The sequence below is a fragment of the Micromonospora sp. SD19 genome, from assembly GCF_054462275.1.
In genome coordinates this window covers 1-57062 of the sequence record NZ_JBTLMN010000009.1, presented here as the reverse complement: position 1 = coordinate 57062, position 57062 = coordinate 1, and the positions used below count along the sequence as shown (strand labels likewise).

The 57062-nt window shown below is 69.3% G+C and carries 52 protein-coding genes and 1 pseudogene (1 of these 53 running past the window's edge); 28 read left to right on the top strand and 25 right to left on the bottom strand.

All coding sequences use genetic code 11. From position 1 onward, the window contains the following. Together ACX27O_RS25355 and ACX27O_RS25350 are read left to right on the top strand one after the other, a co-directional pair. A protein-coding gene (locus ACX27O_RS25355) for a shikimate dehydrogenase family protein (protein ID WP_377633327.1) crosses the window boundary here: on the top strand, positions 1 to 154 show its end. Its footprint begins 647 nt before the window's first position; the window shows 154 of its 801 coding nt (coding positions 648-801); its start codon lies off the left edge, out of view; its stop codon occupies positions 152 to 154. Further along, positions 151 to 1191 (top strand): 3-dehydroquinate synthase family protein, encoded by a 1041-nt coding sequence (locus ACX27O_RS25350; protein WP_377633329.1) that lies wholly within the window; start codon positions 151 to 153, stop codon positions 1189 to 1191. Before ACX27O_RS25355 ends, ACX27O_RS25350 begins: the two co-directional genes overlap by 4 nt. 82 nt (positions 1192 to 1273) lie before the next feature. Here the strand turns inward: ACX27O_RS25350 and ACX27O_RS25345 are convergent, their stop codons facing one another. The 3 genes from ACX27O_RS25345 to ACX27O_RS25335 are packed head-to-tail and all read right to left on the bottom strand — an operon-like array spanning position 1274 to position 5494. After that, positions 1274 to 2035, bottom strand: a complete 762-nt coding sequence (locus ACX27O_RS25345) for an SDR family NAD(P)-dependent oxidoreductase (RefSeq protein ID WP_377633331.1) — start codon at positions 2033 to 2035, stop codon at positions 1274 to 1276. Continuing rightward, the gene (locus tag ACX27O_RS25340; RefSeq protein WP_458940182.1) at positions 2032 to 4317 is read right to left on the bottom strand and encodes an AMP-binding protein; all 2286 of its coding nucleotides are present in this window, start codon (positions 4315 to 4317) and stop codon (positions 2032 to 2034) included. Before ACX27O_RS25340 ends, ACX27O_RS25345 begins: the two co-directional genes overlap by 4 nt. After that, positions 4310 to 5494: a radical SAM protein gene (locus tag ACX27O_RS25335; RefSeq protein WP_377633335.1), complete on the bottom strand. Its 1185-nt coding sequence runs from the start codon at positions 5492 to 5494 to the stop codon at positions 4310 to 4312. Before ACX27O_RS25335 ends, ACX27O_RS25340 begins: the two co-directional genes overlap by 8 nt. A 261-nt stretch (positions 5495 to 5755) precedes the next feature. On the opposite strand from ACX27O_RS25335, the gene ACX27O_RS25330 reads away from it, so the two are divergent. Then, positions 5756 to 6400 carry an HAD family hydrolase gene (locus ACX27O_RS25330; RefSeq protein WP_458940181.1) on the top strand — a complete coding sequence of 215 codons (645 nt, stop codon included), beginning with the start codon at positions 5756 to 5758 and terminating at the stop codon, positions 6398 to 6400. Positions 6401 to 6402: 2 nt separating this feature from the next. Next, positions 6403 to 6831, top strand: a pseudogene (locus tag ACX27O_RS25325) (type II 3-dehydroquinate dehydratase); the annotation flags it as partial. 108 nt (positions 6832 to 6939) lie between these two features. Here ACX27O_RS25325 and ACX27O_RS25320 read toward each other — a convergent pair. After that, positions 6940 to 7920: a helix-turn-helix transcriptional regulator gene (locus ACX27O_RS25320; RefSeq protein ID WP_458940180.1), complete on the bottom strand. Its 981-nt coding sequence runs from the start codon at positions 7918 to 7920 to the stop codon at positions 6940 to 6942. A 465-nt stretch (positions 7921 to 8385) separates the two neighbouring features. Between ACX27O_RS25320 and ACX27O_RS25315 the strand changes: the two genes are divergently transcribed. The 3 genes from ACX27O_RS25315 to ACX27O_RS25305 are packed head-to-tail and all read left to right on the top strand — an operon-like array spanning position 8386 to position 10950. Continuing rightward, positions 8386 to 9363: an ABC transporter ATP-binding protein gene (locus ACX27O_RS25315; protein WP_377633339.1), complete on the top strand. Its 978-nt coding sequence runs from the start codon at positions 8386 to 8388 to the stop codon at positions 9361 to 9363. Between the two features lie 14 nt (positions 9364 to 9377). Then, positions 9378 to 10136: an ABC transporter permease gene (locus tag ACX27O_RS25310; RefSeq protein ID WP_377633341.1), complete on the top strand. Its 759-nt coding sequence runs from the start codon at positions 9378 to 9380 to the stop codon at positions 10134 to 10136. A gap of 31 nt (positions 10137 to 10167) precedes the next feature. Then, positions 10168 to 10950 (top strand): ABC transporter permease, encoded by a 783-nt coding sequence (locus tag ACX27O_RS25305; RefSeq protein ID WP_377633343.1) that lies wholly within the window; start codon positions 10168 to 10170, stop codon positions 10948 to 10950. Positions 10951 to 10983: 33 nt separating this feature from the next. On the opposite strand, the gene ACX27O_RS25300 is transcribed toward ACX27O_RS25305, so the two are convergent. The 6 genes from ACX27O_RS25300 to ACX27O_RS25275 form a co-directional block, all read right to left on the bottom strand. Beyond that, a complete protein-coding gene (locus ACX27O_RS25300) occupies positions 10984 to 12351 on the bottom strand; it encodes a condensation domain-containing protein (RefSeq protein ID WP_377633345.1) in 1368 nt (455 codons plus the stop codon). Between the two features lie 95 nt (positions 12352 to 12446). After that, entirely contained in the window at positions 12447 to 12851 is a 405-nt protein-coding gene (locus tag ACX27O_RS25295) for a VOC family protein (protein WP_377633347.1), read from the bottom strand. A gap of 8 nt (positions 12852 to 12859) precedes the next feature. After that, positions 12860 to 14095 carry a glycosyltransferase gene (locus ACX27O_RS25290; RefSeq protein WP_377633349.1) on the bottom strand — a complete coding sequence of 412 codons (1236 nt, stop codon included), beginning with the start codon at positions 14093 to 14095 and terminating at the stop codon, positions 12860 to 12862. A 12-nt stretch (positions 14096 to 14107) separates the two neighbouring features. Further along, positions 14108 to 15070, bottom strand: a complete 963-nt coding sequence (locus tag ACX27O_RS25285) for a methyltransferase (RefSeq protein ID WP_377633351.1) — start codon at positions 15068 to 15070, stop codon at positions 14108 to 14110. Next, the gene (locus ACX27O_RS25280; protein ID WP_377633353.1) at positions 15067 to 15882 is read right to left on the bottom strand and encodes a sugar phosphate nucleotidyltransferase; all 816 of its coding nucleotides are present in this window, start codon (positions 15880 to 15882) and stop codon (positions 15067 to 15069) included. The genes ACX27O_RS25285 and ACX27O_RS25280 overlap by 4 nt, the downstream gene beginning before the upstream one ends. After that, positions 15879 to 16955, bottom strand: a complete 1077-nt coding sequence (locus ACX27O_RS25275; RefSeq protein WP_377633355.1) for an aminoglycoside phosphotransferase family protein — start codon at positions 16953 to 16955, stop codon at positions 15879 to 15881. Before ACX27O_RS25275 ends, ACX27O_RS25280 begins: the two co-directional genes overlap by 4 nt. 250 nt (positions 16956 to 17205) lie before the next feature. Here ACX27O_RS25275 and ACX27O_RS25270 point away from each other — a divergent pair, with 250 nt between their 5' ends. Further along, on the top strand, positions 17206 to 18723 hold the full coding sequence (locus ACX27O_RS25270) for an AMP-binding protein (RefSeq protein ID WP_458940179.1): 1518 nt from the start codon (positions 17206 to 17208) through the stop codon (positions 18721 to 18723). 93 nt (positions 18724 to 18816) lie between these two features. Here the strand turns inward: ACX27O_RS25270 and ACX27O_RS25265 are convergent, their stop codons facing one another. Further along, positions 18817 to 20220, bottom strand: a complete 1404-nt coding sequence (locus ACX27O_RS25265) for a condensation domain-containing protein (RefSeq protein ID WP_377633359.1) — start codon at positions 20218 to 20220, stop codon at positions 18817 to 18819. Positions 20221 to 20521: 301 nt separating this feature from the next. Between ACX27O_RS25265 and ACX27O_RS25260 the strand changes: the two genes are divergently transcribed. From ACX27O_RS25260 to ACX27O_RS25250, 3 genes are read left to right on the top strand one after another with little or no spacing between them, the layout of a single operon-like run. Beyond that, positions 20522 to 22063 (top strand): phosphopantetheine-binding protein, encoded by a 1542-nt coding sequence (locus ACX27O_RS25260; protein WP_377633361.1) that lies wholly within the window; start codon positions 20522 to 20524, stop codon positions 22061 to 22063. Between the two features lies 1 nt (position 22064). Beyond that, positions 22065 to 22565, top strand: a complete 501-nt coding sequence (locus ACX27O_RS25255) for a phosphopantetheine-binding protein (protein WP_377633362.1) — start codon at positions 22065 to 22067, stop codon at positions 22563 to 22565. Next, the gene (locus ACX27O_RS25250) at positions 22562 to 24040 is read left to right on the top strand and encodes a class I adenylate-forming enzyme family protein (protein WP_377633364.1); all 1479 of its coding nucleotides are present in this window, start codon (positions 22562 to 22564) and stop codon (positions 24038 to 24040) included. Before ACX27O_RS25255 ends, ACX27O_RS25250 begins: the two co-directional genes overlap by 4 nt. A 118-nt stretch (positions 24041 to 24158) precedes the next feature. Here the strand turns inward: ACX27O_RS25250 and ACX27O_RS25245 are convergent, their stop codons facing one another. After that, complete coding sequence (locus ACX27O_RS25245) at positions 24159 to 25775, bottom strand: carbamoyltransferase family protein (RefSeq protein WP_377633366.1); 1617 nt, start codon at positions 25773 to 25775, stop codon at positions 24159 to 24161. Positions 25776 to 26054: 279 nt separating this feature from the next. Between ACX27O_RS25245 and aroB the strand changes: the two genes are divergently transcribed. From aroB to ACX27O_RS25205, 8 genes are read left to right on the top strand one after another with little or no spacing between them, the layout of a single operon-like run. Beyond that, the gene (gene aroB, locus ACX27O_RS25240; RefSeq protein ID WP_377633368.1) at positions 26055 to 27194 is read left to right on the top strand and encodes a 3-dehydroquinate synthase; all 1140 of its coding nucleotides are present in this window, start codon (positions 26055 to 26057) and stop codon (positions 27192 to 27194) included. After that, positions 27191 to 28117, top strand: a complete 927-nt coding sequence (locus ACX27O_RS25235; RefSeq protein WP_377633370.1) for an SDR family oxidoreductase — start codon at positions 27191 to 27193, stop codon at positions 28115 to 28117. The genes aroB and ACX27O_RS25235 overlap by 4 nt, the downstream gene beginning before the upstream one ends. Further along, on the top strand, positions 28114 to 29094 hold the full coding sequence (locus ACX27O_RS25230) for a BadF/BadG/BcrA/BcrD ATPase family protein (RefSeq protein ID WP_377633372.1): 981 nt from the start codon (positions 28114 to 28116) through the stop codon (positions 29092 to 29094). The genes ACX27O_RS25235 and ACX27O_RS25230 overlap by 4 nt, the downstream gene beginning before the upstream one ends. Further along, the gene (locus tag ACX27O_RS25225) at positions 29091 to 30062 is read left to right on the top strand and encodes a sugar phosphate isomerase/epimerase family protein (RefSeq protein ID WP_377633374.1); all 972 of its coding nucleotides are present in this window, start codon (positions 29091 to 29093) and stop codon (positions 30060 to 30062) included. Before ACX27O_RS25230 ends, ACX27O_RS25225 begins: the two co-directional genes overlap by 4 nt. Positions 30063 to 30087: 25 nt before the next feature. Next, positions 30088 to 31170, top strand: a complete 1083-nt coding sequence (locus ACX27O_RS25220; RefSeq protein ID WP_377633376.1) for a sugar phosphate nucleotidyltransferase — start codon at positions 30088 to 30090, stop codon at positions 31168 to 31170. A gap of 15 nt (positions 31171 to 31185) precedes the next feature. Continuing rightward, positions 31186 to 32622 carry a trehalose-6-phosphate synthase gene (locus ACX27O_RS25215; RefSeq protein WP_458940178.1) on the top strand — a complete coding sequence of 479 codons (1437 nt, stop codon included), beginning with the start codon at positions 31186 to 31188 and terminating at the stop codon, positions 32620 to 32622. Then, on the top strand, positions 32619 to 33461 hold the full coding sequence (locus ACX27O_RS25210; protein WP_377633379.1) for a trehalose-phosphatase: 843 nt from the start codon (positions 32619 to 32621) through the stop codon (positions 33459 to 33461). Before ACX27O_RS25215 ends, ACX27O_RS25210 begins: the two co-directional genes overlap by 4 nt. Before the next feature lie 13 nt (positions 33462 to 33474). Beyond that, the gene (locus tag ACX27O_RS25205; RefSeq protein WP_377633380.1) at positions 33475 to 34347 is read left to right on the top strand and encodes an aldo/keto reductase; all 873 of its coding nucleotides are present in this window, start codon (positions 33475 to 33477) and stop codon (positions 34345 to 34347) included. Between the two features lie 124 nt (positions 34348 to 34471). Here the strand turns inward: ACX27O_RS25205 and ACX27O_RS25200 are convergent, their stop codons facing one another. Next, positions 34472 to 35404, bottom strand: a complete 933-nt coding sequence (locus ACX27O_RS25200; protein ID WP_377633381.1) for a carbohydrate kinase family protein — start codon at positions 35402 to 35404, stop codon at positions 34472 to 34474. Positions 35405 to 35468: 64 nt separating this feature from the next. On the opposite strand from ACX27O_RS25200, the gene ACX27O_RS25195 reads away from it, so the two are divergent. Next, positions 35469 to 36758: a condensation domain-containing protein gene (locus tag ACX27O_RS25195; protein ID WP_377633383.1), complete on the top strand. Its 1290-nt coding sequence runs from the start codon at positions 35469 to 35471 to the stop codon at positions 36756 to 36758. Between the two features lie 125 nt (positions 36759 to 36883). On the opposite strand, the gene ACX27O_RS25190 is transcribed toward ACX27O_RS25195, so the two are convergent. After that, positions 36884 to 37735, bottom strand: a complete 852-nt coding sequence (locus tag ACX27O_RS25190) for a ParB/RepB/Spo0J family partition protein (RefSeq protein WP_458940177.1) — start codon at positions 37733 to 37735, stop codon at positions 36884 to 36886. 756 nt (positions 37736 to 38491) lie between these two features. Further along, a complete protein-coding gene (locus tag ACX27O_RS25185; protein ID WP_377619644.1) occupies positions 38492 to 39037 on the bottom strand; it encodes a hypothetical protein in 546 nt (181 codons plus the stop codon). 444 nt (positions 39038 to 39481) lie between these two features. Here ACX27O_RS25185 and ACX27O_RS25180 point away from each other — a divergent pair, with 444 nt between their 5' ends. The 4 genes from ACX27O_RS25180 to ACX27O_RS25165 all read left to right on the top strand — a co-directional run bounded on the left by ACX27O_RS25180 (position 39482) and on the right by ACX27O_RS25165 (position 45274). Further along, positions 39482 to 40138: a CbrC family protein gene (locus ACX27O_RS25180; RefSeq protein WP_458940176.1), complete on the top strand. Its 657-nt coding sequence runs from the start codon at positions 39482 to 39484 to the stop codon at positions 40136 to 40138. A 90-nt stretch (positions 40139 to 40228) separates the two neighbouring features. Further along, positions 40229 to 41836: a sigma factor-like helix-turn-helix DNA-binding protein gene (locus ACX27O_RS25175; protein ID WP_377633388.1), complete on the top strand. Its 1608-nt coding sequence runs from the start codon at positions 40229 to 40231 to the stop codon at positions 41834 to 41836. A 349-nt stretch (positions 41837 to 42185) separates the two neighbouring features. Further along, positions 42186 to 42455, top strand: a complete 270-nt coding sequence (locus ACX27O_RS25170) for a hypothetical protein (protein WP_377633390.1) — start codon at positions 42186 to 42188, stop codon at positions 42453 to 42455. Between the two features lie 167 nt (positions 42456 to 42622). Next, positions 42623 to 45274, top strand: a complete 2652-nt coding sequence (locus ACX27O_RS25165) for an ATP-binding protein (RefSeq protein WP_377633392.1) — start codon at positions 42623 to 42625, stop codon at positions 45272 to 45274. Between the two features lie 616 nt (positions 45275 to 45890). Here ACX27O_RS25165 and ACX27O_RS25160 read toward each other — a convergent pair. Then, positions 45891 to 47120 carry an EVE domain-containing protein gene (locus ACX27O_RS25160; protein WP_377633393.1) on the bottom strand — a complete coding sequence of 410 codons (1230 nt, stop codon included), beginning with the start codon at positions 47118 to 47120 and terminating at the stop codon, positions 45891 to 45893. 518 nt (positions 47121 to 47638) lie between these two features. Between ACX27O_RS25160 and ACX27O_RS25155 the strand changes: the two genes are divergently transcribed. Genes ACX27O_RS25155 through ACX27O_RS25145 form a run of 3 tightly spaced genes read left to right on the top strand, consistent with a single transcriptional unit; the run spans position 47639 to position 49398 of the window. Then, a complete protein-coding gene (locus ACX27O_RS25155) occupies positions 47639 to 48304 on the top strand; it encodes a hypothetical protein (protein ID WP_377633395.1) in 666 nt (221 codons plus the stop codon). Continuing rightward, a complete protein-coding gene (locus ACX27O_RS25150) occupies positions 48297 to 48614 on the top strand; it encodes a hypothetical protein (RefSeq protein ID WP_377633396.1) in 318 nt (105 codons plus the stop codon). Before ACX27O_RS25155 ends, ACX27O_RS25150 begins: the two co-directional genes overlap by 8 nt. A 34-nt stretch (positions 48615 to 48648) precedes the next feature. After that, on the top strand, positions 48649 to 49398 hold the full coding sequence (locus ACX27O_RS25145; protein WP_377633398.1) for a hypothetical protein: 750 nt from the start codon (positions 48649 to 48651) through the stop codon (positions 49396 to 49398). A 9-nt stretch (positions 49399 to 49407) separates the two neighbouring features. On the opposite strand, the gene ACX27O_RS25140 is transcribed toward ACX27O_RS25145, so the two are convergent. Then, complete coding sequence (locus ACX27O_RS25140) at positions 49408 to 49878, bottom strand: hypothetical protein (protein ID WP_377633400.1); 471 nt, start codon at positions 49876 to 49878, stop codon at positions 49408 to 49410. A gap of 230 nt (positions 49879 to 50108) precedes the next feature. Here ACX27O_RS25140 and ACX27O_RS25135 point away from each other — a divergent pair, with 230 nt between their 5' ends. Continuing rightward, positions 50109 to 50360 (top strand): transcriptional regulator, encoded by a 252-nt coding sequence (locus ACX27O_RS25135; protein ID WP_377633402.1) that lies wholly within the window; start codon positions 50109 to 50111, stop codon positions 50358 to 50360. A gap of 144 nt (positions 50361 to 50504) precedes the next feature. Here ACX27O_RS25135 and ACX27O_RS25130 read toward each other — a convergent pair whose 3' ends face one another. From ACX27O_RS25130 to ACX27O_RS25095, 8 genes are all read right to left on the bottom strand, one after another. Next, on the bottom strand, positions 50505 to 50942 hold the full coding sequence (locus ACX27O_RS25130) for a hypothetical protein (protein ID WP_377633404.1): 438 nt from the start codon (positions 50940 to 50942) through the stop codon (positions 50505 to 50507). 18 nt (positions 50943 to 50960) lie between these two features. Beyond that, positions 50961 to 52091 (bottom strand): tyrosine-type recombinase/integrase, encoded by a 1131-nt coding sequence (locus ACX27O_RS25125; RefSeq protein WP_458940175.1) that lies wholly within the window; start codon positions 52089 to 52091, stop codon positions 50961 to 50963. Further along, positions 52079 to 52456, bottom strand: coding sequence for a helix-turn-helix domain-containing protein (locus ACX27O_RS25120; RefSeq protein ID WP_458940174.1), 378 nt, complete (start codon positions 52454 to 52456; stop codon positions 52079 to 52081). The genes ACX27O_RS25125 and ACX27O_RS25120 overlap by 13 nt, the downstream gene beginning before the upstream one ends. 111 nt (positions 52457 to 52567) lie before the next feature. Next, positions 52568 to 53038 carry a hypothetical protein gene (locus ACX27O_RS25115; protein WP_458940173.1) on the bottom strand — a complete coding sequence of 157 codons (471 nt, stop codon included), beginning with the start codon at positions 53036 to 53038 and terminating at the stop codon, positions 52568 to 52570. A 220-nt stretch (positions 53039 to 53258) separates the two neighbouring features. Continuing rightward, entirely contained in the window at positions 53259 to 53810 is a 552-nt protein-coding gene (locus ACX27O_RS25110) for a DNA cytosine methyltransferase (RefSeq protein WP_458940172.1), read from the bottom strand. After that, the gene (locus ACX27O_RS25105; RefSeq protein WP_458940171.1) at positions 53807 to 54673 is read right to left on the bottom strand and encodes a hypothetical protein; all 867 of its coding nucleotides are present in this window, start codon (positions 54671 to 54673) and stop codon (positions 53807 to 53809) included. Before ACX27O_RS25105 ends, ACX27O_RS25110 begins: the two co-directional genes overlap by 4 nt. Continuing rightward, positions 54670 to 55662: a TRM11 family SAM-dependent methyltransferase gene (locus tag ACX27O_RS25100; protein ID WP_458940258.1), complete on the bottom strand. Its 993-nt coding sequence runs from the start codon at positions 55660 to 55662 to the stop codon at positions 54670 to 54672. Before ACX27O_RS25100 ends, ACX27O_RS25105 begins: the two co-directional genes overlap by 4 nt. Next, the gene (locus ACX27O_RS25095) at positions 55646 to 56578 is read right to left on the bottom strand and encodes a hypothetical protein (RefSeq protein ID WP_357688463.1); all 933 of its coding nucleotides are present in this window, start codon (positions 56576 to 56578) and stop codon (positions 55646 to 55648) included. The genes ACX27O_RS25100 and ACX27O_RS25095 overlap by 17 nt, the downstream gene beginning before the upstream one ends. Between the last annotated feature and the right edge of the window lie 484 nt (positions 56579 to 57062).

The window sequence follows — 57062 nt, the reverse complement described above, 5'->3', positions numbered from 1 at the left end:
GCTCGCGCCCGGCACGGTCGTCGCCGACATCATCATGAGTCCGGCCACGACGCCACTGCTGGCCGCGGCCCGGAGCCTCGGTCATCAGGTGCACCCGGGCATCCACATGCTGGCCAACCAACTCGACTCCTACCTCGACTTTTTCGGCCTGTGACCGCCGCCGCCAGCTCCGCGGCCCGCCGCCACACCGTCACCGTGGCGTTGGGCGACCGGTCGTATCCGGTCGAGATCGGGCCCGGAACCCGCCACCTCCTCCCCGAGGTTCTCGCGCGCATCGGCGCGGGACGGGTCGCGATCGTGTCCTCCCGCCCACAGAGTTCGATACCCGACCCGGGGATACCCGCCCTGCGCCTGCCAGTCGTCGACGGCGAGGCGGGCAAGACCCTCGGGTCGGTCGAGGAACTGTGTCGCCACTTCGCCGAGTTCGGGCTGACCCGGCGCGACGTCGTCGTGTCCTGCGGCGGCGGCACCACGACCGACATCGTCGGCCTCGCCGCCGCCCTCTACCACCGGGGCGTCGCGGTGGTGCATCTGCCGACGTCGCTGCTGGCCCAGGTCGACGCCAGCGTCGGCGGCAAGACCGCGGTCAATCTCGACCTCGGCAAGAATCTCATCGGTGCCTACTGGCAGCCACGGGCCGTGCTGTGTGACATCGACTTCCTGGCCACTCTGCCCGAGCGGGAGAGAATCAGCGGTTACGGCGAGATCGCCCGATGCCACTTCATCGGTGCTGGCGACCTTCGCGGCCTCCCGGTGACCGAGCAGATCGCGGCGAGCGTCCGCCGCAAAGCGGAGATCGTTGCGCTGGACGAGCGCGATGGCGGCCTGCGCCACCTGCTCAACTATGGCCACACCCTGGGACACGCGATCGAGACCGCTACCCACGGCGCCGTCCGCCACGGCGAGGGAGTCGCCATCGGCACCGTCTTCGCCGGGCGGCTCGCCCACGCGTACGGACGCATCGATGATTCCCGGTCGCGCGAGCATCACGACGTCGTGGCCGAGTACGGTCTACCGACCGCGCTGCCCGCCGACGTCGACATCGACGACCTCGTCACGATCATGCGGCGCGACAAGAAGGCCAGCGCCGGCCTCACCTTCGTGCTCGACGGACCAGCGGGTCCCGAGCTCGTGACCGGCGTACCCGAAAAGGTCGTGCTCGATGCCCTGCACGCGATGCCCCGTCAGTGAGCCGCGCCGCCGGCCGTCGCCCCGGGCAAGGGGTGACATGGCCCGACCGGGGTTCGCTATCGCGTACCGATCAGCGGCGGGGTCACCAGCGGGCGCCGCCGTCGACGGCGATCGTCTGCCCGGTGACATAGGCTGCGCCGGCACTGGTCAGGAATGCGACCATCGCGGCGACCTCAGCCGCAGTGCCCAGCCGGCGGGCTGCCGTACGGCTGGCTGCCACCTCGTTCTCCTCCTCCGAGTAAACCGCCGTGCCGTGCGGGTCAACCTCCACCGCACCGGGCGCGACCACGTTCACCGTGATGCCGAACGGGCCCAGCTCCCACGCCGCACTCGCCGCCCACGCCTGCAATGCCGCCTTGGTCGCCGCGTAGTCCGCCTGGCCGGGCATCCCCGCGATACCGGCGCGGGAGCCGACCAACACGATCCGCCCGGACCGTCGCCGGATCATCCCTTTCGCGGCGAGCCCGGCGAGCGTGACGGCGGCGTCGACGTTGACCTGCCACAGCGGGCCGGCAGAGCTGCGGTCGCCGGTCTCGAGGACCCCGCGTCGTTGGGTGCCGCCATGCGCGCAGACAAGAATGTCCGGCGGTCCGGCCGCCGCACGGACGCGGGAGAGGAGGCCGGCGGACGCGCGCGGCTCGGCGAAGTCCACGGCGACGGCATGCGCCGGTAAGCCCGCGTCCCGGAGTTCGGCGACCAGATCCTCGGCGCGCCGGCCCGACTGGTGGTAGGTGCCGACCACCGTCGCGCCGCATCCACCCAGGGTCCGGGCGATCGCGCCGCCAAGCTGCCCGCTGACGCCGGTGACCAGCGCGACCTTGCCAGACAGGTCCGCCAGGCTCATGCTCGCTCCCTCTCCTGCGGTTCGGCCGCCGCGACGATCAGGGTGGCGGGTGGAGTTCCGGTGTGCACGATGCGACGGGTCGCGAGGCCTGCGCGGGTGAGCCCGGCGGTCAGTGTCCCGACGCTGGGCCAGAAGAGGCCGCCGTGGGTCAGCCAGTCGAGACGGACTGTCGTGGGTACGCCGTCCACGTCGAGGTACACGTCGTCGATGAGCAGCCGTCCGCCGGGCGCGAGCCGCCAGGAGAGGTCGGCCAGGTCGCTGCCGGGACCGGTCAGGTGCACCGCGTTGCAGACGACGACCAGATCAAATCGGTCGCCGGGCTCCGGGGGCGGCGCGACGAGCGGCGCATCGGACGTCCACAGTCGGCCGGTCCGCAGCAGCCGGGTGGTGTCCGACGGGCAGGCAGCGGCGTATCGGCCGGGTCCGCAGGTGATCTCCAGTAGGCGGTCACCGGCGCGGTGCCCGCCGAGCGCGAGCCCGACGCGTACCCGTTGGTGTGCCGCCCTGGAGTGGATGGCGCGCTGGTACAGGACGCGGAACCCGCCGTCGATGGTTCCGTTGTCGAAGGCCCTCCGCCCTGGACCGACCGAGGCGACGTCGCCGAGCTTCTCTCTGCTGACCCAGCTGCGGGAGAGTGCGGCTTCGAGTTCCACGATGTTCCGGGTCTGCTCGGGGAACGCGTCCGTTCGCTGCTCCGGGACCACCGGCGCAGCTGCGACCTGAATCAGGCCGAGTTCGACGGCGGTCTGGAGGAGCAGGTCGCAGGTGCCCACGTCGAGGCCGAGCGTCCGGGCGATCGAGGACGCGTCGGCCGTTCCGGCCGCCAGGAGGTCCAGGATGCCGAGTCGTAGCAGTGCAAAGACAAGCTCACTGCGCTTGTACGCCTGGGCTGCCTCGATGAGGATGGCCGAGTCAGCGAGGGTGTAGGACCGTGGCGGGAGGCGTTTGCCGGAAGGGCCGCGTACCACCTCGCCGACCAGGCGTACCCGCTGGGGCGTCTTGTGCGCGGAGAGGTTGGCGGCCAGGTGGGCGCGCAGCTCGGCGAGATCGGTGGCGTCGGCGCGCACGGCGACCACCTCGGCTTCGAGGCTGGCCGCGCCGCCGTTGCCCGGCACGGCCACACACCGGGCATCGACGACGGCCGGGTGGCGCAGGAGTACCGCTTCGATCTCCTCGGGGGCGATCCACCGCTCACCTCGGCGGATGGCGCTGGAGTTGCGGCCCACGATGTGCAGCCCGTGTTCGTCGAAGACGGCGAGGTCACCCGTCCGCCGCCAGCCGTCCCGGAGCGGCCCGCCAGCGACCGTCTCGTCGTTGCCGTCAGGCTCGCCCGCGGGCAGGTCGACAATGCGGACCCGAAGCTCGCCACTGTCGCCTGCGGGCAGTGGCTGGCCGTGTGGGTCGACGACCTGGGCCTCGACGCCGGGCAGCGGACCGCCGACGCATCCTTCCGGCAGCCCGGGTGCGCCGCTGAACAGGGCCCCGGTTTCGGTGGAGCCGTAGTTGCGCGCCAGCCCGATGCCGAAGGCCGCCCGGAATCGCTGGTCGAGTTCTTCGGTCACCGGACCTGCCCCGACCATGACCAGGCGCAGCCGGTGATCGGGCACCGATCCGGGCGGGGTGCGCTGGGCCAGGAGCGACGCCACGCTCGGCACGAGGATCAGCACCGTCGCACCGTCCCTGATGACCTGCTGACAGCGGCCGAGCGCGTTCGCGGCCATCGCGATCAGGTGGCCGCCGACCTGATCGACGGCGTGCACCCAGCCCAGCGCGTAGGCATGCCACATCGGCAGCGGAAGCGCGACCACATCACGGTGGGTGAGCCCAGACCAGTGCGCGTGCCGGCGCCCCTCGGCGTCGAGTGAGGCCAACGATCGGGCGACGACCTTCGGCGCGCCGGTCGTGCCGGAGGTGCGCAGGAGCACCCGTGCCTCGCCGGTCGACCCTGCCGGATGCGGGGCGGCGCCGTCGGGCTGCCCGGTGCGGTGGGAGCGATCAGCGGGCGGCGAGCCGGTCAGGCGCAGGCGCGTCTCGTCGCCGTCGCCGTCGCCGTCGCATGACAGCGTCCGGGTACCGCCGGCGAGGGCAAGCCAGCGGGTCCGCTCGGGCACCGGCAGGTCAGCATCGAGGAGCAGGGGCACCGCCCGCGCGGCGAGCAGTGCGCGGTAGCCCGCGAGCCACAGCGGCCCATTGGGTACGACGAGGGCAACCACCTCACCGGGACAGACCCCGCCGGCCATGTCGATGAGGGCGGGGTGCGGTGCGGCCTCGACCTCAGGCATAGCCGGCCTCGACCGTCACACCTTCGGGGTCATCCCACTGAGGTGATCCGACGGCAATCTTGGTGTCCGGGTCGACGCCGGCCTTCAAACCCTCGTGATACGCGCGTTTGCGCTGCTCCAACAGAGCGCGGATAGCCGGCGGCGAGTAGGTCGGCGCGGCGCAGAGCTCATCGAGGGTGATCTCGTCCTCGAAGTACATCGACAACGTGTCCCACGGGGTGAAGCAGCCGTGGCACGCCTTCAACCGGGGGCGCGGGGCGAGCAGCGCCTGGTACATGGCGCTGGTGCCGACGTCCTCAAGGGACTTGGCATACCCGTCCTCGATCATGCTGCCCATATTCGAGAACCAAATGTTGGGGCACGGGGTGACCATGCCATCGCTGAACGTGGAAATCACCAGCCGGGGCAGATGGCAGCGGAATATGCGCTTGCCGTTGTGGTAAAAGCTCAGCAACCGCTTGAAGTAGGCCATCGGCGGCAGGATCGTGGCGAATTCGTCGTAGCGCTCGACGAACCGCTCGATGTGGGCAACCTGGTCGGTCCGGACCTTGAACTGCTCCGCGTCGGGACCACGGACCGGAAAAGGAAAGTAGACGGGCTTGTGCTCGTGCGCAGTCAGCCACTCGGCGAACTGCTCCATCTCAACGACGCTGCGGTCATTGAGCACCGAATAGATCTCGACGGGCAGCCCGCTGTCGAGAATGGCCTCGATGTGGCGCATCGTCTTGCCATGCAGCGACTCGGTCGCGACGCGGTAGGAGTTGCCGGTGTGCAGATGGCTGTCGAGCGAGACCTGCAGGACCACGTTTCCCCAGGCCGCGAACTCGGCCAGGTGCTCCTCGCGGACCAGCACGCCGTTGGTCTGCACGACCAGCACCTCGTGGTGTGCGGCCTGCTCGCGCAGGAAGTCCATGATTCCCGCGACCAGGAAGATCTCACCGCCGGTGACCTTGAGCAACGGTACGCCGAAGGTCTGGTCGATCCGCTTGTCGATCAGCGGCAGGCGGGTGCCGAGCAGGGAACCCGGGGTGAACCGGTCCTTGACCGGTGGGCCGAAGATCAACTGTTCGTTGTGCGACTCCTTGAGATTGCTCTGTCCCGTGAGGCAGTAGGTGCAACTGAGGTTGCACGAGTCTTCGTTGACGACCAGATCGTTGCCGACGAGCGATTCAATCATCGTCGAAAATCCCCTCGCGCGGGCCGCCGCTCCATCGGGTGGACGCGGGAACCGATGAGAGGGAAAGCGGCTGTCCACATCAAGGTTCGCCAGTCGCGCGCGCAGCGTCAATAGAGCGGGTTGAGCAGTTCCATTCAAGAGATGGACAGCTCAATGCGGCTCTGTGGACAGCGCGGGAGTGGCCATGATCCCCTTGATCGTCGGTGCGATCGTCGATCGACACAAGAGAGATGGGACCTTCAACCAGTGCTTTCGACGCCATTGAACGCGGTCGTCTTCGACTTGGATGGTGTTCTCGTCGACAGTATCGACGTCATGCGCGAGGCATTCGTCAACGCGTACGCGGAAATCGTCGGAGACGGTCCCGCCCCCTTCGAGGCGTACCTGCCACACCTGGGCCGCCACATGCCCGAGATCCTGAAGATCATGAACCTACCGCCGGAGATGTACCCTGCCTTCGTCCGTCAGAGCAGCAAACTCGTACACCGCGTGCCGATGAGCCCCGGCGCGGACATCCTTCTCGAAGACCTGCGCGCGGCCGGGCTGGCCATCGCAGTCGCCACCGGCAAGGCCCGTGAACGTGCCGAGGTGGTGCTGCAGTCGGTTGGTCTCCTCGACCGGATCGACGCGGTCTGCGGCAGCGACGAGGTCCGTGACGGCAAACCCGCGCCGGAGATCGTGCTGCTGGCACTGCGACGCGTCGGCGCCGAACCGGCCAGGGCCGTGATGGTCGGCGACTCCGTCCTGGACCTACGGGCCGGCCAGGCAGCGGGCACTCGGATCGCGGCTGCCCTCTGGGGACAGGGTTCGGCCGAGGAACTGCTGGCCTGCTCGCCGGACCTGGTGTCGTCGTCCTGCACCCAGTTGCGCGAGCAGCTGAGTGCCCTGATCGGCGCGCAGAGTTGACCGTGGCGGACATCCTGCTGCTCAACGGACCCAATCTCGGTGGCCTCGGCACTCGGCAACCGGAGATCTACGGCCACACCACGCTGGCCGAGATAGAGGACGCGGTCGGTCGTCGCCTGGCCGGTACCGAATACGGGCTGCGCGCCGAACAGCACGACGGCGAGGCGGAGATGCTCGGGGCGTTACGCCGCCATTCGGACACCGCCGGGGCGATCGTCAATCCCGGTGCGCTGATGATCGCCGGGTGGAGCCTGCGGGACGCGCTCGCCGCCTACGACCCGCCGTGGGTCGAGGTGCATCTAAGCAATGTATGGGCGCGCGAACCGTTCCGCCACAACTCGATCATATCGCCGCTGGCCCTGGGGGTGGTCGCCGGCTTCGGAGCGTACGGCTACCTCGTCGCGGCAGACGCGCTCGTCACCTCGCTGTCGGCCGGCGGCCACCTTCCGCACAGGACCGTCGGCTCGCTGCCGGCATCGGCGAACGACAGAGAACAACCCGGCCGCGGTGCAGCCCCTTGAGCTGCCTCCGGGACGCGGTCAGTAGCAGAGCCAGCCACGCTCGGCGGCCTTGACGCCGGCCTGGAAGCGACTTCGTGCGGACAACCGCCCCATCAGCCCGGCCATCATCCGACGCACAGTGCTCAGCGACACTCCCAGCCGCCGCGCCACCACCTGGTCGGTGTGCCCAGCCGACAGCAGCGACAGCAACTGACGCTCGGTGGGGTTCAGTCCCTCCTGGTCGCGTGGCACAGCCGCGCCGAACGGAACCGCGCTCTGCCACATCTGCTCGAACAGCGCGGTCGCCAACGCGACGACGCCCGGCCCGGTCACGTCGATCGCGCCGAGGTGCGTCGCGGCCGGGTCGATCGGGACGAGGACACCCTTGCGGTCATAAATGATCATCAGCGTGGGCACGATCGGCACGGTGCGCAACTCCCCGCCGAGCCCGGTCAGCCACTCCGCGTAGTCCACCAGGTCGGCGTCGTTGCTGAAACTCTGCTGATAGATGGAGCGCACCGAGACACCCCGTTCGAGCAGGAGCTGGTTGAGCGGTTTGCTGGCCTTCTTGGCGGTCGGCGACTGGGCGGCGACCGGGTTCATCGATATGCACTCGACGTGCACCGAGACCGCGATCTGCTCCATCCGCTCGCGCACCGCGTCAATTCCGTCCAGGCGGACGAATCCTTCCCGGCTGGCGCCCTCGGCGGCTTCGGCAGCGAGCACGGCCATCGCCGAGCGAGCTGCGAAGATCTGCCGCTGCCGCCGCTCAACCTCCTCTTCCGCGTGCGCGAGCAGGGTGGTCAGGCCGAGCGCCGGATTGACGGGACGGAACTCGCGATCGGCGGATTCGGCGGGGGCGAGCAGCATCAGCTGCGCCAGATCGTCCAGACCCGACTTCGTCTCGGCGACGCTGAGGTGCAGGTGCTCGGCAATCCGTTCGGTGTTCCAGTCGCGGTGGCGGAGCATGGTGCGATATATGGCCTCTAGCGTCGGGCTCAGACCTATCGGTTCGAGCATTCCCTTCTCCCCAGGATCATGTGCGCGTCGTTCAGCATCGTTGTCTCCCGTCGGGTACCACCTGACTGGCGGCCCCCGGTGGCGGACGCAGGTCAGGAGAGTTCGACGCACAACTCTTGTACGAGCTTTCCGCCCACGCGGAACCGGGTCAGCAGCCGTTCGACGTCGCCAAGAAGACCGGCGGACCCGCGCGGGACGAACGACGCGGCGCCCGTCGCGTCCCAGATCGTGATCTGACCCGGAGTGAACAGCCCGGCCGCGGACCCGATTGTTACGAACCGCGGGGCAACGTCGTGACGAGGATTCATGGACTCCATCCCAATCGGGCGGTGCTCGCGGCACAGGTCATGGGTGAAGATGCGCGGAAGTGGACCGGCCGGCTAACCAAAAAGCTAATGATTGCGTCGAAAAATTACAAGCGCCTGCTCGAATCTTGCAGATTGCTGTCCTCGTTCGTAGGCTGCCTTGGTGAGCGAACTTTCCCTGGTCGAGGCGAAGAACCTGACCAAGATCTATTCCCCACGTGGGTCCACAGCGGGGTTCCGCGCGGTCGACGGCATCGACTTCACCCTTGCGCGGGGGGAGTCCTTCGGGCTTCTCGGCCCCAACGGCGCCGGCAAGTCGACCACCATGCGGATGATCGCCGCTACGTCACCGATCAGCGGCGGCAAACTGCGCGTGCTGGGCATGGACCCGATGACACAGGGTCCGGAGATCCGCGCCCGGCTCGGTGTCGTCACGCAGGACGACCACCTGGACAACGAGCTGACCGTGCGGGAGAACCTGCACATCTACGGGCGATACTTCGGTCTGCCGCGGGCCGTCATCCGGGACCGCGCGACCCGACTGCTCGACTTCGCCCAGCTTCAGGAGAAGGCCGGCGACCAGGTCGAGACGCTCTCCGGCGGCATGCGACGGCGTCTGACCATCGCCCGCTCCCTGATCAACGAACCGGACATCCTGCTGCTCGACGAGCCGACCACCGGCCTCGACCCGCAGGCCCGACACATCCTGTGGGACCGGCTCTTCCAGCTCAAACAGCAGGGCGTCACACTCATCCTCACCACGCACTACATGGACGAGGCCGAGCAGCTCTGCGACCGGCTCATCGTGGTCGACCACGGCCGCATCGTCGCGCAGGGCTCACCCCGGGAACTGATCACCAGGTACGCCACCCGGGAGGTGCTCGAACTCCGCTTCCGCCTCGACGAACGCGACACCGCTGCGGAGAAACTGCGCACATCGGTGCTGGCCACCGGCGGCAACGACGCCGACGGTCGCGTCGAACTGCTCCCCGACCGGGTGCTCGTCTACACCGCCGACGGCGAGGCCGCCCTCGCCGCGGTGCACGCCATGTCGCTCACGCCACTCACCGCACTGGTCCGCCGCGCGACGTTGGAGGACGTGTTCCTCAAGCTCACCGGCCGATCGCTCATCGAGTAGCAGGAGAGACCACCGTGCTTCGTGCCTTCGGATACTGGATCACGCTCTACCGGCGTACCTGGCGGGGCTCGATCGTTCTCAACGTGCTGAACCCGTTGCTGTTCCTCATCGGTATCGGCGCCGGGCTGGGCGCCCTCGTCGACGACAACGCGCCGGCCCAGATCGCCGGCGTCTCCTACGCGGCGTTCTTCGCCCCGGGCATGCTGGCCGCCGCCGCGATGCAGAACGCGTTCCTGGAAGGGGCCGCGGGGGTCGCCCGGGCTGCGGGCTTCGGCGCGTACCGCAGCGCCACACCGACACCGCTGAGGCCCGAGCAGCTCGCCGCCGGGCACCTGCTCTTCATCACCTTCCGGGTGCTCATCGCCAGCGGCGCCTTCATCGTGGTGATGGCCGCGTTCGGATTGATCGGGGGATGGTGGGCCCTCGGCGCCCTGCTCGGCGCGACCCTGACCGGGGTCGCGTTCGCGGCACCCGCCGCCGCGTGGGCGGTCGGCGTCCGCAAGCTGCGCCAGATCGACACGGTGTTCCGCTTCGTCATCATGCCGCTCTACATGTTCTCCGGCACGTTCTTCGCGGTCTCCCAGCTACCCGAGTGGATCCGACCGGTGTCCTACCTGCTGCCGCTGTGGCACGGGGTGGAGCTGTGCCGCACGCTCAGCCTCGGCACGGCGACGATCACCGGCAGCTCCGTCCACATCGGCTACCTGCTGGTGCTCGCCATCGGCGGCTTCCTCGTCGCCCGGGTCACCTACCGCCGACGGCTGCACCCGTGACGGCCCACGCCCAACGCCTCGGGGAGACACCATGACCACAGTCGCCGTACCCGCCTGGACCGGCCGCCGCGCCCTGGCGCTCATCGAACGCAACTTCATGATCTACCGCCGGTCGGTCACACCGCTGCTCAACGCGCTCGTGGAACCGATCCTGTACCTGCTGTCGATCGGCGTCGGCGTCGGGATGCTCGTCGGCACGGTCCCCGGTGTCGACGTCCCGTACGCCGCCTACGTGGCCCCGGCGATCCTGGCGACCACGGCGATGAACACGGCGTTCAACCAGACAAGCTTCGGCGTCTTCATCCGGATGCGGGTCGAGAAGACCTACGAGGCGATCCTGCCGACACCGCTCTCCGTCACCGACATCGCCGTCGGCGAGGTGACCAGCGCGATGATCAACGCGCTGATGACGTCGATCGGATTCCTCACCCTGATGGCCGTCGGTGGGCTGGTCACGTCGGCCTGGGTGCTGCTGGCCCTGCCGGCGTCGCTGCTGATCTCGTACGCGTTCGCCGCCGGCGGCCTGGCCGTCACGACGTACCTGCGCGACTTCCCCGACTTCCAGTACATCCAGCTCTTCATGCTGCCGATGTACCTGTTCGCGACGACGTTCTATCCCCTGTCGGTCTATCCGGAGGCGGTACGGCCCCTGATCCAGGCGCTACCGCTCTACCACAGCATCGAACTGGTCCGGGAACCTGCGCTGGGCCGCCTCGGCTGGGACCTGCTGATCCCGGTGGCCTACCTCCTCGCGTTCGGCTCGATCGCGATGTACATCGCCACCCGCCGAATGACCCGGGCCATGCTGCGCTGACACACGTCGGCACGGACGGAGGTCCGTCCGAGGTCATCGGTAGTGGGCCAGGAGCTGCGGCACCGAGAGTTCATCGAGGGCGGCCCGCGTGATCAGGCTCTCCAGGTCACGCAGATAATCGGCTGGCTGACGCGGACCGAAGAAACCATCTTCGATGCCGAGTGAAAGCACGGCCTGGTCGGACAGTTCGAACAGGTACAGGAAGAAGTTGGCCACGAAGGGATCGTTGTCCCGCGAGACGGAAGTCACGACCGTATTCGGCAGCGCGGCCGCAATGCCCGCGGCCGCCGCGGCTGCACCAGCCGGGTCCGGGCCGGTGACCTTGTCGCCCAACGCGAAACGCGTGTCGTTGAAGAAGCAGTAGCCGGCACGCGGGATCGCCCGCTCGGCCAGGATGTCCGCGACCATGGACTCAAGCTTGTCCGGATGGTATTCGCTGTTGCGGTAGCCGCGCAGCGCCGCATTCGCCGCCCGGCGCATGAACTCGTCGACTGACTCGGGCACGACGTCCAGGTAGAACAACGCGTTCTGGTTGAAGGCGCCGACCAGGTCTCGGGTGCCGGTCTGGAACCGCGTCGCCACGATGGTGCGGAGGGCCACGTGCCGCGCGTCGGTATAGGCCGCCAGGAGCAGGGCCGCTGCCGCAAGCACCACCTGCCCCGCGGCCACGCCGGTGCGCAGCGACAGGGACCGGGCCGCCAGGGCAATTGCGACGGAATCCTGCTGCGCCCAGGTGAACGCCTGCCGCTCACCGACCTCACGAACGCTGGCGATGAGCTGATCAGGCAGGCAGTTCAGGGAGTGGCACCACCACCGAAGGGCTTTCGCCTCGCGGACCAGCGCGGGCTCGCTCTTTTCGAACGCCACCCGGTCGAGGGGCTGGATGCCCGCCGGCCCGAGCGCCTCACCGGCGAGCACGCGTTCGAAGTCGCCCTTGACGATGCCCAGGCTCCAGCCGTCCAGGGCCATGTGGTTCGCCCCGATCACCAGCGTCTTCGGCTCGCCGCCGCACGTCAGGATCGCGGTACGCAACGGCAGGTCGGCGGCGTGGTCGAACGGCACCTGCCGTAGCCCTTCACCGATCGTCTCCGCCATCCGCGGCAGCTCGTCGAGGACCACCTCGTGCACCTCGACCGGCAGCTCGCCGCCGGCACAGACATCCTGGTACGGCCCGTCCGCCGTCCGCGGGAAACGGGTCCGCAACGAGTCGTGGCGCTCCACCGTACGTCGCAGAGCCGTCAGCACATCCGGCACTGACAGACCGGACGGAAGCTCCCAGTGGACCAGGATGTTGAGCGAGTAGTCGGTGGCCGGCAGTTGCTCGAAGACGTTCCAGATGGCGATCTGGCCCCAGGTCAGCGGGGCCTTTCCGGCACGATCCGCAGCGAACCGCACGGTCATCACACGGGGTGTACGGCCGCCGTGGTCAAGAACGGTCATCGCGGTCCAATCTCGAGGGTAGGTCGCGGAGTCGGTGCCAAGACGCCGTGCGACAGCTATCCCAGGATCTCGTTGACCTCGACGAGATAGCCGTCCGGGTCACGGAAATGCACTGCCCTGATCCCCCAGTCCGGATAGTCGGTCGGCGGATGGATCAACGTGACGCCATGCTCCTGCACCCGCGCGGCGATCTTTTCCAATGACTCTTCGCCGGATGAAACCTCGAACACGACAGTGAACCGGTCGGTGCTCGGCAGCTCGACGTCCTTGCCGTCGGTGCCCACCGCCTCCGCAATGATGCGGTAGTGATTGAGGGCGAGCCGGGTGCCGGTGCCCGTATCGAACTCGGCGTAGGCCCCGTCCTCATCACCCCACGTCACGGGAAACCCCATGGCATCGCGATAGAACCGGAAGCAGGCTGGGAAATCGGAGACAAGCAAACGTATGAAGCTGATTCGCATGAGGAATCCTAACTTGATGAGGTTCGCTGGTCGAGCACCTCGGCGACCAGGGATACGATCGCGTCGTCATCGTGTTCGTCTCGCAACGCCTCAGCCACTCGGCGTGCGTGAATCTGATACTTGTCATCATTCAGGAGGGTCCGCAGACGATCGCGCAGCTCATCCGCAGACGCGTCCCAACGGGCCTCTATCGCCGTGCCCAGGGAAACCGCCTGCCGCACGTTGTTGTACTGGTCAATGACCGATGGAATCCCCAATATCGGCACCCCGTGGGCGAGCGCGCGGAGCACCGTCCCGTGCCCGCCCTGTGTCACCACCACGGTGGCACGGGCGAACAGGTCCCCCGGCTGGACGAAGCCGGTGAACGTGATGTTCGGCGGGATCGCCCGGCCTGCTGCCTCGACCTCGCCCAGCACGAACACCTGTGCGTCCAGCCCGTCCACCGCCGCCAGCAGCCGGTCGAGTTGTGCGGCACCGGACGGATCGGCCAAGGTACTCAGACTGATCAGCACAGTGGCGTCCGCGGCTGCGCCATCGGCCAGTGGCCACTGCGGCAACTCGACGGGGGCGCCGGCATAGACCACGCGCTCCGGCACGGATGACGCCGCCGGATCGAAGCACCGGTAGCTCAGCACCATGCACCGGTCCGCCCGTCCGTACTGGTCGGATACCGTGGACGCAGGCCTCAACCCGTGGTCCTGGCGGACCTGGTTGAAACGGCCGAGTCCCTTGTTCAGCATCCGCCGGTAGAGGACGCGATAGGGACCATTGCCGATATCGCTGGTCTGGGTCAGCGCCTCGGTGGGCAGGGGATACATGGTGGTCACACAGACGACGTGGGGAATACCGGACCGCTCGGCGGCCAACAGTGCGCCCAACAATACGTGATCAGCGATTACCAGATGAGGGCGGAATTTCTCGATCGCCGCCGAAACGTCGGCGAGGAAAAGGTGCGCCGGACCGAACAGAAGATGCTCCGAGAGCGCCTGCGCGGTATCGAACACGCCGGCGTTCTGCCAGGACCCGGCCGCATCCCGGCTGGGCGGTGCGGGCGCCTCGTGGGGCGCCCGCTCGTACGGCAGGAACTCCGCGCCGGCCTGCTCGGACCGTGCACGCATCGGCTCACTGCCCAGCACCACCACTCGGGCACCCGCCGCGACCAACTTCTGCGCCACGTACTGGTAGGCGACCGCATTTCCCCCGGCGGCCCACGCCGCGATCAGGACGGTCGATCCGGTCAGCATGCTCCAGCCTCCTCATCTCCGCCGAGCAATGGCCAGGGTGGTGCCGGCGAGCGGTAGGCCCGCTGTCCGGTCAACCGTGAAGCCGGCTTCGGACAGCTCCGTCCGCAGCTCGTCGGTGGTCAGCGCGAATCCGGAGCCCGCGGCGAGCCAGTCGACCGCGGACGCGGCGAGCGCGGTGCCGGGTCCCGGATCGTCGTAGATGAAGTCGTGTACGAGCAGTAGGCCGCTCCGGGGCAGCCCGGCGGCGATGCGTCGCAGCAAATCCACGCGCTGGGTCCGGGGCAGCAGGTGCAGGACGTGGGAGACGAGCGCGCTGTCGTGTTCGGGTACGCGGTCGGTGTGCAGATCCCACGACACCAGGCGGATCCGCCCGTGAGCGTTCGCCTCGGCGACGACCTTCTCGGCGTGCCGCAACATCGCCGGCCGGTCATAGACGACGACTGAAAGCTCTGGGTGTATCCGCGTCAGCGTCAGCGCGTAGCCGCCGCTGCCGCCGGCGATGTCGGCCAGCAATCGGCAGGATCTGAGCTCGGGAAGCCGGGCAAGATACGGTGCCGAACTTCGCGAGCCCACGAGCATCGCGGCCGCCAGGCTTTCGACCATGTCGTCCGGTATTTCGGTGGGCCGCTGCTCACGGCGCAGGGCAGCCTGGATGCCCCGTTCGTTGATATGGCTGTCGTGTGCCCAGCTCTCGATGCGCAGCAGCGGCAACATGCTTTTGCTCGGATGTTCCCCGAGCAGGCCGTCGTACGGCGGCGCGAGTCTCCAGTCCCCGTTGTCCTGCGTGAGGATGTCGTTCCACAGCAGCACCCGCAGCAGGGCTTCGAGCGGTCCCGGGTCCAGGCCGAGACGCGCGGCCAACACCGCCGTTGGGGCCGGGCGCGCGGCTATCTCCGTGTGCACCCCGGCGTCGATCGCCGCCTCGATGGCGCTGAGGATCTTCCGGCTTGCGAGGAGTTCGGCGACCCGGTTCATCGGGCGTCCCTCCTTCCCCTGGGGTGAGCGTCGGTCGGCCACGGGCCCCCGGGACCGTGCGCGATGGCGACCGAACGAGGTTCGACGCTCCCGGCGAGGTGCCGGATCGCGCCGGCGAGACCGTCGGGCGTACCGATGTCATGGAAGCCCTCCTTGAGCCGGTAACCCAGGAGTTCGAAGTCGCTGCTCAGCAGGGCACGCAGCATCTCGGTCATGGATTGCTCACCGAACCGGTCCAGCCGGGGCGCCCAACCAGCCGCCCAGTCGAGAGCGCGGGCGCTGAAGTAGTAGAGCCCGGCCTTGGCCACGCCGGCGCCGCCCTCCGGTGGTTTCTCGTGCAACCCGACGACGTGACCGCCGTCCAGTTCGAGTCTGGTCAGCGTGGCGGTGGACTGGACGTCGGCGCAGGCGACCCGGCACGCGGCCGGTTCTGCGGCCAGCGCGTCGACGAACCATTCGACGTCCGTGTCGGAGAAGGCGTTGTCGCCGGACACCACGACGAGGGGGCCGTCCGACGCTCGGAGGCTCAGGCAGTCGGCCACCGCTGCCCACTCGCCCAGCGGCCTTGAGCGGAAGGTTTGCAGACCATCATGTGCCGGTAGTGCGGTGAACCACGGATGCTCGTTGACGGCGACCCAGATCCGTGCCGCGCCACTGGCGGTGAACTGGCGGGTGAGTCGGGCCAGGGCGCTCTCCGGCCAGCCTGACCGGCCAGTGGAGATGGGCAGCAGGGTCTTCGGGATCATGGGTGCCACGCCGGTCAGGCGGCTTCCCCTGCCCGCTGCCGTGATCAGAACGTCGGGGGCCGTCATGTCGGTGAGGGCCCCGCCGTGAACAGCCCACGCCACAGCCGGACGCAGCGCTGCAAGTCGTATCCGTCGCGAAGGGTACGCACGCCGGCCACCAGCCAGCGCAGTCCGTACGCCAGCAGCACCTGCCACGCCTGCCGACGGGTGTGCGGCAGGCGCAGGACCGACAGCAGTAGGACCCCGGTCATGAGGGTGGCCCGGCTGGCCAACTGCGGGTCAGCGCCCAGGAAGCGGCGGCAGACCATCTGCGCGAGTCGGGCGTTGCAGTCCACGAGCGAGCGCAGCGGGTCGCCGTCGTCGCGGCCGGCGCTGCCGACGAACGCCACGCGGGCCGGGCTCGCCACGATTCGTACGTCGGCGAGGGACTGGCGGAAGGCCACGTAGCACGATTCGTGCAGCAGCTTGGCAATGTCGTAGGCGGGGTCGAAGGTGCGTTGTGCTCCCCAGCCGCCCCGTGGGTCGACGAGGTAGAAGGTCCGTCCGCCCCGGTCGACGAGAATGTTGCCCAGATGCAGGTCCCCGTGGAGGACCTGAGTCCACGAAGGCTGACACCCGGCCAGCAACTCCGTCACCGTGGCGGCGCCGTCCCGCAGTGGATTGGGCAGGTTCACCCTGTCGATCGACACGTGCCGCGCCGCGAGGACGGCATCGATCATCGGATGGATCTCCCGCGCCGTGCTCAGGCTAGAGACCAGGTGCGCCGCACACCAGGCGCCCGTGTCCCAGGGCGGCTGCCGGCCGCCGATCGCGCAGAGCTTCTCGAAGCCGAAGAGGACGGCTTCGGTAATCAGCTCCAGGCAGACCGGGTCCGCGTTTTCGATGACCATTCGGCGGGCGTCCACACCCGGCACCCGCCGCAGCACCAGCGTACGGGTTGCGTCGTCGGGTGCGGCCACCACGGCCGGCAGATGACGGCCAACCGACGGACCGCCGGCCGCGGCAGCCCACTGAAGCCAGGCTCCTTCTGCCACCAACTTGTCCAGCTGACCGGACGGCGCACTCTTGCAGACCGTCGCGCCGTCGATGGTCAGGGTGGCTCCGGAACCACTGGCAAGGGCGAAGGACTCCAGGGTCATCCGCCGACTCCTGTGATCAGGGGCCTGTGGTTCATACGCCCACCGCCTCTCGGGATTCGAGCCTAGGAGCGGCACGGATTGCCGCTCAAGGATCCGGAACTGAGCACTTCCGCTCAGCGGACAACCGGCCATATCACCCTGTCCGGTCCGGGTCATGCTCGGCTTCGACGGCGTCGGATCCGGCCTGGGCAGGTCGAACTGGGGGCGTTGGCTCTTAACGGCGACCGGGTTTTGCCGTATTGGTGTGGTGATGGATGTGACGCGACAGGATCCCCCCATCGACGTGACCGGCGGCGTGCCCCGACCGGATCGTGACTGGCGAGCCGATCAACAGGACGCGACCTTCCTGACGGGCGGCGCCAGTGACGCGCCCGCCCTGGTCACCTCCGACGGCCGGGTCGTGGCCTACGGCGAGCTGGCTGCGGCCACCGCCCGCGAGCCCGCCTGGCTGCCCCACGGCACGGCGGATCGGTCAGTGGTGCTGTTGGGAGCCACCCCGACCGTCGACGTCGTGCTGGCCTATCTCAGCGCGTTTCGGCATGGGCATCCCGTCGTACTGGTCAGCCCCGACCTCGACGCCGCGGCGCTGGACCGTCTGCTGCACGCGTTCCGCCCTGAGGTGCTCGTCCGAGCGTCGGGCGCGGCGGGCTGGCCGGATGTTCCGGACGGCTACCATCCGGGCACGCCGCACGGGTCACTCCTCGTCTACGCGCGCAGACGCCTGGACGCGGGCCCGCTCCACCCCGATCTCGCGCTCGTGCTGCTGACCTCGGGCACCACCGGCAGACCACAGGGTGTACGCCTCTCCAGGAGAAACGTGCACCGCAACGCGGCCAGCATCCGGCAGGCGCTGGGCATCACGGCCGCCGATCGAGCAGTCACCAGCCTGCCACTGCACTACAGCTACGGGCTCTCGGTACTGCACAGCCACCTGTACGCCGGCGCGTCGATCGTCCTCACCGGAGACAACCCGATCGGCAGCGACTTCTGGCGTACCTGCGCCGACCGGGAGGTGACGGCGTTCGCGGGTGTGCCACTGACCTACGAGGGGCTACGCGGTCCACTGCCCCGTGTCTGGCCGGCGACCCTGCGGACGCTGACCCAGGCCGGCGGTCGCCTCCGCCCCGACCTGGTCCGCTGGTACGCCGACCTGGCCCGTGAGCGGGGTGCCCGGTTCTTCGTCATGTACGGCCAGACCGAGGCCACCGCCAGGATGTCCTGCGTCGACGTTGTCGATGATCCGGCCGGGATCGGTTCGGCCGGGCGGGCGATTCCCGACGGCCGCTTCGAGATCAGGCCGCTGGGTCCGAACGCGACGATTGACGTGGGCGAGGTGCTCTACGCCGGTCCCAACGTGATGATGGGCTACGCCGCCGACCGGGCCCACCTGGCCGACGGGGACAACCTGCGGGGCGTCCTACCGACCGGGGATGTCGGTCGCCTGCGCGACGGCTACCTGGAGCTGACCGGACGGATCAAGCGCATCGCGAAGACCGGGGGACGGCGGATCAACCTCGACGAACTGGAGGAGAGTCTCGCCGCCGACGCTCGGGTGGCCATCATCGCCAGGGACGAGCGGTTGGTGGTCTTCCACGCCGGTGATCCGCCCGCCACACTCCGGTCCGCACTGAACCGCGCCTGCCGCGCCCTGGGCGTACCGTTCTCGCACGTGACGGTCCGGGTGCTCGACCGGGTGCCCACCACCAGCACGAACAAGGTCGACTACGCGGCCCTCGCAGCCCTGGACGGAGTACCGGTCAATACCTGAGCGAGCGCCGACGTGTTCAAGTGGCGACCGTCCGCGGTTGAACACGTCCCGCGTGCCAAGCACGGCGGCCGGCGCGACCGGATCAGCGGCAGATCAGATAGCCGTCCGCGCGCCGGCCAGCGCCCGCCACAGCGCTTCGGCCGAGTCATCGGCGCGGCAGGCCTCCAGCAGCAGCCACTCCAGGTCGGCGAGGAGGTCTGCCGAGTTTCGTCCTGGAGCGAAGCCAGGGTCGACACCGACGGAACAGAACGCCCTCGGTGCCAGGACGTGCAGGTAGAAGAAGAGCCGGGCGTTCATGGCTGGGTGATCCGTAGCCAGGCGGTTGATCCTGGACGCCCCCAGTTGCTCGGCCAGCAACTCGGCCGTGGGCTCGGGCGTCGCGCGACCCTCGCCCTGCCGGCCCCCCACGTCCTCCCGGACGTCGTTAAAAAAGCAGGAGCCGTTGATGGGGATCACACGAGCCGCACTGACCTCGGACACCAGGGCGTCGAGCGCCCTGGGGTCGCACTCACTGTGGCGGTACGCCAGCAGCTCCGCCTCCGCCGTCCGCAGCAGGTACCTCGAGAACGGCTCGTCGGCCACTGTGAGGCAGAGGAGCGCGTTCTGGTTGAAGGCGCCGACCAGGCGGCGCTGCTCGGCGGCGAAGCGGGTGGCCACGATCATCCGCGTCGCCACGTGCCGCTCCCCCAGGTACGCGCCGATCACCAGGAGCAGGCCCGCGTGCACCACGAGGGCCGGACTGAGCCGGTGCTTCCGGCCGAGGCCGGTTGCGGCGGTGGTCAGCGCGGTGGACCGCAGCTCCGACCACTCCAGGTTGGCGCCTGACGTGCCGGTGTCGCTGCCGAGCACCGCCGGTGGGAGGCGTTCGAGGTGACAGCGCCAGAAGTCGAGCGACTGCCGGTTACGCTGCCGGCCCGCCTCGGATCGCTCCCAGACCGCCCGCTCCACCGGCTGGGTGCCGGCCGGGCGCAGGCGGGACGGACCGCCGCGCAGCAGAGCGGTGAGGTCCTCCTTGAGGATGCGCAAACTCCACCCGTCGACCGCGAGGTGGTTGAGGACGAGGACCAGCCAGACCGGTACGCCCGCACGGGTGATCATGCCGAGGCGCAGGGGTCCATCGGCGGCTGCGTCGAAGGCGACGACGCGCATCTGGTTGGCCACCACCGTTGCGGCACCCGCCGTCGTGGCCGAGCCGGCATCGAAGACCTCGACCGGTACCGTGCACTCGTCGACCACCCGCTGGATGAGCTCGCCGTCGAGGTCGAGGTACCGCGAACGCAGCGACTCGTGCCGCACGACGAGCGCGGCAATGGCGGCGCCGGCCTGCGACGACGTCGTTCCGGGCGGCACTTCGCAGTGCAGCACCAGATTGGTGCTCGCGTCACCCGGAGGTAGCCAGGCCAGCACGTCCCACATGGCGATCTGCCCCCACGTCAACGGGGCGTGTGCACGACGCCCGCCGGTGACCGGCAGCTCGAAACGATGGACGGATTGCAAGATCGCACCCCCCGTGGAATCGCATGTCGCATGGACCGCCGGCACGGCCACGGCGATTGCTGAACCAATCATGCGAAGAACGAGTGCCTTGCATAAGGGCTCGCGCCACCGACACACTTCGAGCGTGTTCCGGCAGTAGACCATGTCGCGCGCAAGCAGGCTGGTCGCGGCACTGACGACCGCGACGGCGCGGGGTTCTCCTGCCATACCGGACAGCGCGCCGGCCAGCGCAGCATGCGAGCCGGCGTGGTCGGGGCGGCCAGCGCAGGTCGAGAGGAGTGCACGCGTACACATGGGATCTATGAACGTCGAACTGGACGCCGAGCTCCCGGCGGGTGAGTCGCCATCGGCGGCCGCCCTCCTGGAGTTGTGCGCGATTCTCCTGCCCGCCACCACACGCGAGCCGACACTCGATTCGAACCTCTTCGAGCTGGGCGCCGACTCACTGACCATCACGGCCCTCGCCGCCGAGATCCAGGCCCGCTGGGGTGTCGCGCTCGATCCGTCCGACCTGTTCCTCGCGGAGGACCTCGCCGAGGTGTACGCGCAGCTGACGGCGGAACGCGCCGGAGACATCCGGGCCGTGCTACCGGCCCGGCCGGCGGGGCCTCTGCGGGGAAGCTGGGAACAGCTCGCCCGCCTTCGTTCGGACGGCCCCTGGACCGGCCCGGGCCCACGCGGTACCACGATCGAGGTCGACGTGCGGGTCACCGGACGGCTGGACGAGGAGCGGCTGCGCGGCGCGCTGCGGGCGGTCGCGGCCCGCCACGAGGCGCTGCGTTCGGTCCTCGGCCCGGCCGGCGAACTGGCCCTGCGCGACGAGCCCCCGACGCTGCTCGACGCCGTCCACGACCGGACGGCAACCGACACGACGACGAACGGCACGGTGAGCCCGGGTGCGCTCTGGCGAGCCCGACTGGACCTGACGGACCGGCACACGGAGCTGTCGTTGTGGCTGGACCGGCTGGTGGCGGACGAGGGTTCGGTGCCGATCCTGCTGGCCGACCTGGCCCGCGCCTACAACAGCGGAGCGACGGCGCTGTCGGTGGCCTCGCCCGGCTTCTACGACTGGGCGGCCTGGCAGCGCGCGACGTACCCCACCGAGCAGGCCGTGCCGGCGGCGGCACGGCCGGCGGCCTGGCTCGCGTCCCGGACTCGTTGGCCCGCCGGTCTGGTGGTCGCGCTGTCCCGGATGGCGGAGCAGTGCGCCGTCGGCCTCGACGACGTCCTCACCCTGGTCCTCGGGCTGACGCTCGGGCAGTCCGACGCGTCCGGTGGTCCGGTGCGCATCTGCGTTCCGCTCGCCAACCGCGACGACCCCCGGACCCGCGAGCTGGTCGGGCCCGTACACACCCGCGCGGTCCTCACGCTCGTACCAGACGGCACGGCGCCGGTCACCGAGGCGCTGCGCGCTGTCCGACGCGCCCGTGACGACGTCGCCCCGTCCGCCTCGGCCCCGTACGGCTCGCACCAGCCACGGCCGGACACCACAACCGGCAGCCCAGCGGCCGGCGCCCCCTTGGCGCTGGTGAGCCTGCGCACCGGGATCGCCGGGACGATCCAGCTGGGCGGAGCCCGAGGTGACTGGAGGATCCGCGCGAAACAGCCCGGACACCTCGACGTGCCGCTGTCGCTGGAGGGCACCCTCGACGACGACGGCAACCTGGAACTGGTGCTCTGGCACGATGCGGGGCACTGCGACGGCGAGGCGACCGAACGGCTGCTGGGCGAGCTGACCACGCTCGCGGAATCCTTCCTGACCCGGCGCAACCAACCGGTGGCGCGGATCGTGGACGGGCTGACGCGGACCCACCGCGGTGAACTCTCGGACGGAGGCAGGTGACATGGGCAAGCAGGCACAGCTCCGCGATGCCCTCACAGTCGACGGGGATCTCCTGGATCATGCGCTCGTCCAGGACGGCAGAGTGCTGCTGGTGGCCGCCGCCGGTCGGCTGACCGCCCTGGACGTCCGGCTGCTTGTGGACCGGACGGCGGATCCGGACGAGGCGCCGGACACCGTCGTCATCGTCGACCGCGTTCCCCGCGACAGCGACGGTGTGCCCGGCAACGATTGGCGGGACGTCGAGGTCGAGCAACACCGGTACGCGGCTCCCACGTCACCGCTTGAGGAGGCGGTCGCAGCGATCTGGGCCGACGGGCTCGGGGTGTCCCGGGTCGGCGTCGAGGACGATTTCCTCGACCTCGGTGGCGACTCGTTCGCGGCGGTGGCGATTGCCGAACGGATGGAACAGGAGTGCGGCATCAGCGTCTTCGCCGCCGACCTGTACCAGCTCGGGACCGTCCGACAACTGACCGCGCAGGCCGAGGGCGGGACGGCTCGATGACCTCGGCGCTCCCCCGGGGGCCGCTGCCGACGTACCGGCGGATGCGGGAGCTGGCGCGAACCGCGCCGGACCGGCCCGCCGTCTCCGCCCGTGGCGCCGACGGACGATGGTCCTCGTTGACCCGTGCCGAGCTGGTCGCGCTCGCCGAGGCGCAAGCCACCCGGCTCCTGGCCGAGTCACCGGCCCCGTACACGGTGGTGGCGCTCCCCAACAGCACCGGGTTCTTCGTGGCGGTGCTCGCCTCCTGGTGGGCGGGGCGCACGCCGCTGGTCGTCCCGCCGGAGAGCACGGCACCGGAGCTGGTGCGGCTTTTCAGCAGCGTCGGCCGGCCCCCGGAGGAGATTTTCACCTTCACCGAGTCGGTGTTGGCCACCCCGGTGGGAAGCATGGGCACGTCGACGACGGGCCGCACGGCGGCGACCGTGGCCGTCGCTACGGCCGAGCCTGCGGTCGCCTGGTACCTGCCGTCGGGCGGTAGCACCAGCCTGCCCCGCCTGGTGCCCGTTGCGGGTCTCCCCGCCGAGCAGCTCTCCGGTCAGTCGACGCTGCTGGCCGCCGTGGGTTGGCGGCCCGACGCGGACCACCTGGTGCTCGGCCCGCTGTCGCACGCGGCCCCCTTCACCTGCGCGCTCACCGGCCTGGTGTACGGCAACCATGTGGTGGTGGTCGACCGGTTCGCGCCGGGGGCCGTGCGGGACGCGGTACGCCGGGTGCCTCCGACGTGGTGCCAGCTCACCCCGCACCAGATGGCGGTCATCGGCGCCGATCCGGCGTTCCTGCGCACCTTCGGTGCACGGCTGGTCGGTGTCCTGCACACCGCCGCGCCGTGCCCGGCGACGGTGAAGCGGGCATGGCTGGACGGAATCGGCGCCGACCGGGTGTACGAGTTGTACGCCAGCACCCAGATGGTCGGCGCCGTGGTCAGCCGGGGTACCGACTGGTTGGAGCGTCCAGGCACAGTGGGGCGGCCCTACATGACGCAGGTGCGGATCCTCGACGAGAAAGGCCTCGCCCTACCCCCCGGCCAGGTCGGCGAGGTCTACCTCCGTACCGCCGTCACCCGTCGACTCTCCGCAGCCCAGACTGGACATCTGCGGGGTCGGCCGGGCGGCTACTTCAGCGTCGGCGACCTCGGGTACCTCGACGAGGACGGCTACCTCTTCCTCGTCGACCGGGTCGACGACGTCATCATCGTCGGCGGCGCCAATGTCAGTGCCCGCGAGGTCGAGCAGACCCTCACCGCGCACCCGGCGGTCGGCGAGGCGCTGGTGGTGGGCCGGCCGGACCGGCTGCTGGGGCAGCGGGTGCACGCGTTGGTCGTGCCGGCTGACGCCGACACCGTGCCGGGCACCGCCGAGTTGCGCGAGCACTGCGTGGGGCTGCTCGCTCCACACAAGGTGCCGGCCTCGATCGAGGTGATCCCGAAGTTCGAGCGGTCGCACGCTGGGAAGATCCAGCGCTTCCGCTACCGGTGAGCGCGCACGCCGGGAACGCCGGTGTTCAACTGCGGCCGTGCCGCAGTTGAACACCACTGGCCCGCGTTGCGGACTGTGGCGGCGGCCAGGCGTGTACACCCCCCGCGGGGGGCGTGTCTCATACCTTCTCCACCAGGTAGTCGCCGAGGCAGAGCGCGTCGAGGTCACTGTCCTGGAACGTCGCCAGGGCATCGGCCGGGGTCTCGACGATCGGTTCCCGGTCGTTGAACGACGTGTTGAGCACGACCGGCACTCCGGTGATCTTCTCGAAGTGCTCGATGAGCGCGCCGAACTGCGGCGCGACAGCCGGGTCGACGGTCTGCACCCGCGCGGTGCCGTCGACGTGCACGACGCCCGGAATCGCGTCCCGGCGCTCCGGGCGGACGACCGGCGCCAGCAGCATGAACGGCGACGGCCCGTCCAGCTCGAACCAGTCTGTCGCGCGATCGACGAGCACCGCCGGGGCGAACGGCCGGAACGGCTCGCGATGCTTGATCCGGTTGTTCAGCGCGTCGCGGCTCTCGACGGTCCGCGGGTCGGCCAGCATCGAGCGGTACCCGAGGGCCCGCGGGCCCAGTTCGCTGCCCCCGGTGAACCAACCGATCAGCTTCCCGTCGGCGATGAGTTGGGCGGCGCAGGCCGCGATGTCGCTCTCGCGCCGGTAGCTGAACGGCGCGAAACGCCGCTCGACGAGGCCGGACCGAGGATCCCGCTGCAGGGTCAGTTCGATCTCGGCGGTGCTGTAGGCGCGGCCGAGCGAATCGGATCGGAACACCGGCCGGGGCATCTCCCCTGTGAGCTGCTGCATGCCGTACAGGGCGTTGCCCAACGCCTGGCCACGGTCGGAGGCGGCCGGCGGTACGAACAGATCGGCGACGCCGGGCAGGCGGCGGATGCGGTCGTTGGCCACGCAGTTCAGCGCCACCCCGCCGGCCAGGCAGACGTTGTCGTACCCGACCTCGGCGACGTTCTGCAGGACCAGCGCGCAGAGGGCTCGCTCGACCTCCGCCTGTAGGAACGCGGCGGCCTCGATACCCCGCTGGTCAGCGCCGAGCGAGCCGAGCGGGCCGAAGTCCAACCCGTGCCGGCGGGCGTACGCCACGACGCCACGCGCGTGCGTCTGGTCGAGCCGGCCGGTCACCCGCCCGTCCTGTACGTCGAAGAGCACGTTGGCGAAGGTCGTCGGGTCCCCGAACGACGCGAGGGCCATGGTCTTGCCCGCCTCCTGGAAGTTCCAGCCCAGGTATTCGGTGAAGGCCTCGTAGGTGGCGCCGATCGCGCCGGCCCGGGGGCGTTCCGGGTCGTTCCCGCCCAGCCGGACGAGCCCGTCCGGGGTGCCCGCGTAGTACGTCTCCGTGTCCGTGTTGTTGCCGCCGCCGTCGGTGACGATGACCGTGGCGTGGGTGAATTCACTCAGGCAGAAGGCCGTGTAGGCATGCGACAGGTGGTGATCGACGACGCGTACCCGGTCGTCCGGGACGCCGAGGTGTGACAGCCCCGTCTCGGCGACCGTGATCTGCTGGCCGTAGTTGCTCGCCACCACGAGGTCCACGTCGGACAGCCGCATCCCGGCGGCGCGGAGGCAGTAGAGCAGTGAGGCCTGCCAGCCCGGCGAGTACCGGCTCCGGTTCAGCCGTTCCTCGCCGATCGCGACCATGCGGGTGGGGGTGAGCAGGGCTGCTCCACCGTCATGACCGAAGTTGATGCCGACGACACAGGGCTCGTCCACACTCACGTTTCCTCCAGCGGCCGGGGATCGAGCAACAGGCCGATTCAGGCCGGCCAATCGCACGGGCAAGTATCAGCGCCTTCCCGGCCAGTCGGGAAGCGGCTCTAATCAAAGCATTGACATGTCGGAGGGCGCTGGAAACCATGGCATGACGAACGCGGACCAACCGCGATGCCGCCCGCTCCACCGCTGACGGCGACGATTCGGACCGCACCGCTTTCGCATTTACTCTGCGTATGTACGGGGGGCTCACGAATGGCAGATCGAGCACGTGGATACCACTTCGTGTCCGATCGCCTCGCCATTCCGGATGCGGACGCCGGAACGCTATTGAGTACGGCCATCCGGTCCGACTGGTATCCGGTGCACATCGTTCGCTCCGAGTCGGAAACCATTGAGCGCCTCCTCCACGAACTGGCTGGTCGACGCGCGGCGATTATCACCGACGAAACTGTTGCCGCCCGGCATGGCCAGCGGTTGGCCGACACGCTCGCGGCCCGTGGGGTCTCCGTGTCGATGACATCCTTTCCACCCGGCGAGGGCAACAAGAGCATGGCCACCGCCATCGGGCTGTTCGACTGGTTGGCCGCCAGCGAGGTTCGGCGCCGCGACGTCGTGGTGGCCGTGGGCGGCGGCGTGGTGATCGACACCGTCGGGTGGGTGGCCAGCGCGTACATGCGCGGAGTCCCCTACATCAATGTGCCGACCACCCTGCTGGCCGACGTCGACGCCGCGCTCGGTGGCAAGGTCGCCGTCGACCACGACAGCGCCAAGAACCTGATCGGGGGCTTCTACCAGCCGAAAGCGGTCGTAACCAACATCGGCTATCTGGACACCCTGGACGACCGGCACCTCCGTGCCGGCTTGGCGGAAGCGGTCAAGAAGGGCATCATCGCCTCGCCCGATCTCTTCGAGCTGATCGAGAACGAACGGGAGCAGATCCTGGCGCGCGACCCGGACATCTTGCGCCGGCTCGTCCATGGCGCCAGCGCGGTCAAGTGCCGTCTTATTGAGCGCGACCCGTACGAGTTGGACCTCGCTCGCCCTCTCAACCTGGGGCACACCGTCGGGCACGCCTTGGAGACCGTCACCGGCTACGGTCCGGTGCTGCATGGCGAGGCCGTCGCCTTCGGCATCGTCACTGCGGCGCATATCGCAGAGCGCCGCGGGCTGCTCGACCGGGAGACTCTGCGGCGCTTCGTCGACCTGCTGGCCCGGATCGAGCTCCCCACCAGCCTGGCGGAGCTCGCCGTCGAGGTCGACCCGGCGGCCGTGGTCGCGGCGCTGGGCCAGATTCGCAAGATCCGGGACGGCAGCCTGCGGTTCGTGCTGCCGACCGCACTGGGCAAGGTCGTCATCGCCGACGACGTGGCCGACCGGGAGATCCACATCGCGCTGGGCGAGTTCGCCGGGTCCCGACTATGATCACCCTCATCGTCGGACAAGGCCTGATCGGCGGTGCGGTCCGTGACGAGCTGAGCAGACGGGGACAGGCCCCGGTGACGGTCGCCCGCTCGGCGCGGGCCGACGTTCCCGGTCTTCCCCAGTCGACCGGCGCTCACCTGCGGCACGACCTCGACCTGCCGGGGGGCCGGGCCGCGCTCCGCGCCGACCTCGAGCGGATCGGGCCGGACCGGATCGTCCTCACCCACGGACCGAGCGACGTGAGCTGGATGGAGGAGAACGAGGAGCGGGCCGCCCGGATCCACTGCGGGGTGGCCCGGCTCGCCGCCGACTCCGGCGTACCGACCCTGCTCATCTCCACCGACAACGTCTTCTCCGGGGAGCGTGGCCTGATGCGGCCCACCGACCCGGTGGCGCCGCGCAACGCGTACGGCCGGCTGAAGGCCGAGGCCGAACGGGTGGTGCTGGGCAGCGGGGGCGCCGTGCTGAGAGTCAGTCTCGTCTACGGAGACGCCGGCGCCGCGTACCGGCCGACGTACGCTCAGCGCTGCCTCGCCGCTGCGGCGGCTGGTGCCTCGTTCCCGGCCCCCGTCGACCAGTCGTTCACGCCGATCCACATCGACGACGTCGCCCGCGTCGTCGCGGCCCGCATCACGGCACCAGCGAATGCCAGATCAGAGGCCGGAACGGTGGAGCACCTAGCCGGGCCCCAGGAGCTGAGCCGGTACGAGTTCGCCCGGCTGTCCTACGCCGCCGCCGGCGCCGATCCCGAGCTGGTCCTGTCCTGCCTGCGCCGCGACACCCCCTGGGCGTCCCGGCCCCGCTACTCAAGCCTCGCCTGCACCGACTACGGCGCCCTGTTACCCGGGCACTGGCCGCCCGCGAGGCCAGCCGCAGGGCTACGACGCATGGTGTCGGCACCCGCCGAGGCGGCGGCAACGTGATCGCCCCCGCCGCCGCCCGGTTCGCCATCGACGCGGGCGGGAGCCGAACCCGGGTACGGGTCGAGCCGGTGGACGGCCCGCACCGGATCGCCGAGTACCCGACCATCAACCGCGCCGCCGTTTCGGCGGACGGGGCCGACGCCGTACTGGCCCGGATCCTCACCGACGTGCGTGACTGGATCGGCACCGATCCCGGTGTGGGCTGGCTGGCCAGCGCGGCAGCCGACGAGCACAGCCTCCGCAGCGAGTCCGTCCGCGTCGGGCGCGCCGCCGCACACCACCAGGTCAACCTCGACCTGGTGCTCTCCAACGACATCGTGCCGATGCTGTGGGGGCCGCCGACTCTGGGCGGTACCGGCGTCGCAGTGGTCTGCGGCACCGGCTCGGGCTTCCTCGGGGCGCACGACGACGGTCGCATCCTGCGGGTCGGTGGTTGTGAGTACCTCGGCAGCGACGAGGGCAGCGCCTGCGACCTCGGCTGGCGCGGACTGCGCGCCGCGGTCCGCGCGGCCGACGGCCGTGGACCGGCCACCGATCTGGTGGCCGCGTTCGAGACCCGGGCCGGTTGCCGGGTCACCGAGCTGGCCCGGGAGCTGGCCGGCGAGCCTTTCCCGAAGCAGCACCTGGCCAGGCTCGCCCCGGTGGTCTGCCGAGTGTGGCTGGACGACGACGCGGTCGCCACCGGGCTGGTCGGGGCCGCCGTCGACGAGCTGGTGCTCGGCGTTCGCACCGTGGCCGAGCAGCTCGACCTGCCGTCCGGGTACGCGGTCGCTGCCGTCGGCGGGGTGCTGACCGGCTGCCCCGAGTTCTTCGCCGCGCTACGCGCCCGGCTCAGCAGGGAAGGAGTCGACCGGGTGGAACTCATCACCGACACGGTCACCACCGTGGCCGGCGCGCTGCGGCACGTCGTGGGCGCCGACGGACGGCTCGTCCTGCCGACCGCGCTACGCCCGCACGCCCGCCTGGTGCGACAGTGAGCACGCCCGGTGTCCAGCTCGGCGTCTGCCTCGCCGCCCACTCCCCCCTCGGCCTGCGCCGCGCGCTGGAGGTGACCACGGACCTCGGCGATCTCTGGCTCGACGTGCCGACCGACACGCCGCTGGGGCTGATCGACCCACGCCGCTGCTTGCGCGACCGGGACTACCTCGACGAAGTGGCGACGGCGTTGGGTGGTGCCCGGGTCGGCTGCGTGAGCAACAGCCGCGACGCCCAACTCCTGCTCGGACCGCACGGTCGACACACCGATCCGGTCGCCACCGGGACGCCCGCACGCAAGCGCGAACACGCCGTCGCCTGCGCCCTCGGATCGATCCGGCTCGCGGAGCGGGTTGGAGCGCCAGCGGTCCGGCTGCTGGTCGGTTGCCCCGACTTCGCCTACTGGCTCTCCTGGCCGGGCGACACCGGCGGCTGGGACCACAACGTCGCCGAGTTCTTCACCCACGCCGAGCCGATCATGGCAGCCGCGCGCGACAGTGGCCTGCGCATCCTGCTGGAGCCGCACCCCAGGCAGATCGTCTACGACCGGATCAGCAGCGCCTCGGTGCTGTACAACGCGCACCCGGACGCGGGACTGATCGACCTCTGCGTCGACCCGGCGAACCTGGCCGCGATGGGCCATGACCCGGTCGCCGCCGTGACGGGTTGGGGACGCCGGATGTACTCGGTACACGCCAAGGACCTCCAGCGCTCCGGCCACGTCGTCCAGCCGCCGGGGAACGGGTGGAGCCGGTACGGCCCACAGCCGCCGATCCGGTTCCGATCGCTCGGCTGCGGAGAGCTCGACTGGCCGGCCATCGTCGCGGCGCTGCTCGACGAGGGCTTCGCCGGGGTGGTGTACGTGGAGCACGAGGACGTCCTGCTGCCCAGGGAGCAGAGCCTCGCCCGCAGCCTGGCGCTGCTGGGCTCTCTGTTGCCGGCCGGGACGCCGGAGGGGCGGACATGGTGACAAGCGGGAGGACGTGGTGACAGGCATGCACGACGTACGCGCGGTGCTGCTCGCCGGCGGTCGGGGCGAGCGGATGGGCCGGCTGACGGGCCAGCGGCCGAAGCCGCTGGTTCCGTTCGGAGGACAGTGCCACCTCATCGACTTCAGCATCGCCAACGCACTGCGCTCCGGCCTGACCGAGGTACTCCTGCTGTCGCACTTCAACGAGGACCGTCTGATCGACTACCTGCGGTCGACCTGGGAGTTGCCGGGCCGGCTGCACATCCACCTCGGCCCGCACGACCGTGACGTCCGATCGGGCCGGGACCTCACCGCTCTCGCCCCGCGCCCGCCCGAGCGCGGTACCGCTGAGGCGCTGCTGGCCAACGCCGAGTTCATCTTCACCGACCGGTACCGCGACGTGCTGGTGCTGCACGCCGACCATGTCTACCACTACGACTACCAGCCGATGCTGACCCACCACCGGTCCACAGGTGCCGCCCTGACCATCGGCTACCAGGAGATCCTGCCCGAGTACGTCAAGCTGTTCGGGATGGTGGAGTTCGACGCCGACGGCTGGCTCACCGCGTTCGTGGAAAAGCCCGCGCAGCCGACCAGCAACCTCGTCTTCAGCGCCTTCTGCCTCTTCGACCAGGCGGTGCTCGACCGGTATCTAACGAAGCTGAGCACCACCGACTGGCGCTACGACCTCAGCCGCGACGTCATCCCCGCGATGCTGGCGGCCGGTGAGCGAATTGCGGGGTACCCGGTCGAGGACTACTGGGAGGACATCGGCACGGTCGACCGCTATCACCGGGCCCACCTGCGGCTACTCGGTCCAGAGCCGACCATGCTGCCGGAGCGGATGCCCCGCACCCTGGCGCCGGATCTGGTCCGTTCGACCGTGTCGACCGGCCCGGGCCTGCGCGACAGCCTCTACGCGACGGACCTGCGCAACGAGGGCTCGGTCGAGGAGTCCGTCATCTATCCGGGGGTGCGGATCGGCGCCGGTGCCATCGTCCGCCGCAGCGTCGTACTGCCGGGCGGCTCCGTCGCCGACGGGGTGTCCGTGCTGGACAGCATCGTCCTCGACGGCGAGCGTGTCGACGCCGACCGGGCGGGATTCTGAGTGAGGAGCAAGTCCATGCAACTCGACCAACCGCCGGTGCTCGTCGCCGCCAAGGCCGCCCCGGTGGCCCACGAACTGGTCGACGGCGAGGTGGTGCCCCGGCTCAACGGCAGCACCGGCAGCGTCGCCGGCGACATCGCGAGCGGCTTCGCTGTCACCGTCGTCGCCAGCGCCGCGACGGACGCCGACATCGAGATGACCCGCCGTCACCCGGAAGGCCTCACCGTACGCTCTGCCGGCGGGCGCGACATCAGCCTGCACCTGGTCCGGCACGCCCCGGAGACGCTGTCTCCGCAACGGTACGGGCACGTCACCGAACTGCTCTGGCACTCGATGCACGGATTGTGGAACGGGGCGACCGAGCCGACGTTCGAGACCAGGAGCCGGCTGGCCTGGGAGTCCCTGCACGCGCTCAACGGGGACATCGCGGCGGCACTGCTGCGGCAAGCTGGTTGTTCCGGCGCTGTCTACCTCGTGCAGGACTACCAGCTCAGCCTGGTACCGCGGCGGCTGCGCGACGCCGACCCCGACGCCCGAATCCTCTACTTTCACCACATCGCCTGGCCCAACCCGGACGGGCTCGCGATGCTGCCCACCACCGTGGTTGACGACCTGCTCGCCGGGGTGCTAGCGGCGGACGTGGTCGCGTTCTTCGCCGATCGCTGGCGGCGGCAGTTCCTGCGCAGCGTCGAGGAGCTGGTGCCGGGTGCCCGGATCGACCATGTCGCCGGCACCGTCGAGCACGCCGGACGAGTGATCCGGGTCGCGGTCGAGCCGCTCAGCTACAGCGCCGAAGCGCTGTCCGGCCTGTCGCCGCTGTGGCCGGAGGACCTGGCCACGTGGGCCGGCGACCGTCCGCTGGTCGTGCACGCCGGCAGGACCGACCCGATCAAGAACGCGGACCGAGCGGTCGCGGCGTTCGCGCACGCGATGACCGAGCGGCCGTCCACCGACGCCCGGCTGCTGGTACGACTGCAACCGCACCGGCTCGGCATCGCCGCCAACGCCGACTACCGCGACCGGGTGGTACGGGCCGTCACCGAGGCCAACGACCGCCTCGGTGAGGAGCGGGTGCGCCTGCTCGTCGACGACGACCGGCGGCTGACGCTGGGCTGCCTGGCCCGGGCAGACGTCGTACTGGTCAACTCGGTCATCGACGGTCAGAACCTGACCGCCTTCGAGTGCTCGGTGATCGGCGCACGCGACCCGGTCCTGGTGATCACGCCGACCTGCGGCGCGAGCGAGACACTCGGCGCGGACGCCCTGCTGGTGAACCCGTTCGACCTCATCGATTTGGCGGGGGCGATCAACAAGGCGATCGACATGCCGTCCGCCGAACGCACGGCCCGCGCGGCACGGATGCGAGAAGCCGGCGCACGCGTCGCCCTCCCGGTCTGGGCCGGACGGCAGCTCCGGCTGCTCGACCGTCCGCTGACCTCCTCGCCGAGGTGACTCCGACCGAGCGCCCCGGCGCGCTACTCCGGTACCCGCCGGTGGATCTGCTGATCGCCGCCGACCTTGACGGCACCCTGCTCCCCGCGACCTCGGCCGCACCCGACTGGCAGAACGAGCGCGGCCAGCTGCCCACCTTCTGCCATCGGCTCGACACGGCCCCCGCTGTCACGTTTGTCTGCGTCACCGGGCGGCGGGCCCTGAGCGCACGCCGAGTGCTCGGCGCATCCACCTGGGTGGTGGGACTGCACGGCGCCGAGATGCTGACGCCGTACTCGCGGGCGCCGGTGCAACATCCGGTACCGGCTGCGGTGCACCGCGCCCTCGCGGCCCTCGCCGGCGACCTCCAACGGTCCTGCCCAGCCGGGATGCACGTGGAGGACAAGCAGCTCATGCTGACCATCCACCATCCGGGACACCCGCCCGACACGGCGGCCCACACGCTCGCCGCCGTGACCGCCCGGGCCCGCGACGCCGGCCTGCAGGAGGTACGCGGACGCGGCTGGACCGAGTTCCGGCCACCATCGCTGCCGGACAAGGGCGACGCGGTACTCGACCTGGTCCGCCGGTTCCGCCCCCGGCGCTTGACGGTCGTCGGCGACGACCACGGCGACGCGCCGATGTTCCGCGCCGCGCGGGCGCTCGCCCGCCGGGGCACGCTGGCGCTGGCGGGGTGCGCGCACGTCCAGACACCCGGCGCGCACCCCGACAGCGAACGTCTCGCGGATGTGCTGCTCGACAGCCCCGCGAAGTGCCGCGCCTGGCTGCTCGACCTCGCCGCGACAACCGGCCCGCCGGACAGCGCCGGCCCGATCCGCTACCGCCAGTCCCACCAGTGAAGGGATCCATCAGATGACCACCTCCACCACCCAACCGGCCCGGGCCAGCGGCACGTTCGCAATCGGCGGCGACCTGCTGGTGAACCGGCTTGGCTACGGCGCGATGCGGCTCTCCGGACCCGGCATCTGGGGTCTGCCGGCCAACCCGGAGAATGCCGTAGCCGTACTGCGCCGCGCCGTCGAACTCGGCGTCACCTTCATCGACACCGCCGACTGCTACGGCCCGTACGTCAGTGAAGACCTGATCCGGCGCGCGCTGCACCCCTACCGAGACGTGACCATCGCGACCAAGGGTGGCGTGGTCCGACCCGGGCCGGGCGTCTGGGTGCCGGTGGGTCGACCGGAGTACCTGCGCCAGTGCGTGGAGATGAGCCTACGCCGGCTCGGACTGGACTGCATCGACCTGTATCAGCTGCACACCATCGACCCGCACGTGCCCCTCGCCGACCAACTGGGCGAGCTGGCCGCGCTGCGGGACGAGGGAAAGATCCGCCACATCGGCCTGTCGGAGGTGACCGTGGCCGAGATCCAGGCGTCCCGGGCCATCACTCCGATCGCCTCGGTACAGAACCTCTACAACCTGGCCGAGCGCCGCTCGGAGGAGGTGCTCACCTACTGCGACCGCGAGTCGATCTGCTTCATCCCGTGGTTCCCTCTCGGCAAGGGCGTGCTGGCCCGCGACGAAGGCGGTCTGGTCACGCTGGCCGAGGCGCACGGAGCGACGCCGTCGCAGGTCGCGCTGGCCTGGCTGCTGCAACGCTCGCCGGTGGTCGTGCCGATCCCGGGCACGACCAGTCTGGACCATCTGGCGGAGAACTGCGGCGCGGCAGCGGTGCGGCTCAGCGACGAGCAGATGAACGAGCTGACTAAGGTCGCCCCGGCGTGATCGATCCCGGCGGTCAGCGGGCCGGCGAACCGGGTCTCACCGGATCCGCCGGCCCGCCCGGTTGTCCGTGCCCGCCGCACGGTCAAAAGGTTCTCTCGCGCAGCATGGCGGAGTACCTGCCGTCCTAGAGTCGGCCAGCCCGCCACTCCGGGCTGGCCGCCGCTCGCGCGACGGCTGCCTCCAACTGCGCGCCGGTGATCAGTTCTTCGTGCGTGCCGGGCGCGCCGCAGGCGTACGCACCGGAGACCGCCCCGGCGAGCACGCACTCCTCCACCGGCCGTCCGGCGAACCACCGGCTCATGAAGGCCGTGCTGAACGCGTCACCGGCGCCGTTGCTGTCGACCACCGGACGCTCCGGCGCCACCGCCGGGAACCGGCGGACCCGGGGTTCGGCCCGGGTCAGAACGCGGGAGCCGGCCGCGCCCTCGGTCGCCACGACCACCTCGGTCCGACCCGCGTCCAGGAGGGCGCTCATCAGGTCCTCGATCTTCTCCGGCGCCGCAGCCGAACTGAGGAAGACCAGGTCTGCCTCGCGGGTATGCAGAAGGGGGTCCGACGTCACCCCGTCCCACGCGTGGATATCCGTGGACGTGGTGAGACCCAGCCGCCGTGCGTCGGCGAACGCCCCGAAACCCCGCCCCGAGGCGACGTGCACGTGCCTGGCCCGGGTGAGGAAGGGCAGGTAGAAGTCCGCCGGCAGGCGCAGGTCGGCGGGATGGCGCGGATCGTAGAAGGAGAACCTGCGGCCCTGGTCGTCGACCAGGTTGACGCTGCGGGACGTGCCCGAGGGCGCGGGCAGGTGGGCGAAGTCCAGTCCGACCTTGGCGTACCTGGCCAGCACCTGCGCACCCTGGGCGTCGTCGCCGAGGAAGTCGACGAACTTCGTCCGCAGCCCGAGCGTGTGGAAGCCCAGCGCCACACCGTTACCGGAATGCGCGACGTAGTCCAGGATAGGCGGTACGGCGTAGTTGTCGCCGGACGGAATGTTGAGGTCGGGAACGCGGACGATGGTATCGACGCCCACTCCGCCGACCACCAGCACATCGTAATCCGTCATCGCATTCCTTCCGCCGGAACGGCTCCTCGGATAACCTGCCCGCAGGCACGGGCGCGCGCAGTATATGGGGGGGCCGATGACGGGTGGAATACAGCGATGGCCCTTGTCGTACGCGCAAAGCGCACGCCTCGCCCGCGACCGGATCAACGGACCTGTTCCCTTCAATGTCAATGCCAGTTTCGACGTCGACGGTCACATAGACGCGGAGCGGCTGCGTGGTGCGCTGACACAGCTCATGCGGTCGCATCCGGCGCTGCGGGGGCACCTGACGCCAGATGGCACCGCCATGCTGGTGCCGGACGAGGTAACGCCGGAGCTGATCGTGCGGACCGGCCTCACCGCCGACCAGGTCCAAGCCGAGGTCACGGCGGAAGCCGACCGCTTCCGTGACCGCCGACAGGGGCCGCTGTGGTCAAGCCAGCTGCTCACCCGAAGCGACGGGCGGCAGGTACTCACGCTTGCCTTCGACCACCTGGTCATGGACGCCAGCTCGCTCGATATCGTCCTGACCGACCTCGCCGCCGGTACCACCCGGGTGCCGGATCCCGCCGGACCCGACTCGTACGGCGCGTTCGCGGCGGAACAGCACGCGCGGTACGGCGCCGGTCATCCGCCCTCCCTGGGCTATTGGCAGCAACACCTGGCCGGTACCGCGCTCAACCGGCCCGTCGTACCGAAGTTCTGCCTCGACCCCGTCGGCCCGCTCTCCGGCCGACGCACCTCGGCCCGGATCGAGTTCGACGACCGCGAACGGCGGTCCGTCGTCTCGGGCGCCGCGTCCCAGCGGGTCACCGTCTTCACGGCGTACCTGGCGGCGGTGGCGGCGGTTCTGGCGGAGTCGTCGGGCGAGCGGGACGTCACGTTCCGGGTTCTGACCCACGGGCGCCGGCCTCCCTTCATCAGTACCGTCGGCTGGTTCGCGAACATGGTGTTGGTACGCCTCCGGTTCGCCGACCCACTCGACCTCGTCAGCCTGCTCGCCACGGTCCGCGAGACGTGGTTGCGACAGCTGCCGCACCAGAGTGTTCCGTACCCGCTGGTGCTCCGGTGGGTGGAGCCGGAGCGGACCATCAGCGACTATCGGCCCTCCGTGGTAACGGTGAACGCCTTCACGCCGGCCCCACCGGTACGGTTCGGATCGGCCCGCCTCATCGGCCGCCCCGACCCGGGTGGACTGGCGGAGGAGGCGGGACTGCACTTCATGCTCGGCCACGGCGCCAACGTGTTGACCATCGACTGCTGGCACGACCCGTTGCGGTACGCGGTGGCCGACGTCGCCGAACTGCTTGCCGCGCTGAAACAGCGGCTACTGAGCATCGCGGACCTTCCCCGGCCCGTCCGACGGCGAGCGTGACCGGCAGGAATTCGCAAGCGTTCGCAGGTACAGGGGAATCGGCTTCCACCGGGTTTGGCAGATCCGCGAAACTGTTCGGGACCAGGAATCGTCATCCACTTCGGCAATGGGAATCGCCGTTCCGGTCAGCCGGTGTCACGCATTCGCCGTTCCAACCGATCGGCAAAGGCGAGCCATTCCTCGGCGCAGCCGCGCGCCACTTCGGCTACCACGTACGCGCAGTGCGACGGCATTCGCTCGATCACCTGCTCCCATCCCTCAGGCCCACTGGCCCGGGAATATATCCACCGCAGTACGTGCCGGCCGGACTCGCTGAACCGCAGCGACGGATCCCGGTTCAGGTTGCGCAGCAGCGTCGCCCGGTCACGCCCGGCACCGCCGCCCGGACGGCCGACCCGGTTCTCGGCACCGGGCCGGCGCCGCTCCGATCCGGTGTGCCGGCGCCCAGGCGGCTGCCCGCGGCTCTCGTCGCGCTGCCCGGGCGGCACCGGATCGTCGCCCCGCCCCAGGCGGTCGCGAACGTCGCGTACCGTCGCGGGTGACAGCCCCACCAGCCGGGCCACCGCCCGCAGCGATGCCTGCGGATGCCGGGCAATGGTCTCGCTCGCGACACGCCGGGCCTCGGCGCTGCTCAGTGGCCGGACTCGGCCGTCTCGACCGATCCGGGCCGTGACCTGCTGCTTGCCCACGCCGCTACGCCTCCGGATGGCGGCGACGGTCTTGGCGGCGAGCCCGCTGATCTCGGCGATCGCCCGGTCCGAATGGTGAGGGTGCGAGGCGATGATCCGAGCTGCGGCGGCCTCCCGGTCCGCGAGTGTCAGCGGGAGCCCGTGCCCCACATTTGCGCGGACCGCCGCGACGAAGACCTCCCGCTCGTCGCCGTCGAAGAACTCGACAGCGATGGTCTCCTCGCCCCGGAGCACGGCCGCACGGAGCCGGTGCGCGCCGTCGACCACCCGCATGGTGGCGCGGTGCACGAGGATCGGCGGTAGCGGATCGTCGGATTGCGCCAGCAGCTGGACGTGCTCCGCATCCTCGCCGCTGAGCCGGGGTGAATCCCCTGGGACGAGTGAATCGATAAGAATTTGACGCGTTTCTACCCGACCGCTATGGCCGCCCATCCGCACCCCCGTGCCGTGTCACATCAATCGATGACTGTGACCGTATGTGACCGAACGAAGTCTCGCAAGAACCCGCGCGGAGGTTGATGTTTCTCAAACTTCTGTTGGTAAGTCCACGACAATGTTGTTAGAGTCGGTGCGCGTCGACGCAGGGCGCCGCCGGCCCCAACTCGGCCTTTCGCTAACTGTCAACCAATCGAGTGACCGCCGACCGACGGCGTTTCCGGGGAGCGGTGCCTCGTACTCGACGGCCCTCCGCGTCGGCCCGGGCGGAGCCGTTGCGGATGGACCGGTCGAAGGCGACGACGTCGGCCCACTCCTCCGGTTGGCTCGGAACCGCGCACGCCGCCGCCCGTGACCTCCACGCCTACCAGACCGCCGCCGACGTCTGCCGCACCATGCTGCATCGCGCCCACCCGAGGACACCCCGGCAGACCCGTACTACTACACCCCCGGCAGCAGTCCGCCGAGCACGGGCATGCCCTGGTGCTGCTTACCGCCACCTACCCACCGCACGCTCGTCGCCTACTCACCCAAGCCACCGACCTGCGCACACCCCTTCACGACCAGAGGCATGTGTGTGCATCTGATCAAGCGTGGTTCTCGAGTCGCTCAGGGGAGAAGGGTGCGCCCCTCCCAGGTGCCGTGTTCGGACAGAGGGCGGAACCGCATGAACGCGGATTCGTGGTGGAAGTCCCGGCGATGCTGTTCAGCCATGGCGACGGTGTGTGTATGGGCCTGTGGGACGGCGCTGCGGCCGTGGACCATGTCGGTCATCTCGCGGACGCTGCGCCAGATCGTGAAGGTGGAAAACGTGTGGGGCGGGCGTACCGCTGCGGTGGCGAACGTGGTGCCGGGGTGACCGGCGACCAAGCGTTCGACGGGCCGCCCCCACTTCAGGAACCGGGGTAGTTCGAGAACCTTGAGCCGGGCGAGGGTGACGGCCACGATAGGCTCCTGCGGATCCCACCGGCCCGCCTGCACCGGCAGGCCAGCGAGGGCGGCCACCTCGCCGTAACGCCGCAAGTACTGCAGTCGCACATGCCATCCGTCGTCGAGCTGCCGCCCCAGATCGTCGTCTGCGAGGAACCGCTCCAACGCCGATTCGTCGTCCCATTCGGCGAACATCGCAAGGCGTCGCAGCTGCATCCGTTCCACCGACAACGCCGGGGAGCCGAGTCGCATGAGCGCGAGGCATTCGGCGTGCCGCAGCCCAGCCGCCCGAGGCCTGCGACGCAGTGTGCGCAAGGTCAAGGCCGGCGGAAGCAGCGCGAGATGGAACGAATGCATCATCGGCCCATGATCCCAGTCGTCCGCACCCGCGTCCCTCCCACAGCGTGCGGGCTGGCGACGGCGGCAGGCGGACGTTGGCTTCGCCGGCAGCGGTTCAGCACAGAGGCCCAATGACAGTCTCATCAGCCCCGTCGCCGTCTGACGAGGCTAAGTCCCCACAGATAGACCGCGGGTCGCGGCAAAACAGGGCGCCGGCGGGCATCGAACCCACCAGATCGACGGTCCTCCGACCGGGCCTGAAGGCGTGCGCGAGGTGGTAGGACCAGCAGCCCTGTCGGGGCTGTGACCAACAGTTGGCATGATGGGCTCGTGACCGAGCCGGTGTTTCGATACCACCCTGATCCCTTGGCCACGGGCTCGGCGATGCGGATTGAGCACGAATGCAGCGTCTGCGGGCAACTTCGGCAAATTCGCTACCGGGGACCGATCCACGGCGGACAACCCGAGACTTTCTGCCTGCACTGCATCTACTCCGGGGAGGCTTCCAGGGCACTCGGCGTCGTTGCCGTCGCCACGGATGGCAGCGACATCCTGGACATGCCTGGCGAGTTCAGTGACGCGATCGACGTGCCTCACGACGTGCCGCACCACGTCATCGAGGAGATCACTCGCCGGACCCCTGGCTTCACCGGTTGGCAGCAAGAGTCATGGCTCTACCACTGCGGCGATGGCGCGGCTTTTCTCGGCCCGGCTGGCTACCGCGATGTCGAACCTCATGCGGAGGCCCTGAACATGCTTCGGGCGAGCCACCGGCAACTGGGCTGGTCACTCCAGGAACCGAAGAGTTCCTGCACCGGCTCGATCGCAACGGTGAGCCCACCGCGTATCTATTCCAATGCCTGCATTGCGGGACTCACCTCGCGTCCTGGGATTTCGGCTGACCGCGGCTTATCGCCGAGACGCAGACGCGCTCTCTTCGACATGAGCGGACATCACCCCGGCCACGACCAGGACCACCCGTGCTGACGCCTTCGGATCCACCGAAGAAGTCACCGCTGGAAGGACCTGCCCACAGGCTTGCGGGGATTCAAGTCCATTGCCGTCGCATGCGATTCTGTGCAGGTGCCGATCATGGGGAACGGGCCGGAGAGCCACGCGGACGGCAGGTACGCCGGATCTGCCACGCTACGTAATGTGGTGCCCAACGTTGACGCCCACCAGCTCATTGAGCTGCAGCTACGCGTCGCCGACGCCCCTCGCGACCGGGTTGCTGGTCAGGCGCTGAACCTTCTGTGCGCGCAGCTATACAAGCGCGGCTACACGCTTCAGGCGATCGCCGAGGTGCTCGACGTCAGCCGGGAGATGGTCCGACAGCGTGTGGCGCGGGTGCCAGCAATGACGGTTGCGGGCATCGAGCCGGAGGTATCCCGAGTCGCACCTAAACCCGGACGCGAGAAGGTCGAGCGGCCCCGGTTGACCGAGGAAGAGCTGGGGCGGCTGAAGGAGCTGCAGCCGCTCGCGGCCATGCGTCGCGGCCACAGTGCGCCGGACTCGACGATTGGGCAGGCCGCCGATGAGTACTCGCTAATCTTGCTCGAAGCCCGCGACCGGGGCGTTGCGGATGCCACGATGGCCAAACAGCTCGGACTGACTCCCGGTGCCATTCGCTTGCGGTTGCAGCGGATCACTGGTCATCTGCCGCCATCGATGCAACCCAGAACGCGCGACCAGGCTGCACCAGCCCGTGACCCATTTGAAGGCCTGAATGAGCAACTCACGCGACTGCGCGACCTTCTCGACGCCGCCGAGATGCGACCCGGCCGCGGATCCAACCACGCCGAACGGCTGGCTGCGTCCCGTGCGTTCGACGCAGCGCTCACCGCCCTGGTCGCAGAGCACCGTGTGCCGTTGAAGGCGCTGGCGTCGCTGCTGAGCCGCTCTCGTTCGTCGCTGGCGATGCGGCTATCCGCCCACCTCGGGCCCGATGCGGCCGATGAAGTCCTCGCTGGTGACGCGGCCCGCAGTGATGCCACCGACGACGGGGACGACGAAGCTCTGGAGGTCAACATCGCGGACGGCGACGACCAGACCTTTGAGGTCACCGTCGAGCCAGACGCCGCAGAGGCGTGGGCCGCAGACAACGAGGTCAAGGACCGGGACGTTGTTGTGGTCATCGGCGGCGAGGAAACGCCGGAGCGCAAGGGATTCCTCACCGACTTTACGCCCGAGGCGACGCCGGTCATCTCCGCCGCTCCGCCGGCCGCAGTGGTGGACCGGCACGCGCAGCATGCGAGCACCATGCGCCATCATGCGGTGTTGCGGGAACTCCGCGAGGCAGTCCGGACCGGCGGACATCAAACGCGCGGCTGGGATGTTGGCCAAGATGCGTTCTTCCTGCACAAGCAACGTCTGATCAACGTCGAGGTGAAGTCGGTCGGAGGCGCAGTTGAGCAGTACAGGCTTGGAGTGGGGCAGTTAGCCGAGCAGATGCAGCACCACCTCGACCACCTGACCGCAGGAACGCCCTGGTACGTCGAGGCGGGCGTGACCGAGGTAGTCGGCGTGCTCGTCGTGGTCTCCGAAGAGCCGGTCCCTCCGGTGTGGCGACGGCTCGCGACTCGACTAGGTATCGCCATCTGGAAGGCCGACCAGGCGCAAGCCGTCTTCTCCGACCCGAACGCCGCCGGCCTGCCGCCGGGTGTGCGCGTCGCCACGGCTTCCTAGCTGCCGCCCCCTGAGTGACCGCTGCCCGACCCTCGACACGCACCTAACCGACACCGCTTGCCGCACGAGCGCGCCCTGCCGGTGGGAGATCGCGCATGCACCCTGACCACCCGAACCCGACCATCGGTCTTTACGGGACCGCGACGCTGAGGCCGTACGGCGCGTACTCCGCGGGGCCGGGTTTCGTGACGTTGGCGAGCGCCATCTGGACGGCTTTGCGGTGGAGGGCGCCAGCGGTGACGGATCGGAGCCGTTTTACGTCTCGTACTGCGGCTACCCCAGGAAGCCTGGGACGATAGGCCGCTACGTTCAGGCGCTGAGGCGGGCTGGCTTTGAGGTTGAGCCGGACATGAAGCTTGAGGACGTGCTGGTTGTGCAGCGGCAACCCGCCGGCCTGGTATTGAACGCGCCGCGCTCGGGACGAGCCCTGCTGTCGGCGGCGATCGTCTGCGCGGTACTTGCCACGGTCGCGCTACTCGCATCGTGGATGGGTACTGGGCAGGTTCGGCTCGCTGGCGGCATCGGCTCGGCCGTGCTCGGTGTACTGGCGGCCTTCCTCGCCGGACTCTGGTACCGACGCGAGCTCGATGAACGAAGCCGGGGCGAGCAGACAATTTGAAACCATCACCGGCAGGACGGCCGCCGCCGGGCGGATGGACGGCCTAGGGGGTACTCGTCTCGACGGCGTCGGGGAGGACCCTCCCGAACGTCACCTCATCCGGAGGTATGTGGAGGCAGTCTGTCAGGATCGAAATGCCTTGATGGTCTTCGCTCTCGGGAGGTCTGATGCCCGCTGAACTGTTCGTCGGCCGAGAAGACGAGCAATCCGCGGTCCGGGCGCTGGTTGATCGCGCGTGTGATGGCCATGGCGGCTTCCTGATCATTGAAGGTCCGGCTGGCATCGGCAAGACTGCCCTGCTCCGACACATCCAGGAGGCAGGCACCCCGGCTGACTTCCTGTCGGTAGGGTGCCACGTTCAGGTGGGGCAGTTGGAGGCGTACGGACCGCTCATTGACCTGGCTTGGCTGATCGATCGCAACAGGCCCAAGAGGAGGCGACTGCTACGACGGTCCGGTGAGGCGGTGAAGCAGCGCTGGCCAGAACTTTTGACGTTGGTTCCGGGAGTGGGGTCGACCCTGAAGATGGTCGCGGAGACTCTCTCCGGCCCGGTGCCCGGCGCTCCGCTGGTCGAGAACCGCACCGCTGCGAGGGCAATGGCGGATGCGCTTCTACACCTCATCAAGGAGAGGTTCCCGGTGGTCATCTCCATCGATGACTTCCATCGGATCGATGAGAGCTCGTGTTCAGTGCTGTCATATCTCGCCAGGGCGGCCGAAGATCAGCGGGTTCTCTTCGTCCTTGCCGGTCGCGACGACGAACTCGTGGCGAATCAAGCCGCGCGCCTGCTTGTGGATGACCTAGTCGTCACCGGGCTCGCTCAGCGGATACGGCTACGGGGTCTGCCTGTGTCGGCCATCGCCGAATACGCCGAGCGGATGTCTGCGCCTGACGTAGCACCCGTAGAGCTTGCCCGGCGCACCGGTGGGCATCCGCTCCTGCTTCGGTACTCCCTCAGCAATCGACGAGAGCTGGCGCTGCCGTCAACCCCTGACCACCTACCGAGCGACCTGGTTGCACCGCATCCTGAGGGCATTCAGTTGGCCGAGCAGGTGCGGCTGGTGGTGGCCACGCGGCTGAGCCGCCTCAGCGACGACGACCGTCGGCTGTTGGCTGTTGGAGCGGTTGAGGGACGGGAGTTTCACAGCAGCATCGTGGCAAGGGTTCTCGACACGCGTCATGACGGAGTCGCGGATCGGCTGCACCGGCTAGCCAGGGACACAGGGCTGCTGCAGCTGCTCCCGCCAAACACGTGGGACGACCGGCTGGAGGCTGACCGCTATGCCTTCGAGCATGACCTGGTGCAGGAGGCTTTGTATCTCGACCAGAGCGAGTGGCAACGGCGGGATCGGCATCGGCGGATCGGGCGGGTCTTGCATGAGTACTCGGAGGATCATCGAGATCTGACGCAGGATTTGGCGCTTGAGCTTGTGCGACATCACCGCTTGGGGCGGGACTGGCCCGCGGCCGGGCGAGTAGCGCACTTTGTCGCGTGTCGGCTCTCTCAAACCGGTGCGTCAGCACCCGAGGTTGTCAAGATCGCCGAGCAAGGCCTCGAGTGTGTTCGGCGCGCCCCAGTGGACGAGGAAACGTGCCGGCTCCGAGCCCAGCTAGTCGAGCTCTTGCTGACGGCCAGCGAGCTGAGCTGGCGTACCAGACCAGAACCAGACGGGACCGTACGCCTGGAGGCTTTGTCAACGGAGGCGATGCGGGCGGCAGAAGGCTCCGGGGATGCCAATCTACGGATCCGCGCCCAGTACTTGCACGGCAAAGTGCTGCTGTACACACGAGGAGTGCCGGCCGCGCTCCCTCTGCTACGGGAGGCATGGCACGAGGCGCTGAAGAACGGCGACGCGGTTAGCATCCTGTTGGCGGGCTGCGAGTACGGGCGGCAGCTACCCAAGACTGACGTGGAGGGCGGCTTGGCAGTCCTGGCCCGTGCAGAGGCCGCTGCCTCCGAGGACGACTCCGTGCGACAGTCCGAGGATCCGGTCGTCCAGCGCGCCCGCCACATGGTCGCATTACAGATCGGCGTCAACCTCTACGACGCAGGCAGGCTGGGTGCTGCGTTGGCCCGGTTACGGGCCACCATCCCGCAGGTGCGGCGACGCCCCAACCTGGGACTGCTACCGATCGGTCTCAACTATCTGGCACAGGTAGAGGCCGGGATCGGCAACTACACGGAGGCCGAACAGTGCCTAGCCGAGGCGGTCGGATCTCGCGATGAAGAAGAGCCAGACGGTTGGCATGCCGTCAACCTGGCGTACCTCGGGGCCCGCCGCGTGCAAGACCGCAGGGACGCCTTGGGACTACGCCAGCTGAGGGACGCGCAGGCTGAGGCAGCGGTGACCTGGCAGGCGAACCTGGCGCCGCTGGTCGCGAACCTGTACGCGGCGAGCCTCTTGAGCATGGTCGATGCCGATCCGGCGTACGACGAGCTCGCTGGCAACGTGCTGCGGAACTGCCTTGATGAAATCCAACGCACCGGCATGCGGCGTAGCGAGATTGTCACCCTTTCATTGCTAGGGCAGTGGCATCTCGGCCGCGGTGACGGTCAGCAGGCTTTGCGGTTCAGCGCATGTGCGACGGAGCATTTGCGCGAGGCAGGATGGCGGCTCGCCGCGGTTGTGGCAGAGGAGATTCTCTACCGGCACGCGGCCGTGCAGCGTGCGCTGGGCCACGATGGCGAGGCCAACGAGTCGCTCCACCTCGCCCGAGCACTGGTACTCAAGAAGGCAGCCACGCTGGATGGTCGCCTTCGGGACCGCTTCTTGCGCGACGTACCAATCAACCGGTCGATTCTTGAAGAGGCTCACTGAGCCTCAGCGAGGTGAGAGCCGCAGCCCTGATTCAGTGCGGCAGTGACGGCTCAGCAGGCAGATCCCATCGGCTTTCGAAGCGGCTCTCTCAACTCCCTCCACCGTCCCCGCCGCCCGGCGCTATCCGGCCCCCTTCGGCGAGGCTCCAGGTGCGGGCCAGAGGTGTCTATGCGCCGTCGGCAGTCCAATCGCAGCTTGGTGGACGGCGGCTGCACTCTGGCCGAAACTCGGTACCTCGACGTGGGGGCCGAGCTTGCCGTGCTGGTAGTGCGTGGCTAGCCCTCGGAGATCCCCCGGTCCATGCAATAGCCGCCGTTGCGCGTCGCCTGCATATTTGGCTGACTGGACGCTGGGCGCGGTAGCCGATCCCCCGGGCTAGGGTCAGGACGCCTATGACCGTGTCGGCGTGAGAGCAGGGGGCCTGCGGGCCCATGCCTGCGGTGACCTGCATAAAGGCCAGTGCCGAACGTGCGACCTTCAATCGCAAGCGGCAACTTCGACCTCGGCAGACGCGGCCTCGGAGGCCTTCTACCGGTGTAAGGGCGGGCGATCGCGACGTCGGCCCCCAGCTGCCCCCATGCCGTCCGATGCTGATCGTCGCCGATGAACTGCTGAGTCAGCTGCGGAAGGTATTTTCGCGGTGCCAAGCGAAATAGGAAGCGCTGCTGGTCGTGTGAGCGTCTACTCGTCGGTCTGCCAGCTCTGCCAACCGTTGATCTAGCGCGGCCCTGTTGCCCGGGTCGCCGGTAACGATGACATGGCCGGTGGGGTCAACAGCGATGTAGCCAGCCTCGAAGAGGGCGTCGCACCCAAGTAGGCATGCGGGCATGGCGATGTGGTCGAGGTCGCGTGCCTCTTGTTCCGTACAGACCGCGCGCTTCTTGATGTGGGCGGCGCGAAGGAAGCGGACCGGGTACGTCTCCCCGCAGATAGCACAGTCGGCGTCCGTGGCTGAGGCGAAAAGGCGCTGGCGCAGCAGGGCTTGCTCACCACGATGAGTGGCTACGCCGAACCGTTCGAGGTCGCCATCGAAGGTGAATGCGCCGGTTGCGGCGTCGAGCTGCGATGGAGCGTCGAGGGTGATCACAGGAGGGCTACCGGACGAGCGGGCACCCGGCAGGGTGAGCAGTACCGCTCCGAGGAACGCACTCCGGTAGGTACTGGTACGCGGGTGAAGCTCGACGCACCCGTCGCGCAGGAGGCGCCTGAGGGCATCGTCGACCCAGGCGACCGGTACAGGCTGGCCGTTGGGGCTGCGTTCGGTGCTGACGATGACGTGTGGAGGGCGTACTTCGATGACGGTGTTGAGTCGGCCTGATGCTGTGGTCAGCGGCCGGCCGACCAAGCGGCGTAGGAGGTCGGTCGCGCCGGTCATCGCCTCGGCGGGTAGCTGGCCGTTGACCGAGGTGCCTCTGCCGAACGAGTGTCGTGCGACGGCCAGCCACTGTCGGTCTGTCAGAGGAAACGGGTTGCCCGACCACGGCCGCGTGAGTATCGCGCTATCAGCGAAGTCCTGATCGCCAGCGAGGGCGGTGCGTGGCACCGGCTGGTCCAAGAATCGTCGCGTGAGCCGGACCGGCACCACCCAGCGGGCGGCGACAGGATCAGGCGGCTCGGCGTAATAGCCATCGTCGACTCGCCCCTCTGCCACCGGTGTTGGAGGACCGGTGGTGTGGCCCACCGCTACCACCCCGCCGGTGCTTCCGGTCAACCAGAGAGCAATATCCTGATCAGGACGGATATCGCTGAGGTGACGTGTTGCCGTCCACGCGGTTATCTCATGACCATCGGCGACGAAATCATGGATGCGCCACTTGGTCGGGTTGCATTGCAGGAGCCACCGCACGAGACACCTCCAGCAGTCACCCATGAACTCTCGGCACCGTGCTGGCGCCGAGCGTCGGCTCGGACGGTAAGGGTAGGCCGATCGGCGCTGCTCGCGGTGCCCGAGGCAGGCCCTCTGCGACGCCGGCCGATAGAGCTGGCCCGTACTTGGGTGCACCTCACCGCGGCCAATGAGATCTCGAATAGCCTGGTCAGAGCCCTGTGTACGACCGACGTCCTAGACGACGGAACAGTCGGTGCGCCCGTGGTACGGGATTAGACCTCACCATCGGTACCGACCGATGGTGCCTTGGCGATCGTCGGCTGAGCGACGAGTGAAGGCACCTCGGGCGTTGCGCTCGAAGGCTTAGGCATCGGCAGCCGCCCGATCCGCGAACTCGGCCAGTTTCCCCCGGTAAGGGCATCGCAGGACGGCGGGCACGGGTACTGCGGGTTGACGAGGTTTCACGTACGGTGGTCGTGCCTTTGGAGATCGGGCCCATTGGGCACCCGCTGGTTGCTGAGGAAACTGAGGGACGGATGAGCGACGGACGTGACCCACGCCTGTCGCTGGCAAGCCTCGATTTTTTCGGTGATGAGGCCGCGCTTCAGCAGCGCGTCGAGCAGGTATTGCGGGAGGGCGGGAATCCGTCCCCAACGGATGGTTTCTGCGGATCCGATGCCACCGGATCGGTTTCGGTAGTCGTCGATACGCGACGGCGGGTTAAAACTGTCCTGGTTGGCCGCGAGTGGCGTAGCGAGGTTGGCGTGGCTCGGTTCCCGGTGGTGCTCTTTGAGGCCTATAGCGCTGCCGTCGGCGCCGCACTGGAACAGGCCGCCTTGAAGGAATTTCAGCAGGGGCAGGCTCCGCCGACACTGCCACGACCGACCGCGGTGCAGGCGTCGCCGGAGCTCGATGAGGACGTGTGGTCGCGGGCGACCTGGCGCACGCTGCAGGGCCTCGACGCGGAGCTGGATCGGGTGGCGCAGCTACGCGTTTCCCCAGTCGAGCAGGTCATGACCAGCCCCAACGGTTGTCTGACGTTGCGGATTCGCGCGAACAGCATTGTCGGTATCACCGGCGACACGGGACGGATCGCCCGTGCCGACGCCGGTCAGCTGCAGTTCGACGCACGGTCCGTCCTTCGCTCCTTCGACCTCGCAGGGGCAGATCAACACGACCTTGAGGGGTGGTCGCGTGGATGAGCTGAACGTCATCACCGACGCGTTGCGTACCGAGGGCGGCAAATGGTTGCAGCTGTCCGACAGCGCTACCGCCATCAAGGGCGCCACGGACGGGCTGAGCTTGGATGCCTCCGCCTTCTACATCGGCGACGTCAACGCCGACGTCCACGCAGCCGCGTACCGCGACTTTCACACCTTCATGGTCGCGATCCTCGCCGGGGCAGCGACGGAGTTTGAGCAGGTCGGTGAAGCCCTTCGGCGCGTCGCCGACGCCTACGACCGGGCCGACGAGGTGATTTCGCTGGACCTCAACACGATCTACAAAGCCTAAACACGGACGTCGCTACCCGGAAGGATCTAAGCTCATGCAGCCCGCACCGCCGGACCTGGAATACGGCGTGCCGTTCAACAAGGCCTTCGACCAGATCCGCGTCGGCGTGGACCTTGCCGTCGAGGGGTTCAACGACGTCGTCTCGCGGGTCAACGAGTGGGCGTGGGTCATCGGACCGGCGGCGCTGCTATGGATCAAGCACAACATTGACGCCGCGCGCCGCGGCCTGCGGGAGGTCATGGATCGGGTTGATCACGCGTTGGAGCACCAGGTGCCGGTGCTGTCGCTCATTTCGATGAGCTTCCGGTGGATCACCGAGGTGAAGACGCCCGTCTCCCAGCTGTCGTTCACGATCAGTGAGCCAATCGACCAGAACCTGGTCAAGTGGACCGGCGACGCGGCGCGCGCCTACGCCGACAAGGCTGTCAAGCAGCGGGCGGCGGTTGACGAGTCCGTTCTCAAGGCGGAGTTCATCAGTCAGTGGCTGTTCAAGATCGCTAGGGCCAACGTGGACTACGCGGTCGAGCTGGCGACGATCGTCACCAAGCTGGCGGGGCAGTTCGCCCAGGCCGCCGTCGACGCGACGACGGTCATCAACATTCCCTGGGCCATCGACACGTTAGCCAAGTCTGTCGGCGATATCGTCACCGCGGGACTGGACACCCTCCTGCGGATCGGTGAGCGTTTCGTTGACGCGCTGGGTAACGTCCGGGACATCGCGACGCAGGTCGGTGACTACTCGAAGCTTCCCGGCGGCCGTTGGCCCGAAGCCGTCCGCGGGTAGAGCCTGTCGTCAGGCGTGCGGGACGGCGCTGTAGGTCGCCTTGAGGATGGTCAGCGCTTTCGCGGCGAGTGCCTCCTTAGGCAGGTAGGCGTCGCCGCCGACCGCGAGCCAGACCTTCACCACCAGGTTGGCGTGGCGGGTGTGGAGCATGTACTCGGTGTACTTGAAGCCAGGGTCTGATCGCTTGACGAACCCCTCGGCCTCCTCGCCGACGCCGGAGACGGGGCCATCGGCCGTCATGCCTGTCACCTGCTGGGTCGCGGTGTAGAGGCGTCCGGCCTCCTCGGCGCTCGTCAACGAGGAGGCTTCCACCAGCAGGTTGGCCTGGTGGTCGTCGGCGGTTCGCATCTCGAACAAGCACGACGAGCCCTGCCGCGCCAGCGGTGGCTTCGGGTCGGTCCGAGCGACCTTCACCGATAGGTCTGCCAGGGGTGCCAGGTCGGTGCGTTTGCACAGGTCGAGGTTGGTGGCGTCGTACAAGGAGTCAACAGCGGGTGCCGGGCTATTTGTGGCGGGAACACCAACGCTCGGCGAGGTGGTGACGGCACGGGGCCTCGCTGATCCGCCGTCGTCGCACCCTGCGGTAACCGCGAGCGTTACCAGAAGGCCGACAATTAGCGCCCGATTGCAGGACCGCGCTTCCACGCCGTTGACCATACCGTCAGCTGCGCCAGGCAATCACCCGTGTGGGTTGCCCTTATCGTCGAGGCATGCCCCACGAGACCATCGAGTCTGTCGCTCGTTCCCGTGCGATCACCGCGGCGGCGGTTTTGCAGCAACTGGTCGATTTACGCGCCTACCCTCACCGGCATCTTGCCGTGGTCGCCTACGCCGCTGGCGGCGACAACATCAGCCAGGCTCTCGCGGCCGCCGACTACCTCAGCCATACAGGATGGGAACTCGTCACTCTGACGGAGGTGGGGGCCGGCCGGACGCTGCACGCGATCATGCGACGCCGGTGAGCCAGCGGGGCAAGGACAGCGGGCTCGGCTGTTCGGTTGTCGCGAGCAGCCCGGCGCCCAGTGCGGATCCACGACTGATAGGGCTGTCATCGCGGATTGTCTTCCTGGTCAGCGCTGCCGCAGCCGGAGGACGAATCCTCGGCTTCATAGATCATCGGGCCACCAGTGTGGGTCGAGGCTTTTGCCGTGGCCTCGGGGGCATCGCCCGTAGCCGGTGCTGGAGACGTTCCAGTGGTGGTAGCAGTATGGGGCGTCGCACTGGCCGCAGAATCCGGCGTCGTCGTAGAAGCCCGCGGAGGTTACGGCGGCGTACCGGTAGGGCTGGGTGAAGGCGTCAGCGATTCGTTGTGCCTCTGCCGGGTCCACCGGTCGGCCGGATCCGTTGCCGGCCACGATCCCGGAGAACAGCAGCCACCATTGCTGGCCGCTGTGGCGCTGTCGGGCGGCGGTGTAGGTGTCGCGCTGCGGCGGTGACCAGCGCTGCCAGCCCACCGGCTGGGAGGTCGGTGCGATGAGTTCGACGTGGGTTGCCGGTCGCCCACACACCGCGCACGGTGGTTCCGCGACGAAGGCCTGAAGCATGGCTCTCATCCTCCCCCGTTAGGCGACCACGCGCAGTCGTCGGACGGTGGCACCGTCGGGCTGGGTGGTTTCCCACCGACGTTGCAGCGCGTCGACGACGGTGGCGATCATTGGCTCGGTGACGTGGCTGTAGATACCGCGCACACCGGGCAGGCGATGACCGAGGCGACGGGCTTGGGCGATCTCGGGTATGCCGTCCTCGATGAGCCACGTCTTGTGAGTGTGGCGCAGGTCGTGGAAGTGCATGCCGGGCAGGACCGGTGGGATACCCCGTTGAGGGTTACCGGCGACGGCGGGCGTCCAGGCGCGGCGGTTGAAGTTGGAGCGCCGCTGGTGATGACCGCGGGCCCCAGGAAACACAATGTGGTGGGGTTGTTCAGCGAGGTGGACCGCGAGGAGGGTGGTCAGGAAACGGGGCAGCCGGATGTGGCGCACGCTGTCGTTGGTCTTGGGTGGGCCGAGGAACAGCTTGCCTTCGACCTCGTGTAGCGCGCCGACGTCGGGGTGCACGTGGATGCTGCCGGTGGTGAGGTCGACGTTGTCGCGGGTGAGTCCGGTGAGTTCTCCCCATCGCATGCCGGTGTAGGCGGCGGTGAGGATGAGCAGCCCGTCGCTGGGGCGGGCTTGGCGGGCGACGATCGCGGCGACCTGCTCGGCGCTGGCGTGTGGTCGCTCAGCGCGGATGCCTTTGGGGATGCGGACTCCCCGGCAGGGGTTGAAGGGCAGACGTCGGTCTTCGACGGCCTCTTGCAGGACCATCGACAGGACCATGATCACGTCCGCGACCGAGCGCGGCGACAGGCGCTTGCCGAGGGCGACGGCGAGGGTTTTGACGTGGTGGCGGCGGATGTCGACCAGCGGCAGCGGGCCTAGGGCGGGCAGGATGTGCAGCCGGAGGTGACTGCGGTAAGCGGCCCAGGTCGCGGGGCCCGCTTGGTGCGTTGTCTCCCAGATCGGGACCCACTCGGCGAGGGGGATGCGCCCACCGCGGGGGTCGATGTAGGTGTCGCGGGCCGCTTCGACATCGATTTCCTTGGCGCGGATCACGGCGTCGTCGCGCAGGTCGTGGGATGAGTCGGTGGTGACGGTGCCGTCGGGCATGCGCAGGCGGACGCGAAATCGGGTGCCGCGTTTTTCTACCCAGGCCATGGTGTGGTCTCCGTCCGGTTGGTGTCGGGGGTGGTGATTGACGCGTGGCTGTCGGGGTGGGGCAAGTCGCCGGTGGGCTGCCGGCGGCGGGTGGTGCGCCGGCCGGTGGGGGCTTGCGCGGCGGCGGCGATGATGGCGGCGAGGTCAGCGGCTGAGAAGCGCAGGTGCTTGCCGAGGAAGGTGCAGGGGATCTGGCGGCGGCCGGCCCGTCGGCGCAGCCATGACTCCGGCACACAAAGTCGGGCGGCAGCCTCGGCCGGGGTGTAGAGCCGCGGCTCCTGCTCGTCGTGGCCATCTGTTGTGTGGTGGGGGGTGGGGGCGGCCGGTGGTGGTCGGCGTCGGGCTCGGGGCAGGTTGGCAGGCATCGGTGGACTCCCGAACGTCGGAGGTTCTCGCGGCTGGAGATCGGTGGTGGTGGCTCGTCGCGGACGGTCTGTGGATGCGCCCGCGACGAGCCACCCGAGGGCTGGCAGTGGCTAGGTGTGCTGGCAGAGCAGCAGTCGCAGAGCGGTCGCCGCTTGGGCGGGGACGACGCCGTTGCCGAGGACCCGCAGCGCGGCGGTGCGGGGCACCCCGAGGGTGGGGTCGGTGACCCAGTGCTCGGGCAGCCCCATGAGCCACTCCACGAACGGCGGCGCGAGGACGGGCTTGCCGTGCCGGCCGGTTTGCGTGGGTTCGGGGGCGGGGCGGCCGAGCAGCAGCTCCCAGCGGGCCACCGCGGTGGCGTAGCCGCCCCAACGCTGCTCGTCGGGCTGCCCGAGGGCGGCGATGGTGGTGCGCAGGTCCGCGCCGCCGTCGCCGTGGCGCCCGGGGCCGCGCCCGTCGGACGCGCGCGGGGTGGGCAAGACCCGCACCGCCGCGGAGGGAAGGGTGAGGTCCCCGTGGGAGCCGCGCTGCCCGGGGCAGCCCTTCTCGCCGTCGGTGGCCCGAGGGGTGGGCAGCAGCACCTGAGACAGCGGGGGCCGGAACCCGGCACCCGCGCGTCGCCCGGGCGTGCCGGTGTCACTCGCCCTGGGAGTGGGCAGCAGCCGCGCGCCGTCGACGCGCGTATGCGCGTGCTGACCGGTGCGAGCGACGTGCTCTGCGGTGGTGGGTAGGAGGCCGTGGGTGGAGCCCGACGGTTCGATGAGGTCGGGCAGGCCGTGCTGGTGGCCGGGACCTTTGCCGTCACGGGCACACGGTGTCGGCAACGTCCGCGCCCCCTCCCAGGCTTGCGGTGGGTGTGGCCAGCAGGAACAGCCGGTCGCGGCGGTGGGCGGCGCCGATGTCGGACGCGCGTAGGCATAGCCAGCTCGTGTCGTACCCGATCGCGGCCAGGTCGGCTTCGACGACGTCGAAGCCTCGCCGCAGGAGGGCGGCGACGTTCTCCACGAACACGAGCGGCGGTCGAAGGACGCGAACGGCGTCGGCGACGGCACTCCACAGGCTGGAGTGCTCTCCGGTGATGCCGGCGCGTTTGCCGGCATTGGAGATGTCCTGGCACGGGAACCCGGCGGTGAGGACGTCGACGGGCTCGACGCGGGTCCAGTCGACGGTGCGGATGTCACCGAGGTTGGGCACGCCGGGCCAGTGATACTCGCAGACCGTGCGGGCGTGCCGGTCGGTCTCGGCGTACCAGGTGAGCTGACCGCCGAGCACCAGCTCGACGGCCAGGTCGAGGCCGCCGTAGCCGGTGCACAGCGATCCGATGCGGGGCGCGGTGGTGTGGGCACTACTCACGCCACCTCCCCGCGCCCGGCGTCGCCTGTCGCCGGCTCGCCGTTCGGGCAGGACCAGGGGCCACAGCCGGGCGCGTCCGCGGGTTGCGGACGTGGGCGAAGCTGTACCTCGTCGAGCGGTACTCGCTGCCGGTGCAGGAAGAACTGGCCGCGCAAGGGGTGTCCGTCGGCGTTGGCCCGGGCGGAGCCGTTGCGGATGGACCGGTCGAAGGCGACGGCGTCGGCCCACTCCTGCGGGCTGTGCTCGCGCAGGGCGAACCAGAAGCCGTCGTCGTGGAACGGACAGCCCACGCACGACGACTTCGGGGTGTCCGCGAGGCCGTGATCGGCCAGGAAGCGTCGGCAGTCGGTGCGTCGCCAGCCGACGTCGAGCAGCGGGTGCACGTTGTGCATGTAGGCGACGTCGGAGTCACGGGCTCGACCGATCTCGTCGAGGCTGATCCCGATCGCGACCTGCGCCCGGACCCCTATCGGGACGCGCGTCGGGTGCGGGTAGCCCAGGCGGCGCCGCACCTCAGCCTTGATGGGTTTGATCTTGTATTCGGAGGTGCACTGCCGGCGGGCCATCCCCCGCTCACCGTTCGGGCCGAGGGTGAACAGGGGCATGGAGGCGAACCGGTGGCGTGGGTCGAGCGCGTCCGCTCGGATGTCACCGGTGCGGACGCGCACCACCTCGATACCGGCCTGTTCGGCGATGCCGGTCAGGCGGTCCAGGTGCCGGTAAACCGCTGCCGGCTCCCAGCCCGTGTCGGCGAAGATCGCCGCGGTGAACCCGGGGATCGTGCCCTGGGCGGCGAGCAGCAGGAGCGTGGAGCTCTGCACGCCGGCGCCCAGGGACAGGTAGCGGTGGGTGGGTGGGCTCACGCGACCACCCCGGATCCGTCCTCAGGCCTGCGCGTTGTGGTGAAGATCAGAACGTCTTCGTGGGCGATGAGGTGCATCGGCACCCCGGCCGTACGGGCCTTGCGGACCTGTTGGAGTTGGAAGAACGACGGGCGGGCGACGAGCTGCCCGTCACGGACGGCGGCGAGGAGGGCGACGCACCGCTCGGTCGGCGCGAGTCCGGCGCGCAGGCCGGCGGCGATGACGGCGCTGGGCAGGTCGACCAGCTCGCCGCGTTTGCGCCACGGGCGGGCGGTGACCACGACGGTGCCGCCGGGTCGTAGCAGGGTGGCGCAGCCGCGCAGAATCTGGGCGAAGCCGTCGGTGAGGCCGGTCAGGTCGCGGTAGGCGAGGTTGCCCTTGTCCTCGCCGTCGTTGTACCGGTCGTCGTACTTGACGACGCCGTGTTCGCCGGGGCGGACGAGGCCGTGGACGGTGGGCCCGTACGGGGGTGAGGTGACCACGAGCGCCACCTGCCCGGTGAGGGCCTTCGGCACCAGGGACATCAGCCGGGTCGCGTCGCCGCGGATGATCGATGCGCGTCCGCTGGCGCCCTGGTCGTGGGCGTGGCGGATGTTGGCGTCGGCGATGTTCGACCATTGCGGCTCGTATTCGATGCCGAAGGCGTCGCGGCCGGCGTGGACGGCCTCGACCAGGGTGGTGCCGATGCCGCACATCGGGTCCAGGACCAGATCGCCGGGCTCGGTGTAGGCGGCGATCGCGTGGGCGGCGATCGCGGGCAGCATCCGGGCGGGATGCTTGACCGATTCCGGCATGTACCGGCCGCGTCGCTGGACGGGGCCGGTCGACTGGGCGGTGGCCCAGACGGACAGACCCCCAGGATCGGCGCGGTGGCGACCGTCGTACTCGCGGTGCCGGCTCGGATGGTCTTCGCCCACAGGGGAGCTGTTGGTGTCCGGCTCGTTCGCGCCGGACGATCCCGCGGTGGTGTGCTCAGCCACGGCGTTCACCACCGTCGCGGCCACGGCGCCGTCCCACCCCGGCCGCTGGAGTCGAGGGCGGGGTGAAGACCATCAGGTCGGCATGTACCCGCAAGTGGGCGACCGACCACTGCTCGGGGTTGGCGTGGGCCAGGGTGAGCAGCTCCTCGTCCGTGCCGTAGTAGACGAACTGGTCGCCGTCGGTGTCGGCCTCGACGGCGACGATGTGCTGCAGGTAGCCCAGTCCCGCTGCGGTGGCGGCGGCCATGAGCGGCCCGAAGTCCTCCGGCGTGGGCTGCGTGCCGGCGGGGACGGCGACGACGAGGATGAGGCAGCCGCCGGGGCGCAGCAGCCGCGCGCAGGCAGCGAGGAGCCAGGCGAGGCGGACCCGGGCCGTCGTGCCGGCCTCGTGCAGCGGCCAGGAGGCGGCCACCAGGCTGATGGCCGCGTCCAGCGGCCCGTCGTCGGGCGGCCGGACGACCGCGGCGTCGGCGCCGGGCAGGTCCGGGTCGGTGAGGTCGTCGCCGAACCAGTCGACCAGCCTGGGCGGGTCCTGCGCGTCGCCGGCCTCCGGCTCGCCGGGCGCGGTGAGCGGGTTGGTTTCGGTCGTGGCCGCCGGCGTGACGGCGGTGGCGGGTCCGATGATCAGGCTAGAGCTGTCGGTAAACCAAGCGCGGTGATGCTGGCGACCGCCCTGGGCGCAGATCGGTGCCAGGACGTGGTGGGTGGTCAGGTCGGCCACCGCCTCCCCTGGCCGGCTGTAGGCGGCGACGAGGCGGTAGGCCAGACGGGTGGGCAGGATGGCGTGCGGGTCGGCGTCGGTACGGGCCGTGCGCCAGACCGTGATCGGTACCGGCGGGTCGCCGGCGATCAGGTCGATGAGAGTGGAGTCGGCCGGCTCGCTGTGGTCGGCCTGCGGGTGTGGGTGCGGCGTCTGCTCGCTCATGTGCTGTCGGCTCCGCGCCGCGCCGTGAAGCGCTGACATCCCCAAACCGGGTTTTGTGAGCCTCGGCGAACACTTGCCGAACCCACAACCGCTCACAACGCTCGACCCGTCAGCGGCTGGTCCCGGTTTCCTCGTCATGTCTGGTGCGCGGGACGTGGCGGCAGCCATCGGGAGGCGCCCTACCGAGACGGGACCGGCTTCGTCCCTACTCGTTTCTGTCGGTGGCGTTGGGTCACTGACAGGAGGCGCTGACGGTGGCGGCGCCGGTTGGAGAGTGCGAGTCGGGCGTCGACGTGGACATGAGCGTTGACCGGCACTGTGAGAGGTTGCCGAGCGTCGTGTGCGGGGCCGTTGTCATCGGCGCGGCGTCGCCTGTCACAGGGTGCGGGATGTCCAGCGGTGACAGCTGTCGGCTCCGCCTGAAAACTGACCCCGTGGTTCCGGCTGAATTTTGACCCCTTCCGGAAGCATCGGGAGGTGCTGA

Bases quoted from the DNA above. Each gene is read 5' to 3' on its own strand.
- ACX27O_RS25345 (WP_377633331.1), bottom strand. From the start codon at position 2,035: ATGAGCCTGGCGGACCTGTCTGGCAAGGTCGCGCTGGTCACCGGCGTC.
- ACX27O_RS25320 (WP_458940180.1), bottom strand. From the start codon at position 7,920: ATGCTCGAACCGATAGGTCTGAGCCCGACGCTAGAGGCCATATATCGC.
- ACX27O_RS25195 (WP_377633383.1), top strand. From the start codon at position 35,469: ATGGGGGGGCCGATGACGGGTGGAATACAGCGATGGCCCTTGTCGTAC.
- ACX27O_RS25125 (WP_458940175.1), bottom strand. From the start codon at position 52,091: ATGGCCTGGGTAGAAAAACGCGGCACCCGATTTCGCGTCCGCCTGCGC.
- ACX27O_RS25335 (WP_377633335.1), bottom strand. From the start codon at position 5,494: ATGATTGAATCGCTCGTCGGCAACGATCTGGTCGTCAACGAAGACTCG.
- ACX27O_RS25340 (WP_458940182.1), bottom strand. From the start codon at position 4,317: ATGCCTGAGGTCGAGGCCGCACCGCACCCCGCCCTCATCGACATGGCC.
- ACX27O_RS25145 (WP_377633398.1), top strand. From the start codon at position 48,649: ATGCAGCCCGCACCGCCGGACCTGGAATACGGCGTGCCGTTCAACAAG.
- ACX27O_RS25260 (WP_377633361.1), top strand. From the start codon at position 20,522: ATGAACGTCGAACTGGACGCCGAGCTCCCGGCGGGTGAGTCGCCATCG.
- ACX27O_RS25290 (WP_377633349.1), bottom strand. From the start codon at position 14,095: ATGCTGACCGGATCGACCGTCCTGATCGCGGCGTGGGCCGCCGGGGGA.
- ACX27O_RS25220 (WP_377633376.1), top strand. From the start codon at position 30,088: ATGCACGACGTACGCGCGGTGCTGCTCGCCGGCGGTCGGGGCGAGCGG.
- ACX27O_RS25295 (WP_377633347.1), bottom strand. From the start codon at position 12,851: ATGCGAATCAGCTTCATACGTTTGCTTGTCTCCGATTTCCCAGCCTGC.
- ACX27O_RS25250 (WP_377633364.1), top strand. From the start codon at position 22,562: ATGACCTCGGCGCTCCCCCGGGGGCCGCTGCCGACGTACCGGCGGATG.
- ACX27O_RS25270 (WP_458940179.1), top strand. From the start codon at position 17,206: ATGGATGTGACGCGACAGGATCCCCCCATCGACGTGACCGGCGGCGTG.
- ACX27O_RS25205 (WP_377633380.1), top strand. From the start codon at position 33,475: ATGACCACCTCCACCACCCAACCGGCCCGGGCCAGCGGCACGTTCGCA.
- ACX27O_RS25200 (WP_377633381.1), bottom strand. From the start codon at position 35,404: ATGACGGATTACGATGTGCTGGTGGTCGGCGGAGTGGGCGTCGATACC.
- ACX27O_RS25130 (WP_377633404.1), bottom strand. From the start codon at position 50,942: ATGCTTCAGGCCTTCGTCGCGGAACCACCGTGCGCGGTGTGTGGGCGA.
- ACX27O_RS25285 (WP_377633351.1), bottom strand. From the start codon at position 15,070: ATGAACCGGGTCGCCGAACTCCTCGCAAGCCGGAAGATCCTCAGCGCC.
- ACX27O_RS25170 (WP_377633390.1), top strand. From the start codon at position 42,186: ATGAAGCTTGAGGACGTGCTGGTTGTGCAGCGGCAACCCGCCGGCCTG.
- ACX27O_RS25235 (WP_377633370.1), top strand. From the start codon at position 27,191: ATGATCACCCTCATCGTCGGACAAGGCCTGATCGGCGGTGCGGTCCGT.
- ACX27O_RS25155 (WP_377633395.1), top strand. From the start codon at position 47,639: ATGAGCGACGGACGTGACCCACGCCTGTCGCTGGCAAGCCTCGATTTT.
- ACX27O_RS25120 (WP_458940174.1), bottom strand. From the start codon at position 52,456: ATGCCTGCCAACCTGCCCCGAGCCCGACGCCGACCACCACCGGCCGCC.
- ACX27O_RS25275 (WP_377633355.1), bottom strand. From the start codon at position 16,955: ATGACCCTGGAGTCCTTCGCCCTTGCCAGTGGTTCCGGAGCCACCCTG.
- ACX27O_RS25215 (WP_458940178.1), top strand. From the start codon at position 31,186: ATGCAACTCGACCAACCGCCGGTGCTCGTCGCCGCCAAGGCCGCCCCG.
- ACX27O_RS25095 (WP_357688463.1), bottom strand. From the start codon at position 56,578: ATGAGCGAGCAGACGCCGCACCCACACCCGCAGGCCGACCACAGCGAG.
- ACX27O_RS25300 (WP_377633345.1), bottom strand. From the start codon at position 12,351: ATGACCGTGCGGTTCGCTGCGGATCGTGCCGGAAAGGCCCCGCTGACC.
- ACX27O_RS25135 (WP_377633402.1), top strand. From the start codon at position 50,109: ATGCCCCACGAGACCATCGAGTCTGTCGCTCGTTCCCGTGCGATCACC.
- ACX27O_RS25305 (WP_377633343.1), top strand. From the start codon at position 10,168: ATGACCACAGTCGCCGTACCCGCCTGGACCGGCCGCCGCGCCCTGGCG.
- ACX27O_RS25255 (WP_377633362.1), top strand. From the start codon at position 22,065: ATGGGCAAGCAGGCACAGCTCCGCGATGCCCTCACAGTCGACGGGGAT.
- ACX27O_RS25280 (WP_377633353.1), bottom strand. From the start codon at position 15,882: ATGACGGCCCCCGACGTTCTGATCACGGCAGCGGGCAGGGGAAGCCGC.
- ACX27O_RS25165 (WP_377633392.1), top strand. From the start codon at position 42,623: ATGCCCGCTGAACTGTTCGTCGGCCGAGAAGACGAGCAATCCGCGGTC.